Genomic DNA, 56445 nt, shown 5'->3' with positions numbered 1-56445 from the left:
GGCAGGTAGTACGTGATGTCAGCCTGTCTATCGACAGCGGCCAGATCGTCGGCCTGCTCGGCCCCAACGGCGCCGGCAAGACCACCTGCTTCTACATGATTGTCGGGCTGGTCCAGGCCGAACAGGGCCGCGTACTGATCGACAACCTCGATGTCAGCCACCAGCCCATGCACGGCCGCGCTCGCGCCGGTATCGGCTACCTGCCGCAGGAAGCCTCGATCTTCCGCAAGCTGTCGGTCGCCGACAACATCATGGCCATCCTCGAGACCCGCAAGGACCTCGACCGGGACGGCCGTCGCAAAGAGCTGGAAAGCCTGCTGCAGGAGTTCCACATCAGCCACATCCGGGACAACCTCGGCATGAGCCTGTCCGGTGGTGAACGCCGCCGCGTCGAAATTGCACGCGCCCTGGCGACCGCACCCAAGTTCATCCTGCTGGACGAACCGTTCGCCGGTGTCGACCCGATTTCGGTCGGCGACATCAAGCAGATCATCCACCACCTCAAGGCCAAAGGTATCGGCGTACTGATTACCGACCACAACGTGCGTGAAACCCTGGATATCTGCGAAACCGCTTATATCGTCAACGATGGCCGACTGATCGCCGAAGGCGACGCTGAAACCATCCTGGCAAACGACTTGGTCAAAGAAGTTTACCTGGGTCACGAGTTCCGCCTCTGACCCGGTACGCGCCTGAAGTACTGGCAAACAGCCCTGAGACTGGGGGTAAAGTTGTTACGGTACTCTAGGCAAACGCTACAATTTAAGGCATAAAACTTGCTTGATCTGGCGCTTCGGCGCCCTCGTGTAGTGGATGGCGCATGCGCGCCGGCGAACAAGGTATTAAGCCCCTGCCATGAAACCATCGCTCGTCCTAAAAATGGGCCAGCAACTGACGATGACACCTCAGTTGCAACAGGCCATCCGCCTGCTCCAGCTCTCTACCCTGGACCTCCAACAGGAAATCCAGGAAGCGCTGGAGTCGAACCCGATGCTCGAACGTCAGGAAGACGGCGAAGACTTCGACAACAGCGACCCGATGGCCGACAACGCCGAGAACAAGCCGGCCGCCGAAGTTCAGGACAACAGTTTCCAGGAAAGCACCGTCAGCGCCGACAACCTGGAAGACGGTGAGTGGAGCGAGCGCATCCCCAACGAGCTCCCGGTTGATACGGCCTGGGAAGACATCTACCAGACCAGCGCCAGCAGCCTGCCGAGCAACGATGATGACGAATGGGACTTCACCACGCGCACATCGGCCGGCGAAAGCCTGCAAAGCCACCTGCTGTGGCAGTTGAACCTGGCGCCGATGTCCGACACCGACCGCTTGATTGCCGTGACCCTGATCGACAGCATCAACGGCCAGGGCTACCTGGAAGACACACTCGAAGAAATCTGCGCCGGTTTCGACCCGGAGCTGGATATCGAGCTGGACGAGGTCGAAGCAGTACTGCACCGCATCCAGCAGTTCGAGCCGGCTGGCGTCGGCGCCCGCAACCTGGGCGAATGCCTGTTGCTGCAACTGCGCCAGCTGCCCGCTACAACGCCGTGGATGACCGAAGCCAAGCGCCTGGTTACCGATTTCATCGACCTGCTCGGCAGCCGTGACTACAGCCAGCTGATGCGGCGGATGAAAATCAAGGAAGACGAGCTGCGCCAGGTCATCGAACTGGTGCAAAGCCTTAACCCGCGCCCTGGTTCGCAGATCGAGTCCAGCGAGCCCGAGTACGTGGTGCCCGACGTCATCGTGCGCAAGGACAGCGACCGTTGGCTGGTAGAACTGAACCAGGAAGCCATCCCACGCCTGCGCGTCAACCCACAATACGCCGGCTTCGTGCGCCGTGCCGACACCAGCGCCGACAACACCTTCATGCGCAACCAGCTGCAGGAAGCGCGCTGGTTCATCAAGAGCCTGCAGAGCCGTAACGAAACCCTGATGAAGGTTGCCACGCAGATCGTCGAGCACCAGCGCGGCTTCCTCGACCACGGCGACGAAGCGATGAAGCCGTTGGTACTGCATGACATTGCCGAAGCCGTAGGCATGCACGAATCGACCATCTCGCGGGTTACCACGCAGAAATACATGCACACCCCGCGTGGCATCTACGAACTGAAATACTTTTTCTCCAGCCATGTCAGCACCTCCGAAGGCGGAGAATGCTCGTCCACGGCGATCCGCGCGATCATCAAGAAACTGGTTGCGGCGGAAAATCAGAAAAAGCCATTGAGTGACAGCAAGATCGCTGGTTTACTGGAGGCACAAGGCATCCAGGTAGCCCGTCGCACCGTCGCCAAGTACCGCGAGTCCCTCGGCATCGCACCGTCGAGCGAACGCAAGCGACTGATGTAGCCCCTGAGATGTGCCACAGCGTTTTCGTGGCAGGTGCAAGACCTGCCTCTTTATGCACGGGCAACAAAGGAGAAGCTGTATGCAAGTCAATATCAGTGGACAGCATGTAGAAGTCACCCAGCCACTGCGCGATTACGTGCTTGAAAAGCTCGCCCGCGTGGAGAGTCACTTCGACAAGATCACCAACGTGCAGGTAATCATGAAAGTCGAGAAGCTTCAGCAGAAGGTCGAGGCGACCCTGCAGATTCCCGGCGGCGAAGTGGTAGCCAACGCCGAACACGAAGACATGTATGCAGCGATCGACGCCTTGGCCGACAAGCTCGACCGCCAACTGAAAAAACACAAGGAAAAACAGCAAAGCCTGCTGCAAGGTGCAGCTGCCCGCTGATCCCCCTCATCCATGATCCGACTTGAAACCATCCTGACCCCCGGCCGTTCCCTCGTGAACGTGCCGGGCGGCAGCAAGAAGCGCGCCCTGGAAAAGGTCGCCACTGTCATCGCCGACCAAGTGCCAGAACTGGAGATGCAAGACGTCTTCGAAAAACTGGTAGCCCGGGAAAAGCTCGGTTCTACCGGTTTTGGCAATGGCATCGCCATCCCGCACTGCCGGCTTGAAGGATGCTCCGCGCCAGTCAGCGCCCTGCTGCACCTGGAAGCGCCTATCGATTACGACGCCATCGATGGCGCGCCGGTGGACCTGCTGTTTGTGCTGCTGGTGCCCGAAGCGGCCACCGATGCCCACCTTGAACTTCTGCGTCAGATCGCCAGCATGCTCGATCGCAAGGAGGTCCGTGATCGACTGCGTGCGGCCACCAGCAACGAGGCCCTGTTCCAGGTTGTCCTGGACGTACAGAACGAGCACTGAACATGCGCCTGATCATCGTCAGCGGCCGGTCCGGCTCCGGCAAGAGCACCGCCCTCGATGTCCTGGAAGACAGCGGTTTCTATTGCATCGACAATCTGCCAGCCGGGCTATTGCCGCAGTTGGCGGAAAATGCACTGATCAACACCGAATTGCTGCAGCCCAAGGTGGCGGTTTCGATCGACGCACGCAACCTGCCCAGCCACCTGATGCGTTTTCCCGAGCTGCTTGAAGAAGCCCGCGCACGGCACATCCAGTGCGACGTGTTGTACCTGGATGCCGATGAAGAGGTCCTTCTCAAGCGCTTCTCGGAAACCCGCAGGCGGCACCCCCTGACCAACGCCAACCGCTCGCTCGCGGAAGCGATCCGCGTGGAAAGCGATTTGTTGGGCCCCATTGCCGACCTGGCCGACCTGAAGATCGACACCACCAACCTGAACCTGTACCAGTTGCGTGACTCGATCAAACTGCGTCTGCTCAACCAACCCGAGCCTGGCACAGCGTTTCTGGTCGAGTCGTTCGGGTTCAAACGGGGCATGCCGGTCGACGCCGACCTGGTTTTTGACGTGCGCTGCCTGCCCAACCCCTACTGGAAACCAGAACTGCGTGAGCACTCAGGTCTCGATCAACCCGTGATCGACTACCTGGCCGCACAACCGGATGTCGAAGACATGTACAACGACATCTCCAGCTACCTGCTCAAATGGTTGCCCCGCTTCGCTGCCAGCAACCGCGCCTACGTAACCATTGCCATCGGCTGCACTGGCGGCCATCACCGTTCGGTGTACATCACCGAGCGCCTTGGTCAACAGCTGCAGCAAACCCTGAAAAACGTCCAGGTCCGTCATCGCGACCTCTAGCCCAAGGATCCACCCCAGATGCCCGCCCGCGAAATCACCATCATCAACAAGCTGGGTCTGCATGCCCGGGCGGCAGCCAAGTTCGTCGGTGTGGCCGGCCGCTTCCCCTGCCAGGTACGGGTGGGTCGCGCCCCGGACAAGCTGGTGGATGGCAAGAGCATCATGGCGGTGATGATGCTGGCGGCAGGCAAAGGCACCCAGGTGCACCTGCATACCGAGGGTGAGCAGGACAACGACGCCATGGATGCACTGGTCGAACTGATCAACAATTTCTTTGACGAAGGCGAATAGGCCTCGCAAACCTGCGCTTGCACAAGATCAGGACATCGCGGTATCCATCACCATCATCAGACAGAAGCCTGTACACAGCCCAAGGCTGGCCAGACGATGATGGCCGTTGCTGCGCGATTCGGGGATGATTTCCTGGGTGACCACCAGCAACATCGCCCCTGCTGCACAGGCCAGCCCCAGCGGCAGCAGCAGTTCGGCAACATTCACCAGCCAGGCACAGATCAACGCCGCTACCGGCTCGACCAAGCCTGAGGCTGCGCCGATCAGGAAGGCCTTGAAGCGCGGCATGCCCGCCCCTGCCAGCACCAGCGCGATCACCAGCCCCTCAGGCACATCCTGCAAGGCAATGCCCATGGCCAGGCTGTCGGCGTCGGCCATACCTCCCCCGGCCGACACACCAATGGCCATACCTTCGGGGATGTTGTGGGCAATGATGGCAATCACGAACAGCCAGATGCGCGCTGCAATCACCGGCTGGTTTGCTGTGCCCACCAACGCTTCAGGCGAAGCCCAGGATACCTTGAGGTCGACCAGGAACAGGCACAACGCCCCGAACATCAGGCCAAAACTGACCAGGCCACCTGCCCCCCAAGGGCTGAAGCCAATCGACTGAGCCGCCGCCAGGCCCGGCATGATCAGGGAAAACGCGGTGGCCGCCAGCATCACGCCAGCACCGAAGCCCAGCAGCGTATCCGCCAGCGCCACGGGCATATTGCGAATGACCAGTACCGGTACTGCGCCCAGTGCCGTACCCAGCGCGCATAAAGCACCGCCCTCCAGGGCGCGCAGCATGCGCGGATCGAGGTCTAGCCAGGCGAGGCCCCGTGCCACCAGTAACGCGGCGCCAGCCAGCAAAAGCAAAGTCCCAAGCGCCAGGCGGAACAGGCGCACACTGCTGACAGACATCACCTCAGAGCGCATACCGGTCCGACTCACTTCAGGGCTTCAAGGTAACGACGTTCAACTTCCACCCAGTCAATGACGTTGTAGAAGGCACCGATGTATTCCGGACGACGGTTCTGGTACTTGAGGTAGTAAGCGTGCTCCCACACGTCCAGGCCCAGGATCGGGGCATTGCCGTGCATCAGCGGGCTGTCCTGGTTGCCGCTACTCTCCACCACCAACGTTTTTTGCGGCGTGACGCTGAGCCAGGCCCAACCGCTGCCGAAGCGGGTCAACGCGGCTTTGGTGAAAGCCTCCTTGAAAGCCTCGAAGCCGCCAAGTTGTGCTGTGACGGCTTGCGCCAGCTGGCCCACAGGCTCGCCACCGCCCTGAGGTGACATGACAGTCCAGAACAGGCTGTGGTTGGCGTGACCGCCGCCGTGGTTGGTCACAGCGCCACGCAGGTTCTCCGGCAGTTGCTTGACGGCAGCGACCAGTTTTTCCACCGGCCATTCGGCCCACTCGGTACCTTCGAGGGCGGCATTGAGGCCGTTCACGTAGGTCTGGTGATGCTTGGTGTGGTGGATTTCCATTGTCTGGGCATCAATGTGTGGTTCCAGCGCATCGTAGGCGTATGGCAATGCAGGCAAGGTATGGGGCATGTCAGTGAATTCCGTAGGCATGGGTTCTGGGTGCCACATCCGGCTGGGCAGCGAGCTCGCTGGCCCCGGCGCTGTGGCGGTTGAGCAAGCGCTCGGTACGCGGGTACTGGCCATACTCGGCAATGAAACTCAGCAGCTCGGTGTAAGTGCGCGCACTGTGGCGCAAGGCGGCATCACGCAGTGCCTGAGGCAGGCGCGCTTCCTGGCAGGCCTGCAGCAGTCGCTGATGAGCTGCGCACAGATAGTCGGCACTTTCATGCGGCTGGTTAAGGCGCAGGTGCAGGTCAGCCAGGTTGTGGTGGGCGATGACGAATGCAGCCACCGCTTCATCCACGTCATGCCAGCGCTCGAACAGCACCTGGGCCAACGCCAAGGCTTGCAGGTAGTGTTCCCGGGCGTCCACCAGTTCGCCTTGTTCGAATAGGCGGTTGGCGGTTTCCGTGGTGCGTTTCCAGTGCTGCATGGTTGTCTCCTGGGCGGTGACGCAGTGTCAGATACCGCCGGCGGTGAGTTTTTCCGGATCCAGCAGCGCTTCAAGCTGGTCGCGGGACAGGTCGGTGTGCTCCAGCGCCACATCGATGATTGGACGACCCTGCTTGTAGGCGGTCTTGGCGATTTCGGCGGCCTTGAGGTAGCCGATGATCGGATTCAACGCCGTGACCAGAATCGGGTTGCGCGCGAGCGCTTCCTTGAGTTTGTCTTCGTTGACCTTGAAGCTGGCGATGGCTTTGTCGGCCAGCAAGCGGCTGACATTGGTCATCAGCTCGATGCTTTCCAGCAGGTTGCGGGCGATCACCGGCAGCATCACGTTCAGCTCGAAGTTACCGGCTTGGCCTGCGACGGCGATGGTCGCGTCGTTGCCAATCACTTGGGCGGCGACCATGGCAGTGGCCTCCGGGATCACCGGGTTGACCTTGCCAGGCATGATCGAAGAGCCCGGCTGCAGAGCTTGCAGCTCGATTTCGCCCAGACCGGCCAGCGGGCCGGAGTTCATCCAGCGCAGATCGTTGGCGATTTTCATCAACGCCACCGCGGTGGTCTTGAGCTGGCCAGACAAAGCCACGGCAGTGTCCTGCGAGCCGATCAGTGCGAACAGGTTCTGGCCGGGCGTGAACTCGATCTTGGTCAGGCCACTGAGCTGGCGAGCGAAACCGACAGCGAACTGCGGATGGGCATTGATGCCGGTACCCACGGCGGTTCCGCCCTGGGCCAGCGCCTGCAAGCGCGGCAGCACACCTTCGATGTGCGCCTTGGCAGCATTGATTTGCGCTGCCCAGCCATCCAGCACCTGACTCATACGCACGGGCATCGCGTCCATCAGGTGAGTACGACCGGTCTTCACGAATTGATGTACTTGTGCCGACTTGACCTCGATCACCTGTACCAGGTGCGCCAGGGCTGGCAGCAACTGCTCGTGCAGGGCCAGCGCGGCGCTGACGTGGATGGTGGTCGGAATGATGTCATTGCTGCTCTGGCCACAGTTGACGTGGTCATTGGCGTTGACCGCCTCACCCAGTACATGGGTAGCCAAGGTGGCGATCACCTCATTGGCGTTCATGTTCGAACTGGTGCCAGAGCCTGTCTGGAACACATCCACCGGGAAGTGCTGGATGAAGTCCTCGGCCAGCAATTGCTCGACAGCCTTGACGATAGCCTGGCCCCGCCCGGCAGACAGTTGCTCCAGTTCGACGTTGGCCTTGGCCGCAGCGGCCTTGGCCAGCAACAAGGCACGAATGAACTGGGCCGGCATACGTTGGCCGCTGATCGGGAAGTTGTCGACCGCGCGCTGGGTCTGGGCGCCGTAGAGGGCCTGGGCCGGCACCTGCAGCTCACCCATGCTGTCACGCTCGATACGGGTATCACTCATCATCAAATCCTTGCATCAGTTCATCGGGAGAAATCGAAGGCAGCAGACGGCAATTGGCCAACTGCAGGGCGTAGGGTTGCCAGCGTTGGTTCTGTTCCTGGCGGTCGAGGTTGCGCAGGTCCAGCAGAGGACGCCAGGCCTGGTCCAGGCACAGACAACGCCAATGCCAGGGGAGCATGCGATCGCATGCGGTATCCAGCAGCAGGCGAAACGCTGTCAGCGCCACCGTCCATGGCGAGGTTTCGGTGCAGCACACCAGATAGCGGCCTTCGGCCAGGTAATGCTCGATCAGGCGCGGCTCGTCGGGGTCGAGCGCACAGCGAATGCGCCGGCTGAGCCAGCGCCAGTTTTCCAGGTAGGGCAGTTCGCGGAGGACGGATTTCATGAACATCATCGCCGGGTTACTGGATAATGATATTCATTATTAAGTGATAAATAGAATCACTTCAAGAAAAAGGTGATGAAATAAAAACCCGGCGCGAGGGCCGGGTCTTCGGATTTGCAGAGAAAGGTGTAGTGCTGTGTAGGCCTCTTCGCGGGTAAACCCGCTCCTACAACGGCCTGTGTCCCCGCCCCGATGTGCGTCTACCACCGTGTAGGAGCGGATGGATCCGCGCTATTGCCGGCGCAGGCTAAAGATCAGCTACCAGCAACGGTCATCCGCTCGATCAACACCGAGCCCGTATGAATATTGCTACGGGTCTCAAGATCGCTGCCAATCGCGACAATCTGTTGGAACATGTCCTTCATGTTTCCGGCGATGGTAACTTCCTGTACGGCATGCTGAATCTCGCCATTCTCGACCCAGAACCCCGCCGCACCACGGGAATAGTCCCCCGTCACCATGTTCAAGCCATGCCCCATCAGTTCGGTCACCAGCAGCCCGCGCCCCATGCGGCGAATCAGCGCGGCCTGATCTTCGACACCGTGGCTGACGAACAGGTTGTGCACACCACCCGAATTGGCCGTACTCGGCAAACCCAGCTTGCGCCCCGAATAGGTACCCAGCAAGTACGACACCAGCTCGCCTTTGTCGACAAACGGTTTGGCATAGGTGGCCAGGCCATCACCGTCGAAGGCGGCGCTGCCCAACGCGCGCGGAATATGCGGGCGTTCGTCGAGGGTCAGCCAGGAAGGGAACAGGCGCTGGCCAATGGTACCCTCCAGGAACGACGACTTGCGGTACAGGTTGCCGCCGGAAATGGCCGACAGGAAGCTGCCGAACAGGCCACCGGCCAATTCGGCCGAGAACAGCACCGGTACCTCGCAAGTCGGCACCGGTCGGGCGCCAAGGCGGCTAGCGGCACGCTGGGCAGCGCGCACGCCGATGCTGCTCGGGTCGGCCAGCAGGTTGCCCTGGCGGTTCACGTCGTACCAGTAGTCACGCTGCATCTGCCCGTTGCCTTCGGCAATCATCACGCAGCTCAGGCTGTGCCGGGTCGAGGCGTAACCACCGATGAATCCATGGCTGTTGCCATACACGCGGCAGCCTTGGTGGGTATTGAGGGTGGTGCCATCGGCGTTGAGGATGCGCGGGTCGGCGTCGAACGCCGCTGCCTCGCAGGCCAGGGCCATTTCGATGGCCTTCTCGGGCTCGATATCCCAGTCGTGGTACAGGTCCAGATCCGGGATTTCACGCGCCATCAGCGCAGCGTCGGCCAAGCCCGAGCATTCATCCTCGGAGGTATGCCTGGCAATTGCCAACGCTGCGGCGACGGTCTCGCGAATCGCCTCCGGTCCACTGGCCGAGGTGCTGGCCGAACCTTTGCGCTGGCCAACATAAAGGGTGATACCAAAGCCTTGGTCGCGGTTGAACTCGACCGTTTCGACCTCACGCTGGCGCACGGTGGTGGACAGCCCTTGCTCCAGCGACACCGCCACTTCGCAGGCACTGGCCCCCTGCCGACGCGCCTCGGCGATGATCGCCTCGACCTGTTCCTGCAATGCTGGCAGGTCTTTCGGACCTACGCTCTGGACTGCACTCATGGTTCTCTCCACTCAAATTCTGCGTTCGGCTTGGGGTCATTCTACGACCGGGCCGGACAAGCGGCCCCCGACTGGTTATCATGGCGGCGATTTCTAGCGGACTGCCACCATGGTTGATTCAAACGACGACGCCTTCGACGGCGAAAAAAGCAAAACCCAGATCAAGCGCGAACTGCATGCGCTGGTCGAACTCGGCGAGCGGCTTACCACCCTCAAGGCCGATACCTTGGCGCGCCTGCCTTTGACCGACGAGCTGCGCAAGGCACTGGCCGAGGCCAGCAAGCACACTGCTCATGGCGCCCGTAAACGCCACATGTCGTTCGTCGGCAAGCTCATGCGCGTGCAAGACCTCGATGCCATCCACGCCTTGCTCGAACAGATGGACAGCTCGACTCGCCAGTACAACGAACGTTTCCACAGCCTGGAGCGCTGGCGTGACCGGTTGATCGACGGTAACGACGAAGACCTCGAGCGCTTCGTCAACGAGTACCCCGACACCGACCGCCAGCAGCTGCGCTCGCTGGTGCGCCATGCCCAGCACGAGAAGGCGCGGAACAAGCCGCCTGCCGCCGCGCGCAAGGTGTTCAAGTACATCCGCGACCTCGACGAGTTGCAGCGCGGGTTGCGCTGACGGACTGGGGCCTTGTAGGAGCGGGCGTGCCCGCTCCTACAATGGCTCCCGAAGCCATCAAGCCCCGGTACCGCCCACGGTAATCGCATCCAGTTTCAAGGTAGGCTGCCCCACCCCAACCGGCACCGACTGCCCGTCCTTGCCGCACGTCCCTACTCCGCTGTCCAGTGCCAGGTCGTTACCGACCATCGAAACCCGGCTCATCGCCTCGGGACCATTGCCGATCAGGGTTGCGCCCTTCACTGGCGCGGTAATCTTGCCGTCTTCGATCAGGTAGGCCTCACTGGTGGAGAACACGAACTTGCCGCTGGTGATATCCACCTGCCCACCACCGAGGTTGGCGCAGTAGATACCCTTCTTCACCGACGCAATAATCTCCTGTGGGTCGCTTTCGCCGGCTCGCATGTAGGTGTTGGTCATGCGTGGCATCGGCAGGTGCGCGTAGGATTCACGGCGGCCGTTGCCGGTCACAGCCATGCCCATCAGGCGCGCGTTCAGCTTGTCCTGCATGTAACCCTTGAGCACGCCATTCTCGATCAGCGTGGTGCATTCGGTCGGGGTGCCTTCGTCATCCACGCTCAACGAGCCGCGGCGGCCTTCGAGGGTGCCATCGTCGACGATGGTGCACAGGCTCGACGCCACTTTCTCGCCAATGCGGCCACTGAACGCCGAACTGCCCTTGCGGTTGAAGTCGCCTTCCAGGCCATGGCCGACGGCCTCGTGCAACAGCACGCCCGACCAGCCCGAGCCCAGCACTACCGGCAAGGTTCCGGCCGGTGCCGGGATCGCTTCCAGATTCACCAGGGCCTGGCGCAGGGCCTCGCGGGCATAGCCCATCACCCGCTCTTCGGTGAAGTAGCGGTAATCGGTACGCCCGCCACCGCCCTGCCCACCGCGTTCACGACGGCCGTTCTGCTCGACGATGACGCTGACATTGAAGCGCACCAGCGGGCGTACGTCGGCAGCCAGGCTGCCATCGGCCGCGGCAATCAGAATGCGTTCCCAGACCCCGGCCATGCTCACGCTGACTTGCTGAATGCGCGGGTCCAGGGCACGGGTGGCGGCATCGACACGCTTAAGCAGCTCGACCTTTTCGGCACGGCTGAGCACGTCCAGCGGGTTGTCCGCGGTATACAGAGCGGCCACCTCCTGGCTGCGGAAGGCTTGCACCGTGCCGTTTTGCCCGGCACGGGAAATCGAACGGGCGGCACGGGCTGCCGAGGTCAGCGCTTCAAGGTTGATCGCGTTGCTGTAGGCGAAGCCGGTTTTTTCGCCGGACTGGGCACGCACGCCCACGCCCTGGTCGAGGTTGAAGCTGCCCTCTTTGACGATACCGTCTTCCAGCGCCCAGGTTTCCGAGATCTGGCCCTGGAAATACAGGTCGGCGGCGTCGATGCCGGGGCCAGCCAACTCACCCAGCACGCTCTGCAGGCTGTCCAGGGTCAAGCCGCCTGGGGCCAGGAGCTGCTCACTGACGGTGGATAACATCTGGCTCATAGTCACTCCGAGGTATGCGCAGGTCGCAACGCGCCCTGCGAAAAAAAGCGCCGGTGCGATACCACCGGCATGCGCGCCCGAATGGACGCTTGTTCTTCAATGTCGCGCTCGGCAAGCAGTACCGCTTCACCTTGCGCCTGTTCTGCGAGAATGCGCCCCCAAGGGTCGACGATCGCCGCATGGCCATGGGTTTCCCGTGGACCAGGATGGGCGCCGCCCTGTGCCGCAGCCAGCAGGTAACACTGGGTTTCGATGGCCCGGGCACGCACCAGCACCTCCCAATGTGCTGCACCGGTCACAGCGGTAAAAGCTGCTGGCGCTGTGATCAGCTCCGCGCCGGCAGCGCGCAGCGCGCTGTACAGTTCGGGAAAGCGCAGGTCGTAACACACGCTCAGCCCCAGCCGCCCGACCGGCGTATCAGCCACCACCACCTGAGCACCCTGCGCGTAGTCATCCGACTCGCGGTAACGGCCCCGGTTGTCGGCCACGTCCACATCAAACAAGTGCAGCTTGTCATACCTTGCCGCCACCTCGCCGTGTTCATCGACCAGCAGCGAGCACGCATGGGCCTTGGCATCGGGCTGGCCGAACGGTGGCAAGGGCAAAGTACCGGCAACAATCCATAACTTGAGGTCGCGGGCGGTGCGTTTCAACCACGGCAGAATGGGCCCTTCCCCCAAGGCTTCGGCACGGCCGATGGCAGCAGCGTCCTTGCGCCCCATGGCGGCAAAGTTTTCCGGCAGCACCGCCAACCGTGCGCCGCCCAATGCGGCCTGCTCCAACAGGGCACCGGCACGCTGCAGGTTGGTCTGCACGTCGTCCTGGCTGACCATCTGGATTACCGCAGCCTTCATGGGTACTCCTAGCGGGATTTCTCGAAAGGTTTCACAAAGGTGATTCTAGGCTCTTTCCACGGCCCTTCGACACGGTAGTGCACGCTGGCAAAGCGTGACACGCGGTCACCGATCAGCCGATCGACCAGGAACAGCGCACCGCCCACCGCCGGCGCGCCGACGATCAACGCCGCCAGCGGCAGGTTGTTGGTCACCGGCAGGCTCACCTGCAAGTCAGCATCGACCCGGTCGCTGACCATGTCCAGCGTGCCGTCGAGCTCGAAGTTGCTCGACGGGCCGGTCACGGTAATCGGTTCGCGGGTCACGTACACGCCACTGCTGGCCACCAGCAAGCCCTTGACCCGGTCATAGGCCAGGCCCTTGTCAAACAGGTCGGAAAAGTCCAGACGCAGGCGCCGGCCAATCGAGTTGAAGTTGAGCAGGCCGAACACCCGCAGCGCCTGTGCGCTGCCTTCGACCTCGACGAACTGGCCGGTGCGCAGTGCTGCATCCATGCTGCCCGAGAAGCGCTTCAGGCCCACCGCGGCCGGCGAACCCGGCCAGCGGCCATCCACATCCAGGCGGAAGTCGCGGCTGGTCACCGTCGGGGCAAAGCCCCAGGCGCTGAGCACATCCGCCAGGTTCTTGCCGTCAAGGCGCCCTTTGTACCAACTGCTGGTTTTGCCCGTTTCACCCTCCCAACCACCACCGCCATCGATGCGTAACCCCTTGAGGTCGAGGTCGATATCACTGGCTGTGACGCCACGTGGGGTCGGCCGCAGCTTGATCGCGGCGCTGCCGTAGAGATCGTCACCGCGATAGAGCTTGTCGATGCTCAGGTCCAGTGCCGGGACTTTGCGCGGATCGAACGAGGCCAGCGGGTCGGGGCCGTCTTCAGCCTGCTGTTCAGCGGCGCTGGCGGCAGGCAGCCGCAAGGTCTGCATGCGCACGACCATGGGCGCGCCCTTGGCATCCGGTACGCGCGCATTACCGATGACTTCCTTGCTGTCGAGGCGCAAATCCCAGGCCGGGCCGCCCCGGGCCAGGCGTACCACGGCCTGGTTCAGGTCCATGCCGAAGGCTTTCAACTGGCCGATGCTCAGGTCGACGCTTTGCAGGTTCTGCCGCGCGCTGCCACCGGGGTCGTCCCCAGCCAGCCGGCCCGCCTGCTCTTGCCAAGGGGCCAGGTCCAGGGTCTCCAGCCGCCCGCGCACCCTCAGCCCCTGGCTGGCAGGTACCCGGGCGTCGCCTGTGCCCAGCACTAGCTCGCCACGGCCCTGAGTCAACGTTTCAGCCGGTGCAGCATAGGCAAAGCGGGCAAGGTCGGCGTAGGCAGCATCGAATTGCCGCTCCGGGCCCTGGAGGCTCATGTTGAAACGGCTGTCACGGGTATCTGCTGCCGCTTTGCCGAACGGAGCCGGCAGGTCGATGGCCAGACCCTTGAGGCTGGAAGTGACACTCAGGCGGTTGTCCCGGCTCCCCAGACTGAGCTGCAACTGATAGGGGAGGTCACCGGAGGCCGGCAAGGCCTGCTTGAACTGCAGCCAGTCAGTCAGCGTCTTGAGCGATACCTGGCCATTGGCATTGATGCGGGTCTGCATCTGCCCAGCCTGACCTTCAGCGGTTATTTGCGCCGTTACCGGCTTGCCGAAGGCCTGCAGACTGATGCCTTTGCCACTCAGGCCCTTGTCGAAGTCGAAGCTGAAGTCGCCCTTCAGGCGGTTCAACTCCAGGCTTGGCGGGGCCACTTTCAGGCGCGCATCGTGGGTGGCGAAGTCCACCTGCACTTTTGGGCGCTGCCCACGGACCAGCGGGATATCGAGCTTGACCTTACCCTTCAGCGGCCCCTCACCTTCCCAGCCGGCGAAAATCTCACCGGTGCCGATTGGCGCTTCCTTGAGAATCTTCAGGCCATCACCCAAGCTACCGTCGAAGTCGCCATCCAGGTAGAGGTGGCTGTGCTGATTACCGTCGACATGCGGGATATCGACATTCACATCGCTGACCTTGGTGTCAAGCAGCACGCCTCGCTGGGCCTTGATGCGCACGCCACTGTCCTCGATGAACACATCGCCATCGACGTGCTGCACCTGTGGCCAACCGGGCTGGAAGTCCAGGGCGGCATCATGCACCTTGAAGAACAGGCTGATGCTGCGCGCTTGCGGCGCTGCACCATGGTTCAGCGAGCCCTGATACTGGAAGTAGCCTTCATCCACAGCGCCTTTGACGATAGCGCTGCGCAGCCACTCGTCGAGGGCCGGGCTGAGCACCTCGGGCAGATACTTGGCAGTATAGCGGCCATCGCCTTCGGTCAGGCCGACGCGCAGGTCCATGTAGTCCTCGCGGCCTTCCTCGAACAACAGGCGAATCAGGAAGTCACCGGCGATCTTGCCCTCCTCGCCCAGCACCTTGAGGTAGGGCGCAATCAGGGTGAAACCGTCTTTGTCCAAGGTCCAGGTCAAGCGCGCATTCGCCTTCTGGTAATGCCAGGGCTTGGCGAAGATCGGGTACAGATGCAGCATGAACGCATCGGTATCCAGGCGCAGCTCGCCGTGGCCCAGGTCACCACTGATGCTGCCACTGACGTTACCGGCCGCCGGGGCGTTGTGATAAGCATCGAAGCCTACCTTCTCCAGGTTGGCTGCGAACTGCAGGCGCTGGTCACCCTCGGCCTTGGGCCTGGCCTCGAGGCGCACATTGCGCAACGCACCGGTCACCTTCAAGCCATCGACCACATCCTTGACCTTGTCCGGCAGGGGGGCCAGGGCATCGATCAGCGGAGTCAGCGGGGTGAGGTCGAGGCGGTCGGCCTGTAACTGCCAGCTTTCATCGGCCGCGTTCTGGCCAGGGCGCTGCTGCAACTGCAGGTGAGACTCCCAGCGGGCCTTGCCGAGGTCCATGGCCAACGAGTCGACGACCACATCGAAGCCTTGCTCCCGGCGCTGGAACCAGGCGCCCAAAGCCAGATTATTCAGGTTGGCAGCCTTGCGCCCGGCATAGGCCCCCTCCAGCCTGGGTGCATTGAGCCTTACGACGGCCCGTTGCAACTGCCCCTTGCTCCAGCCGATCCAGAACTCACCGCCAGCCCGCAGGGTGTCAGCATGCCACTGCCCCAACACCCTGGGCGGCAACCAATGTGCCCAGTCACTTTGCGGCAGGCTGACATAGGCTTCTACCTCGCCATCACGCCAAGCGTCGGGCGACATACGGCTGTTCAGGCTCAACGCCAGGGGTTGGCCGTCAGGCAGGGTCGCACGCAAATCCAAGGCCTGACGGGTGGCACCGGCCTGCAGGCCGGCACTCACATAAGTCAGGGTCAGCGGGTCGCGCTGCCAGGGGTGCAGAGTGACCAGACTGTCGAACACATCGATGCGCCCCAGCTGGCGCAGGCGCTGCAGCAAGTCGGCAGGGTCCAGCGGCGCGTCGTCCTTCTTCGGCAGGCCTTCCAGGCTCCAGGCGCCCTGCTCGTTCTCGCGAAGGATCAGTTGCAGCCCGCCCAGCTGGATGCGCGCCAGGCGGACTTCGCGGGCGGTGAGGCTGGCCCAGATGTCGGGCACCACCATGACGTCGTCCAGCCGGAGCGCCTTGGTGCCTTCGCCCAATTGCAGGTCGCGCACCCGCAGCACAGGGGCCAGTCCGCTCCAGTGCCCTTCCAGGGCACCGACATGCACGGGCATGCCCAGCGCCTGCTCGGCCTTGCTTTCTACGTCGGCACGGTACTCGGCTACCAGCGGCACCAGTTCACGACCAAGGCTGACATACAGCGCCACCAAAACTGCCAGCAGGGCACATATGCCCAACCCCCAGCGGGTCAGAGCAACAAGAACGCGGTTCAGACGTCCCATGGCCATGGCCCTCCAAGTCGTTTATCCATGATGGCCCGTCGTGCCGGTTTTGCCAGCACGACGATGCAGTGGCGTATTTCAGAAGACCTCAGAGCAGCACCACGTCGTATTGTTCCTGCGAATACATCGACTCGACCTGGAAGCGAATGGTTCGACCGATAAAGGCTTCCAGTTCCGCCACGTTGCCTGACTCTTCATCCAGCAGGCGGTCGACAACCTTCTGGTTGGCCAGCACACGGTAGCCTTCAGCCTGATAGGCACGGGCCTCACGCAGGATCTCGCGGAATATTTCGTAACAGATGGTCTCGGGTGTTTTCAGCTTGCCGCGGCCCTGACAGGCCAGACACGGCTCGCAAAGCACCTGTTCCAGGCTTTCCCGCGTACGCTTGCGGGTCATCTGCACCAGGCCCAACTCGGTGATGCCGATGATGTTGGTCTTGGCGTGATCGCGCTCCAGCTGTTTTTCCAGGGTACGCAGTACCTGACGCTGGTGATCTTCGTCTTCCATGTCGATGAAGTCGATGATGATGATGCCGCCAATGTTGCGCAGGCGCAGTTGCCGGGCGATGGCGGTAGCGGCCTCGAGGTTGGTCTTGAAGATGGTTTCTTCGAGGTTGCGATGGCCGACGAAAGCCCCGGTGTTGACGTCGATGGTGGTCATCGCTTCGGCCGGGTCGACCACCAGGTAACCGCCGGACTTCAACGGCACCTTGCGCTCCAGAGCCCGCTGAATCTCGTCTTCGACACCGTACAGGTCAAAGATGGGGCGCTCGCCGGGGTAATGTTCGAGGCGGTCGGCAATTTCCGGCATCAACTCGCCAACGAACTGCGTGGTCTTCTGGAAGGTTTCCCGCGAGTCGATGCGGATCTTCTCGATCTTCGGATTGACCAGGTCGCGCAGGGTACGCAGGGCCAGACCAAGGTCTTCGTAAATGACCGTGGGCGCGCCGCAGGTCTTGATCTGGGTGCCGATCTGCTCCCACAGGCGGCGCAGGTAACGGATGTCCTGCAAGATCTCCTCGGCACGCGCGCCTTCGGCGGCGGTGCGCAAGATGAAGCCGCCGGCATCCTTGATGTTCTCGCTGTCCATGCAGTCGCTGACCACTTGCTTGAGGCGCTCACGCTCGGCCTCGTCCTCGATTTTCAGCGAAATACCAACATGACTGCTGCGTGGCATGTACACCAGGTAGCGCGACGGGATCGATAGCTGGGTGGTCAGGCGCGCCCCCTTGGTGCCGATCGGGTCCTTGGTCACCTGCACCACCAGGGCCTGGCCTTCATGTACCAGTGCGGTGATGTTCTCTACCGCCGAGCCTTCGCGCTGGGAGATTTCCGAGGCATGGATAAACGCTGCGCGCTCGAGGCCGATGTCGACGAAGGCCGCCTGCATGCCTGGCAGCACACGCACCACCTTGCCCTTGTAGATATTGCCGACGATGCCACGGCGCTGGGTGCGCTCGACATGCACTTCCTGCAGCACCCCGTTTTCCACCACCGCCACACGTGACTCCATCGGGGTGATGTTGATCAGGATCTCTTCACTCATGGCAGGCTCTCGTCAAAGGTTCTTTCTAATGATGGATGGCGTATGCACTGCTGGCTACTGCGGGTTTGTTACCTCTGGCGTATGCGCGAGCGATTGCCAGCAGGCGATGCCGAACTGGCCAAGCAAATCGGCCGTTTCACAGAGCGGCAAGCCGACCACCGCCGAATAGCTGCCGGAAAGACCGGTGACGAAGACCGCACCCAGCCCCTGGACGGCATAGCCGCCAGCCTTGTCAGCTGGCTCACCGCTGGCCCAATAGCGTTGCGCTTCATCGGTGCGGATGGCGCGAAAGCGCACTGTGCTGGTCACGCAAAAACTGTGCACACGCTGGCCATCGTCCAGGGCGACAGCGGTCAGCACCTGATGCTCGCGGCCTGACAGGTCAGCCAGCATGGCCAAGGCATCTTCACGGTTTTCCGGTTTGCCGAGAATACGACCATCGAGCACCACGGCAGTGTCTGCGCCGAGCACTACAGCCGGGCCGTCGACACGGGCCAGGCCGGCGGCGGCCTTTGCCCGGGCCAGGCGTTCGACGTAGGCAGGGGCGCTTTCGCTGGGTAGCGGAGATTCATCGATGGGGGCACTGATGACAATGAACGGCACGCCGATCTGCGTCAGCAGTTCACGACGCCGGGGCGAGCCTGAAGCCAGGTATAGCGGGGTCATGCAGACATCTCCCTGTCAGTGGCGCGTTGCCGTCAGTTGATGTGCAAGCGTCGACGCAGGTCGCGCAAGGCAAAGCTGATCCACGGCCAGAGCAAGGCGCTGATCACCGCCGACCAGACCAGCGCCAGGGTGGGCAGGCGGTTGCCGGTCAGTGCACTGAGCCACAGCTGGATCAACTGGGCGATACCAAAGATCACCAAAATGACCAGGCTTTGCTGCCACATGGGGAACATGCGCAGACGCTGCTGCAGGGACAGCACCAAGAAGGTGATGAGGGTAAGGACCAGCGCATTCTGCCCCAGCAGCGTGCCATACAGCACGTCCTCGGCAAGGCCCAGCACGAATGCCGTGGTCATGCCGACCTTGTTCGGCACGGCAAGGGTCCAGAACGACACCAGCAAGGCCAGCCACATGGGCCGGAACACTTCCATGAACTGCGGCATGGGGGAAACGCTGAGCAGCAGGCCGATGGCGAACGTAAGCCAGATGACCCAGCCGTTATTGCGGCGTGATGCAGCCATCATTGCCTCCGGGGTTGAGCGGGTGCGGCCGGCGTGGCAGGTGCAGCAGACGGGGCTGCTGGCTGCGCGACCGGAGTGGCCGGTGCTGCCGGTGTGACCGACGCGGCAGGCGTGCCAGCGGCGGGTGCGACCTGATCACGGGTAGCGGCCGGTTGGCCACCAGGTGCAGCCCCCTTTCGGTCAGCCTCTTCCTGGGCAATGGCGGCATCGGTGGCACGCTGCTCCGGGCTACGCCGGTCACTGAACACCAGCAACATGTAGCGGCTGCGGTTGAGCGCGGCGGTGGGGATGGCACGGACGATGGCAAAGGGCTGGCCGGAATCGTGGATCACTTCGTTGACTGTGGCCACCGGGTAGCCGGCAGGAAAACGCTGCCCCATGCCGGAACTGACCAGCAGGTCGCCTTCCTTGATGTCGGCAGTGTCGGCCACATGGCGCAACTCCAGGCGCTCCGGGTTGCCAGTGCCGCTGGCGATGGCTCGCAGACCGTTGCGGTTGACCTGCACCGGAATGCTGTGGGTGGTATCGGTCAGCAACAGCACCCGCGCGGTATAGGGCATCAACTCTACGACCTGGCCCATCAGGCCGCGGGCATCGAGCACCGGCTGGCCCAGGAACACACCATCACGCTCACCCTTGTTGATCAGAATGCGGTGGGTAAACGGGTTGGGGTCGACACCGATCAGCTCGGCCACTTCAACCTTTTCGTTGACCAGCGCCGAAGAATTGAGCAGCTCGCGCAGCCGCACGTTCTGCTCGGTCAGGGCCGCCAGCTTCTGCAGGCGCCCCTGCAGCAGCAGGGCTTCGGTCTTGAGCTTCTCGTTTTCGGCAATCAGCTCGGTGCGGCTACCGAACTGGCCGGCCACACCTTGCCAGGCACGCTGTGGCAAATCGGTGATCCAGTACGACTCCATCAGCACCAGGCCCATCTGGCTGCGCACAGGTTTGAGCACGTCGAAGCGCGCGTCGACAACCATCAACGCGACCGACATCACCACCAGAACGAGCAGGCGAACGCCCAGCGAAGGGCCCTTGGAGAAAAGCGGTTTAATGGGCCGTTCCTCGTGGACGACTCAGGAGGTCATTGGACATGGAACAACGCACCAGCCTGGTTGCGGGTTGACGGATACGGCGCCCAAACGGGCGCCAGCCCAGCGCATACAGGTAGCACTGTACGTACTACCTGTAAACCGGGCGCTCGTGAACAGCGAGCGGGATCACTCGCTGGAGAGCAGGTCCATCGCGTGCTTGTCCATCATCTCCAGGGCGCGACCGCCGCCACGGGCGACGCAGGTCAGCGGGTCCTCGGCGACGATCACCGGCAGGCCGGTTTCCTGGGCCAGCAGTTTGTCGAGGTCACGCAGCAGCGCACCACCACCGGTCAGCACCAGGCCGCGCTCGGCGATGTCCGAGGCAAGCTCCGGCGGCGATTGCTCGAGGGCGCTCTTGACCGCCTGGACGATGGTCGCCAGCGATTCCTGCAGCGCTTCGAGCACTTCGTTGGAGTTCAGGGTGAAGGCACGCGGTACACCTTCGGCCAGGTTACGACCACGCACGTCGACTTCACGTACTTCGCCACCTGGGTAGGCAGTACCGATTTCCTGCTTGATACGTTCGGCGGTGGATTCGCCGATCAAGCTGCCGTAGTTGCGGCGCACGTAGGTAACGATGGCTTCGTCGAAGCGGTCACCGCCAACGCGGACGGACTCGGCATAGACCACGCCGTTCAGCGAGATCAGGGCGATTTCAGTGGTACCGCCACCGATATCGACGACCATCGAACCGCGGGCCTCTTCAACCGGCAGGCCGGCACCGATGGCAGCGGCCATTGGCTCTTCGATCAGGAACACTTCACGGGCACCCGCACCGAGGGCCGACTCGCGGATGGCGCGGCGCTCGACCTGGGTAGACTTGCACGGCACGCAGATCAGCACGCGCGGGCTCGGCTGCAGGAAGCTGTTCTCGTGAACCTTGTTGATAAAATATTGCAACATTTTTTCGCAGACGCTGAAGTCGGCAATGACGCCGTCCTTCATCGGACGAATGGCTGCAATGTTGCCAGGCGTACGGCCCAGCATGCGTTTGGCTTCGGTACCGACGGCGACAACGCTTTTCTGGTTGCCATGGGTACGGATGGCAACAACCGAGGGCTCATTCAGGACGATACCGCGCTCACGCACGTAAATAAGGGTGTTGGCAGTACCCAGGTCGATAGAAAGATCGCTGGAAAACATGCCACGCAGTTTCTTGAACATGGGAAAGTGACCCTGGGGAAAGCGTGGGTAAAAAAGTGCGGCAAACTCTAACAATGGCAGGGATTTTGGGCAAGGAGCCAATATGTTAAATTGGCTGTTTTTCCGAGCACGCCAGCAGAATTTCGCGGCCGTTAGACCGCCAGAAAGCTGACATGTTCCTCACCGCGGACCCAAATTCCGTTCTTTGTTTCCCTTGGAGATCCTCATGGCGCTTGAACGCTGCGACGTGGAAAAGATCGCCCATCTGGCCCGCCTGGGCCTGAATGATGGCGAACTGCCACGCATTACCGACGCCCTGAACAGCATTCTCGGCCTGGTCGACCAGATGCAAGCGGTCGATACCACTGGCATCGAGCCCCTGGCCCACCCGCTGGAGGCCAGCCAGCGCCTGCGTCCTGACCAAGTCACCGAAAGCAACCAGCGCGATGCCTACCAGGCCATCGCGCCGTCGACCGAAAGCGGTCTGTACCTGGTTCCCAAAGTCATCGAGTAAGGGATAGAGCCTGCCATGCATCAATTGACCCTGGCCGAGATCGCCCGCGGACTCGCCGACAAATCGTTTTCTTCCGAAGAGCTGACCGGCGCCCTGCTGGCGCGCATCAAACAGCTCGACCCGCAGATCAACAGCTTCATCAGCATCACCGACGACCTGGCCCTGGCTCAGGCGCGTGCCGCCGATGCCCGTCGCGCCGCTGGCGAAACCGGCGTGCTGCTGGGTGCACCGATCGCCCACAAAGACCTGTTCTGCACCAACGGCGTACGCACCAGCTGCGGCTCGAAGATGCTCGACAACTTCAAGGCGCCCTATGACGCCACCGTGGTCGCCAAGCTGGCCGAAGCCGGCATGGTCACCCTGGGCAAGACCAACATGGACGAGTTCGCCATGGGTTCGGCCAACGAATCCAGCCATTACGGCGCGGTGAAGAACCCGTGGAACCTCGAGCACGTTCCGGGCGGGTCGTCCGGTGGTTCGGCCGCTGCTGTGGCCGCGCGCCTGCTGCCCGCCACCACGGGCACCGACACCGGCGGCTCGATCCGCCAGCCAGCGGCACTGACCAACCTCACCGGCCTCAAGCCGACGTACGGTCGTGTGTCGCGCTGGGGCATGATCGCCTACGCCTCCAGCCTCGACCAGGGCGGCCCACTGGCCCGCACCGCCGAGGACTGCGCGCTGCTGCTGCAAGGTATGGCCGGTTTCGACGCCAAGGACTCCACCAGCATCGAAGAACCGGTGCCGGACTACAGCGCCAGCCTGAACGCTTCGCTGCAGGGCCTGCGCATCGGCCTGCCGAAAGAGTACTTCGGTGCCGGTCTAGACCCACGCATCGCCGACCTGGTCCAGGCCAGCGTCAAAGAGCTGGAAAAGCTCGGCGCAGTGGTCAAGGAAATCAGCCTGCCGAACATGCAGCATGCCATTCCGGCCTACTACGTGATCGCCCCGGCTGAAGCCTCTTCCAACCTGTCGCGTTTCGACGGCGTACGCTTCGGCTACCGCTGTGAAGAGCCCAAAGACCTCACCGACCTGTACAAGCGCTCACGCGGCGAAGGGTTCGGCGTTGAAGTACAGCGCCGCATCATGGTCGGTACCTACGCCCTGTCGGCCGGCTACTACGACGCCTATTACGTGAAGGCGCAGCAAATCCGCCGCCTGATCAAGAACGACTTCATGGCCGCCTTCAACGATGTCGACCTGATTCTCGGCCCGACCACGCCAAACCCGGCCTGGAAGCTTGGCGCCAAGAGCAGCGACCCGGTTGCCGCCTATCTCGAAGACGTCTACACCATCACCGCCAACCTGGCGGGCCTGCCTGGCCTGTCGATGCCAGCAGGCTTCGTCGACGGCCTGCCGGTCGGCGTGCAACTGCTGGCGCCGTACTTCCAGGAAGGCCGCCTGCTCAACGTCGCGCACCGCTACCAACAGGTGACCGACTGGCATACCCGCGCCCCCAACGGCTTCTGAGGAATTCACACATGCAATGGGAAGTTGTGATCGGGCTGGAAATCCACACTCAGCTCGCCACCCAGTCGAAGATCTTCTCCGGCAGCGCTACCACCTTTGGCTCCGAGCCGAATACTCAGGCCAGCCTGGTTGACCTGGGCATGCCCGGCGTACTGCCGGTGCTGAACGAGGAGGCCGTGCGCATGGCGTGCATGTTCGGCCTGGCCATCGATGCCGAAATCGGCAAGCGCAACGTGTTCGCACGCAAGAACTACTTCTACCCCGACCTGCCCAAGGGCTACCAGATCAGCCAGATGGACCTGCCGATCGTCGGCAAGGGCCACCTGGACATCGCGCTGGAAGACGGCACCATCAAGCGCATCGGCGTAACCCGCGCGCACCTGGAAGAAGACGCCGGCAAGAGCCTGCACGAAGACTTCAGCGGCTCCACCGGCATCGACCTGAACCGTGCCGGCACCCCGCTGCTGGAAATCGTCTCCGAGCCTGACATGCGCAGCGCCAAGGAAGCCGTGGCTTACGTCAAGGCAATCCACGCGCTGGTGCGCTACCTGGGCATCTGCGACGGCAACATGGCCGAAGGTTCGCTGCGCTGCGACTGCAACGTATCGATCCGCCCGAAAGGCCAGACCGAGTTCGGCACTCGCTGCGAAATCAAGAACGTCAACTCGTTCCGTTTTATCGAGCGCGCGATCAACAGCGAAATCCAGCGCCAGATCGACCTGATCGAAGACGGTGGCAAAGTCGTGCAGGAAACACGCCTGTACGACCCGAACAAGGACGAAACCCGCTCCATGCGCAGCAAAGAGGAAGCTAACGACTACCGTTACTTCCCCGACCCCGACCTGCTGCCGGTGGTCATCGAGGACAGCTTCCTCGAAACCATTCGCGCCGGCCTGCCGGAGCTGCCGCCACAGAAGGTCGAGCGCTTCCAGACTCAGTACGGTCTGTCGGCCTACGACGCCAACGTGTTGGCTTCCAGCCGCGAACAGGCTGACTACTTCGAAGAAGTGGTGAAGATCGGTGGTGATGCCAAGCTGGCGGCCAACTGGGTCATGGTCGAACTGGGTAGCCTGCTGAACAAGCTGGGTGTCGAAATCGATCAGGCGCCGGTCAGCGCTGCGCAACTGGGCGGCATGCTGCTGCGCATTCGTGACAACACCATCAGCGGCAAGATTGCCAAGACCGTGTTCGAGGCCATGGCCGCCGGTGAAGGCGATGCCGACAGCATCATCGAGAGCAAAGGCCTGAAACAGGTTACCGACACGGGTGCGATCGACAAGATGCTCGACGAAATGCTGGCAGCCAATGCCGAGCAGGTCGAACAATATCGCGCAGCCGATGAGGCCAAGCGCGGCAAGATGTTCGGCTTCTTCGTCGGTCAGGCCATGAAAGCCTCCAAAGGCAAGGCCAACCCGGGGCAGGTGAACCAATTGCTCAAGGCCAAGCTCGAAGGGTGATGGTTTTACCCCTGTAATGCTGCGAGGGCTTCGCCCTCGTTCGCGGCTGAAGCCGCTCCTACACAAGCCAGCGTTTTCCCTGTAGGAGCGGGTTTACCCGCGAATGGTCGCACCGGAGAGCACCTGACTTGCTAAAACGTTCCCTCGGCACCCTCGCCCTGTTTTCTTTCCTGGCCGGCTGCGCCAGCCATGACATCGACCCGCGCGGCTACGACCAGACGGGCACCGCTTCCTACTACGGCTCGCGCCACCATGGCAAACGCACCGCCAGTGGCGAACCGTTCAACCAGCACGGCCTTACCGCCGCGCACCGCAGCCTGCCCTTCGGCACACGTGTACGGGTGACCAACATGGCCAACCAGCGCAGTGTGGTGGTACGCATCAACGACCGTGGCCCGCACACCCGCGGCCGCCTGATCGACCTGTCTCGCGCAGCAGCAGAAAAAATCGGTATGCTCCGTAGCGGAACAGCGCGCGTGCGCGTACAAGGGCTTAGCGACTGACGCGACAGGAGTCCGACCATTTTCGACCTGGCCACCCTTCCCACTTTTAGCCTGCTGCAAATGGGCGTTGCCCTGTTGTTGCTGATCGGTGGCGCCGAGCTATTGGTGCGCTCCGCCTTGCGCCTGGCGCAGCGCCTGCACGTTCGCCCGCTGATCATAGGCCTGAGCCTGGTGGCCTTCGGCAGTACCGCGCCACAATTGACCGTAAGCCTGCAGGCCGCCTACCAGGGTGCGCCGGATGTGGCAGTAGGCAGCGTGATCGGTAGCAACATCTTCAATGTACTGGTCATTCTCGGCCTGGCCGCGCTGATCATCCCGCTGCGGGTGTCACGCCAGCTGGTGCGCCTGGACATTCCCTTGATGATCCTTGCCAGCGGGCTGGTGTATGCACTGTCCGCCAATGCCCACCTGGGCAGGGTTGAAGGGGCACTGCTATTGCTGGGGCTGGCCGGTTACCTGGCAATGCTCTGGCATCAGTCGCGCCATTACGCACGCACCTACCCGGCCCCGGACGCCGCCAGGTCCGGTGCCGGGCGCTTCTGGTCAGGTACGCTGCTGCAGATACTGGTCGGCCTTGGCCTGCTGAGCCTGGCGGGCCACTTGCTACTGGAAGCTGCCATCGAGATGGCCACCGACCTGGGCCTGTCCGAGCGTATTATCGGCCTGACGGTCGTCGCCATCTGCACCTCCATGCCGGAACTGGCCGCTGCGCTGATCGCCGCCTTGCGTGGCGAACGGGAGATCGCCGTGGGCACGGTGATCGGCAGTAACCTGTTCAACCTGCTGGCCGTACTGGGCCTGACCGCACTGATCACCCCGGAACCCCTGTCGATCTCGCCTAACGCGCTGTCTTTCGATCTGCCTGTAATGCTCGGCGTTGCTGTCCTGAGCCTGCCAGTGTTCTATTCCGGTTACCGCATTACTCGCGCAGAAGGCCTGGTGTTTCTTTGCCTGTACCTGGCCTACGGCCTTCATGTGGCGGCTTTTACCATGGGTATGCCGCTGGCTGGCCGCCTGGAGCGATTGATGCTGTTCTATGTACTGCCGGTGCTCGCTACGGTGTTGCTGTACACCACTGTGCGTGCCTGGCGGAGGCAGCATTGAGGGGCATGGAAGGGGAACGCGTCAGGGCCGCCAGACGCATGCCTTTAGGCTTTCATCGCCTGTGAGATCGAGCGCCGCCCGCGCGGCGCTCGATCTCACAGGCGCCGAAAATCTAACGGCATACCCCTTACGAACAAACCCGATCAGCCCTTGGCCTGGCGAGCCTTCTTCAGCTTGAAGGCCACCCACAGCACAGCGATCCATGCAGGGATCAGCATTACCGAGATGCGAATCGGCGGCGTCAGGTACATCACCACCAGGATCAGCACGATGAACGCCAGGCACAGGTAGTTGGTCAGTGGGTGCCCCAGGCTTTTGTAGAAGGGGGTGATCCCGGCGGCCAGCTTGGCCTTGCGGAATTTGAGGTGGGTAATGCTGATGCTCGCCCAGTTGATCACCAACGCGGACACTGCCAACGCCATCAGCAAGCCAAAGGCCCCGCCCGGCATCAGGTAATTGATCAGCACGCACAGGCCGGTCGCAAAGGCCGACACGGCCAGCGCAGTCAGCGGTACGCCGCTACGGCTCACCTTCAGCAACTGACGCGGCGCATCGCCCTGGCTGGCCAGGCCGAACAGCATACGGCTATTGGCGTACACACAGCTGTTGTACACCGAGAGCGCAGCCGTCAGCACCACGATATTGAGGATGGTCGCCACCAGGTCGCTGTCCAGTTCGTGGAAGATCATCACGAACGGGCTGCCGCCCTGCACCACCTTCTGCCAAGGGTACAGCGACAACAGCACTGCCAAGGCACCGATGTAGAAAATCAGGATACGGTACACCACCTGGTTGGTGGCCTTGGGGATGCTCTCGCGCGGGTTGTCAGCCTCGGCAGCCGTGATACCGACCAACTCCAGGCCACCGAACGAGAACATGATCACCGCCAGGGCCATTACCAGACCCGTGACGCCGTTAGGGAAGAAGCCGCCGTACTGCCACAGGTTGGCCACGCTGGCATCCGGGCCGCCATGACCGCTGCCCAGCAACCAGGCACCAAAGCCGATCATGCTGACGATGGCTACTACCTTGACCAGGGCGAACCAGAACTCCATCTCGCCATAGACCTTTACCTGGGTCAGGTTGATCAGGTTGATCACCACGAAGAAGATCGCCGCCGTGGCCCAGGTGGGGAAGTCCGGCCACCAGTACTGCACGTAGATACCGACCGCCGTCAGCTCGGCCATGCCGACCAGCACGTACACCACCCAGTAATTCCAGCCTGAGACAAAGCCGGCGAACTCGCTCCAGTATTGGTGGGCGAAGTGGCTGAAGCTGCCGGCAACCGGCTCTTCCACCACCATTTCGCCCAGCTGGCGCATGATCAGGAAGGCCATCAGGCCGGCGATGGCGTAACCCAGCAACACGGAGGGGCCGGCCAACTGGATGGTCTGGGCAATGCCCAGGAACAACCCGGTACCGATGGCCCCGCCCAGCGCGATCAGCTGGATATGGCGATTCTTCAGCCCGCGCTGTAACCGCTCGGGCTTGCTCTGGTCTTGCATGAAGTGTCCTTTAGCTCAGTGAGGCAGTGTTGTTGCTGTTATTTGCAGTCAAGGATCTAGATCCATCCGCCCCACTGCAAGATGAAAATACCAATGTTGGTGGTGATCGCCGCCATTAGCGTGGTAATCACGATGATCGACGCGGCCAGTTCATGATTGCCGTTGGCCGCCCGCGCCATCACGTAGCTGGCCGCAGCGGTCGGGCTGCCTATGTACAGGAACAGGATGCCCAGCTCCGCCCCGCGAAACCCGCACAACCAGGCCCCAAGGGTGCCGAGCAGCGGCAGCCAGAGCATTTTCACGAGGCTGGCATCGATGGCCAGCCGGCCACAGTTACGCAGCGCTGCCAGCGACAGCGTGCCACCGATACAGATCAGCGCCAGCGGCAGGGTCATCTGTGCCAGGTAGTCGCCTGAGGTCAGCAGCCAGTTGGGCAATGGCACCTGGCCGTAAGCCATCGGCGCGGCCACCAGCACGCTGATGATCAGCGGGTTGCTGAAAATGCTCTTGCAGATGCTCCACGGGTCGGACTTGAGGTCCGGGCTGTACACCGCCAGTACCACCGCTGACAGCGAGTTGTACATGAGGATGACCAGGCCTGCGAGCACCGCCCCCAGGGATATGCCATAGTCACCGTACAGGCTGGCGGCCAGGGCCAGGCCGATCACACCGTTGTTGCCGCGGAAGGCGCCCTGGGTATAGATGCCTCGGTCGGCCATCGGGCTGCGCCAGATGGCCATGCCCCAGGCAATGGCGAAACCGACCAAGGTGGCGACGATGAAATACAGGATGACACCGGGCTTGACCGCTGCGGCCAGGTCGGCGTGGTAGATGCCGAGGAAGAGCAGCGCCGGCATGCAGACGTTGAATACCAGCTGCGAGGCGACGCGGTTGAAGTTGTCGTCGATCAAGTGAATGCGTTTGAGCAGGACGCCCATGAACAGCATGGCGAAAACCGGTGCCGTGATGTTCAGGGTCTGGATAAGAAGGGCGAGCATGCGCAAGCGATCCTGGAGGGGTTGCCGTCAGGCGGCCAATGATACGTCAACGGCTGGGATTTGCGGGGATCAAGCGCGATAAAAGGACATGTCTTTCAGGTTTTCTGCTACCAGTACCGGCCGCTTTGCACCTAACCCCGCCCCCACAGGTACCACGCCGCGGCTCATCGGTTCACACAAACCTGTCAGCCATTCATGACAAACCCGCAGCAACCCACGCCTTGTTCAGCCGCTTCTCCCGTGCCGACGCCGCCAGCGCCATCACCCCTTGATCACGCTGCCAGATGTGCGCCCAATGCCCCGGCCCTGTCGCCAACGCCGCATCGATCTCCCCCCGCAACGCCTGGAACTGTGCAAACAACCCGCCCAGCAACAAGTGACAACCCATGCTATCGGCACACTGCCGGCTACCCTCGGCGCAGCCGGCCAACAGCCCAAGCAACTGCAGGCGAAGCCCCTGCGGCCAGGCGCACTCCTGACCAACGCCATACAACCAAGCGGTCAGCGCCGTGAGCACATACAAATCCTCCAGCGAACGGAACGGCTTCACGTAGGCATCCCAGCCGTCACCGGCCAGCAACTCGCACGATGCCTGCTCCAGCAGCAGTCGGCCGTGCCCGACTTCCGGCATCAGCGGCAGGGTCGGCAATGGCTCCAGTGTCACCCCCGGCTCCCCGGGGTAGACCACCGCCAGGCTCAGTTGCGGCGCCGCGCCAGCCGCTTCGCTACGCGCCGCCACCAGCAACCACTCCGCCTCCAGGCCTGCGGTAACGAAGTCTTTGCAGCCCGACAGCCGCAGAGCGTCCAGCCGTGTGTGCATGTCTGCTGGCCGCACGCTGCGCCGCTCGGTGGCACACAAGGCGCCAAGGCTGTGCGGCGCACTGGGCCACAGCACGCGAAGGGCAGCCTGGTAACCCACCAGGAAGGCCAGGCCCGGGGTGGCCATTGCACGCCCACCCAGTACCGCCAATTCGAACGGGGCAACCGGGCCGAGGCGCTCAAGCAGGGCGGCGTAGGTTTCGCCCAGGGTGCCTGTCGGCGCGAGACGAAGCGGATCGTTGAGTCGTTGCAACCAGGCCATGGAACAGCTCCTTGCTGGAGGGCTTTCAGTTAAGGCTCAGGGTGTGTCACGCAAGCATCACCAAATATTCACAGGGGTGACACTGGGTCTACCTAGGCTGACTTTGCACAACAAAGCCGACCGGCCGCAACCCTTCTTGGCTGGCTTATGGAGACCTCGTAATGACTCGGATCGCTACCGCTGGCGACTACAGCACCGAACGCCGTCTGCAAGCCGAACGCCTGGTTGGCGCCGCGGCGCTGCAAGAAGCCCAGGCTCTGCGCTACACCGTATTCAGCGCAGAATTCAAGGCCAAGCTCAAAGGTGCCGAGCAGGGCCTGGACATGGACGACTACGACGTGCACTGCCGCCACATTGGTGTACGCGATATGAGCACCGGCGAACTGGTTGCCACCACCCGCCTGCTCGATCACCAGGCCGCCAGCAGCCTGGGCCGTTTCTACAGCGAAGAAGAATTCAGCCTGCACGGCCTGCTGCAGCTGCAAGGCCCGATCCTCGAACTGGGCCGTACCTGCGTCGCCCCCGACTACCGCAACGGCGGTACCATCGCCGTGCTTTGGGGCGAACTGGCCGAGGTGCTCAACGAGGGCCGCTACAGTTATCTGATGGGCTGCGCCAGTATCCCCATGCAGGACGGCGGCGTGCAGGCCCATGCAGTGATGCAGCGCCTGCGTGAACGTTACCTGTGCACCGAACACCTGCGTGCCGAGCCGAAGAACCCACTGCCGAAACTGGCCCTGCCCAATAACGTCATTGCCGAAATGCCCCCGCTGCTCAAGGCCTATATGCGCCTGGGCGCAAAGATTTGCGGCGAGCCATGCTGGGACGAGGATTTCCAGGTGGCAGACGTGTTCATCCTGCTCAAACGCGACGAGCTGTGCCCACGCTACGCCCGCCACTTCAAGGCGGCGGTCTGATGCCAAAGTTGCGGGTACTGGCCCGCCTCATCCGACTGCTGCTGGTGCTGGCGCAAGGCATGCTGATGGCCAGCATTATCGCCTTGGGCGAACGCTTGGGCTTCAAGGCGCCGATCGAACGGCGCCAGCGCTGGACCTGCCTGTTCATGAAGCGCCTGGTCGCCGCCCTGCCCTTCGACGTCAAGGTAGTTGGCGAACTTCCACAGCGACCGATGCTATGGGTCAGCAACCATGTTTCCTGGACCGACATCCCCCTGCTTGGCATGCTCACGCCGCTGTCTTTCCTGTCCAAGGCCGAAGTGCGCCACTGGCCAGTGGCCGGCTGGCTGGCGGAAAAGGCCGGCACGCTGTTCATTCGCCGTGGTGGTGGCGACAGTCAGCGCCTGCGCGAACAGATCGCCGGGCAACTGGGGCTGGCCCGCCCGCTGCTGATATTCCCCGAAGGCACCACTACCAGCGGCCGCATGTTGCGCACCTTTCATGGCCGCCTGCTGGCAGGTGCCATCGACCGTGGCGTGGCAGTGCAGCCAGTCGCTATCCAGTACCTGCGTGATGGCCAGATCGACCCGGTAGCGCCGTTCATTGGTGAGGACGACCTGGTGTCGCACCTGATGCGCCTGTTCGCCCTGCCGCGGGGCGAGGTGTGCATCCACCTCCTGCAGCCAATAGGTAGCGTGGGCAAGGAACGTGCGGTGCTGGCATTGCAGGCACAGCAGGCGATTCACCTGGCGCTGTTCGGGGTTGAAGACATGGAGATGGCGCCACGTCGACAGGCGCGGGCTGCCTGAATGCGTGTACTGCCTGTTCTGGCCCTTTCGCGGGTGAACCCGCTCCTACACCGAGCGCATTGCCCGTAGGAGCGGGTTTACCCGCAAAGGGGCCAGAATCACCCACACACCTCTAACTGTCAGACATCCGCCCTACCGCCGCAAACGCCTGCAGTTGCGGGTAGAACTCGCGAAAATCCGCCAGCAGCGGCTCATACAGCCGCTCCAGTTCCACCATCACCCCAGCCATCCCCTCAGGCCGCGACAAGCGCCGGGCAATGCCGTTGAACACCTGCTCCAGCGTGTCGAAATCGCCATACGCCCCTAGCCAGTCATCCGCTGCCATGAACGGCGCAATCCGCGCCAGCCGCCCAGGCAGCTCGGGCTCTGCCAGCAATACCCGATAAAACGCACCAGTGAACTGCTCCAGCGGCTGATCGGCGTAGTTGCCCCAGTGCCGTGCCAGGCAATGGTCGAAAAACACATCCAGGACGATGCCGGCAAAGCGCCGCCGCTCGCGCGGAAAACGTGCCAGAGCCGCCAGCACCACCGGATGCTGGTCAGTGTAACTGTCGATATGCCGGTGCAGTCGGATGGCCGCCTCCAGCGCAGGCGGAAAGCGCCCTTCCAAGGAGCCTTTGACAAAGTCGCCATACAGGCTGCCAAGCAGTTGTTGCGGCGCCGGGCCGCCCAGGTGCAAGTGTGCGAGGTAGTTCATGAGCGCAGTCTAGCATCGCCACCCAGCATATCGTTATAACGCGATATATCGATTCGTGCTCAGCTCAGAACGCCTTCGTATTTGTATATCGGAATTCAGCGAATTATATTTCGGCCTATCGCGATATACCGCTACAACGAGCCTCAAACCATGCCACTCGATCTCGACGAAATCATAAAAGCACTGGCCCACCCGGTCAGGCGAGAAATTCTCAGCTGGCTGAAAGACCCGGCAACCCAGTTTCCGGACCAGTACCACAGCACCGAAAACGGTGTGTGTGCGGGGCAAATCGACCAACGCTGCGGCCTGTCGCAGTCGACCGTCTCTGCCCACCTGGCCACGTTGCAGCGCGCCGGGCTGATCAGCAGCCAGAAGATCGGCCAATGGCACTTCTTCAAACGCGACGAAGCCACCATCCAGGCGTTCCTCGAACAACTGCGCCAAGCACTTTGACAAGGCAGGTAACCACAATGACCACGCTTTTCGATCCGATCAAACTGGGCGACCTGCAACTGCCCAACCGTATCATCATGGCCCCGCTCACCCGCTGCCGTGCCGATGAAGGCCGTGTGCCCAATGCGCTGATGGCCGAATACTACGTACAACGTGCCAGCGCCGGGCTGATCCTCAGCGAGGCCACTTCGGTCAGCCCAATGGGCGTCGGCTACCCAGATACCCCCGGCATCTGGAACGATGAACAGGTACGTGGCTGGAACAATGTGACAAAGGCCGTACATGCCGCGGGCGGTCGCATCTTCCTGCAGCTGTGGCACGTGGGTCGTATCTCCCACCCCAGCTATCTGAATGGCGAACTGCCTGTGGCCCCCAGCGCGATCCAGCCCAAGGGCCATGTGAGCCTGGTGCGCCCGCTGAGTGACTACCCTACCCCGCGGGCGCTGGAAACCGAAGAAATCAACGACATCGTCGAGGCCTACCGCAGTGGTGCCGAAAATGCCAAGGCTGCCGGTTTCGATGGTGTGGAGATCCATGGCGCCAACGGTTACCTGCTCGACCAATTCCTGCAAAGCAGCACCAACCAGCGCACCGACCGTTACGGTGGCTCGCTGGAAAACCGCGCGCGCCTGCTGCTGGAGGTGACCGATGCGGCCATTGAAGTGTGGGGCGCGCAGCGTGTAGGTGTGCACCTGGCACCGCGAGCCGACGCCCATGACATGGGCGACGCCGACCGCGCCGAGACCTTCACCTATGTGGCCCGAGCGCTGGGCAAGCGCGGCATCGCCTTCATCTGCTCGCGGGAGCGGGAAGCCGACGACAGCATCGGGCCGCTGATCAAAGAGGCATTCGGTGGCCCGTACATCGTCAACGAGCGGTTCGACAAGGCCAGTGCCAATGCGGCCCTGGCCAGTGGCAAAGCGGATGCCGTGGCGTTTGGTGTGCCGTTCATCGCCAACCCTGACCTGCCGGCACGGCTGGCAGCGGATGCGCCGTTGAATGAGGCGCGGCCTGAGACTTTCTATGGCAAGGGGCCGGTGGGGTACATCGATTACCCGCGGTTGTAATCAAGATTGCCGGGGCGCAGCTCAATCGGCGTACACCGTACATAGTGGGAGCGGCGTTGTGTCGCGATAGGAGGGCAACGCCCTCCCCTGCGGCGTCACGGCCGAGCGTTGATCTGTTGCTGCAGGTTCTGAATCTGGCTCTGCAGCGTATTCAGGTTACGCGTCATCTGCGCACGGAAGGCATCGAACTCCTGCACCGAAGCACCACTGGATGACGCGGCGGCCGGGCGGTTGTCGACCTGGCTCTTCAATACCAGCATGTCCTGCTGCAGGCTCTGAATCTCAGCGCTCGGGTTGCCCTGTTTCTTCAAGGCCGCCACCTCGCTACCCAAACGCTTGAGCTGGCCGTCCAGCTGGCCGCCATCCACCTGTGAGGCTTTCAACGCGGCAACCTGCTCGCTCAGGCTCTTCAACTGGGCATCCAGCTTGCCACCATCGACCTGGCCCGAACGCAGCGCCGCCAACTCGCCATTCACCAGCTTCAGTTGCGCCTGCAACTGGCTTTGCAGCTCGGTCACAGCCTTCTGCTGTTCTCGGGTATCGGCCAGCACCTGCTCCAGACGCTTGCCCAGGTCGCCGGTCTGCCCGGCAACACCCTGCTGCAACTGGCGAAGCTGTAGCTTCAATGCCTCACTGCTGGTAGTGGCGCCCGACTCACTGGCCGCCACCTTGCCACTGATCGCCTGAAGGCGGCCAGCCGCCTCTTCACTGATGCGGGCAAAGCTTTCCTGGGTCGCCACCAGTTGCTGCTCCATCAGCGAGATCTGCTGAAAGCTCCACCAACCCAGGCCCGCCAACGCGATGAACGCGGCACCGATCAACGCCCACAACGGCGCCGTGCTGGCCCCGCGGGCGGCTTTCTGGCGGCTGCGGATCACATGCGCCGGCATCAGTTCGTCATCATCAACGGTGCCCGCCCGCAAGGCAGGCACGTCATCAAAGTCATCGTGAGCATGGTTACGCATGGATACATTCAACCGCGGTAGTCACAAAGAGGCACGAGTATAAACCGCCAGCGCGGCGCATTGATGACCATTGTCAGCCGGGCGGCAAATGCTTCCACCAGCCGCAGAATTCATCCAGCGCCGTCCACAGGCTGACCTTGGGCTGGTAGTCCAGGTACTGCCGGGCACGGCTGATATCCAGGGTGAAATCACGGCTCATCACCTGCATCCCCAGGCGCGACAAAGTCGGTTGCGGGCGCCCTGGCCATAACATGCAGGCCGCCTCGTTCAGCGCGGCCAGGCTATAGGCAAGGCCATAGGAACGGTAGCGGGTCACCTGGGGAAGCTGCATCTGGCGCATCACGTAGTTGACCACGTCCCACAGCGGCAGTGGCTGGCCGTTGCTTATGTTGTAAGCCTGGCCCAGCGCCCGGTCATCAGCGAACAATGCACTTAGCAGCGCCTCGTTGAGGTTGTGCACACTGGTGAAATCGACCTTGTTCAGGCCGTTGCCGATGATCGCCACACGCCCTTTGCGCTGCATCTGCATCAGCCGCGGGAAGATACTGGCATCGCCCGCGCCGGTAACGAAGCGCGGACGCAGCGCCAGCACTTCCAGGCCGAACTCCTGGGCACCGAACACTTTCTGCTCGGCCAGGTACTTGGTTTGCCCATAGTGATCGTGGAAGCGACGCGGTACCTGGTCTTCACGGACGTCCAGACGCGAACGGCCATTGAAGTAGATCGACGGCGAAGACAGATGCACCAGGCGCCGTACGTGCTCTTTCAGGCAGCCCTCGACCACGTTCTCGGTCACCACCACGTTGCCTTGGTAGAAATCCTGATAGCGCCCCCAGTTACCCACCGCGCCAGCGCAATGCACCACGGCTTCGACACCCTGGCACAAACGCCGGGCCAGCTCGGCGTCACCCAGATCACCCGGGATGAACTGTGCGCCACGCTTGACCAGATGCTCGACCCCTTCGGCACGGCGGCCGCTGACGCGCACGTCCAGGCCTTGCTCCAGGGCGAAACGCGCAAAACGCCCGCCAATGAAGCCACTCGCGCCGGTGACCAGAATTCGCATGTAACACTCCGTCTTGCCAGATTTCAGATGCAACTGACGCCAGCCACGGCTACAAGGGCACCAGCCAATGCTGTGCGGTGTGCCGCAGGTGGTCGGTCAGTTGCGCGAGCAATTGCCCGCCATTGCGCCAATGATGCCAGTACAGCGGCACATCGATAGGGGTATCGCGGCAGATTTCCACCAATTGCCCACTGGCCAGTTGCTCCCGGGCCTGCAGTTCGGGCACCAGGCCCCATCCCAACCCGGCCTCGGTCATGCGCAGGAAGCCTTCGGATGAAGGGCACAGGTGGTGCAGGAAACCACCCTCTATGCCCAGCGATGCCAGGTAGCGATGCTGCAGGAAATCGTCCGGGCCGTACACGATCGCTGGCGTACGGGCCAGGCGGCTGGCGACAAAACCTTGGGGGAAGTGCCGCGCCATGAACACGGGACTGGCCAATGCCCGGTAGCGCATGGCCCCCAGTGGCAAACTGCGTGCGCCGGCTACCGGCCGCTCGCTCCCACACAGGCAGGCCGCCACTTCGCCGGCACGCATGCGCTTCAGGCCCACTTCCTGGTCCTCAACCACCAGGTCGGTCAGCACGTTCTGTTGTGCGCAGAAGTTGCCCACCGCGCCGGCCCACCAGGTGGCCAGGCTATCGGCGTTGAGGGCGATACGCAGGCGCTCCGGCATGCCCTCTTCATCCAGCGCCGGTACCTGGCGCTGCAGGTCGCGTTCAAGCAGGCGCACCTGCTGCACATGGTTGAGTAGCTGCCGACCGACTTCGGTCGTGCCGGGCGGCGAGGCACGTACCAACACCGGCTGGCCGACCCGCGCCTCAAGCAACTTGATGCGCTGGGAAATGGCCGATTGCGACAAGCCCAGCACCTGCGCCGCACGCTCGAAACCGCCTTGTTCGATCACTGCCGCGAGGGCAGCCAGCAGCTTGTAGTCGAACATCGATTTTCCTAATGGGTGATCAGCTTTATTTGTTTTTCTTATACAGCGCCGAACATCACAATGGCCAGCACCTTCCGTGACCCTTTTTGGAGAGCCCTGCCATGTGGCAAAGCTATCTCAATGGCATGCTGGTGGCCTTCGGCCTGATCATGGCCATCGGCGCCCAGAACGCCTTCGTCCTCGCCCAGAGCCTGCGCCGTGAGCATCACCTGCCGGTGGCAGCGCTGTGCATCGTCTGTGACGCCGTCCTCGTGGCCGCCGGGGTATTCGGACTGGCCACCGTGCTGGCACACAACCCGACCTTGCTGGCAATCGCCCGCTGGGGCGGCGCAGTGTTCCTGATCTGGTACGGCGCCAAGGCGCTGCGCAGTGCCTGCTCCAAGCAGAGCCTGCAGCACCAGCAAGGCCAGGGCGTTCGCTCACGTCGCGCCGTACTGCTCAGCGCCCTGGCGGTGACCCTGCTGAACCCGCACGTGTACCTCGATACGGTGTTGCTGATCGGCTCGCTGGGCGCCCAACAGTCCGCCCCTGGCGCCTACGTGGCCGGTGCGGCCAGCGCTTCGCTGCTGTGGTTCTCGACCCTGACCATTGGCGCGGCGTGGCTGGCACCGTGGCTGGCGCGGCCTGCGACCTGGCGCATGCTCGACCTGATGGTGGCGGTGATGATGTTCGCGGTGGCGGCACAATTGATCTTCAACTGACCTCGGGGCTTGGTGCGGCATATTCATCGCCTGCCAGATCGAGCGACGCTCGCCTTCACTGGCAACACCAACGCAACGGCGAGCCACTGGTCGGTACAGCCCAACCCCTCCGGAACCTCTATTCCCTATGTTTGTTGCGTGGTTATGCGCCGGGCCCGGTGCTATGATCCAGCCCTTGCGTCGCAAAGAGTACAGACTCGCCGACGCTTATCGGGCCGCCCGTGATCGGCCTTGCGCAAACCGCAAACAGACCTGAATCAGGAGATCCACCATGGCTTTTGAATTGCCGCCGCTGCCGTACGCCCATGATGCCCTGCAGCCGCACATCTCCAAGGAAACCCTGGAGTATCACCACGACAAGCACCACAACACCTATGTCGTGAACCTGAACAACCTGGTCCCAGGCACCGAATTCGAAGGCAAGACCCTGGAAGAGATCGTCAAGAGCTCTTCGGGCGGCATCTTCAACAACGCCGCTCAAGTCTGGAACCACACCTTCTACTGGAACTGCCTGTCGCCAAACGGCGGCGGCCAGCCTACCGGTGCACTGGCTGACGCCATCAACGCCGCTTTCGGTTCCTTCGACAAGTTCAAGGAAGAGTTCACCAAGACTTCGGTTGGCACCTTCGGTTCCGGCTGGGGCTGGCTGGTGAAGAAAGCTGACGGTTCCCTGGCCCTGGCCAGCACCATCGGCGCCGGCTGCCCACTGACCAGCGGCGACACCCCGCTGCTGACCTGCGACGTCTGGGAACACGCCTACTACATCGACTACCGCAACCTGCGTCCGAAGTACGTCGAGGCGTTCTGGAACCTGGTCAACTGGGCCTTCGTTGCCGAGCAGTTCGAAGGCAAGACCTTCAAGGCCTGAGTCATTCGGCCTTGAACGAGAAACCCGGCCATGTGCCGGGTTTTTTTGTGCCTGTGTTGCCGCAAACAGGCTGGCACGGTTTTGCTTGCTCAGGCCGCATACCACGCTAACATCAAACGTCTGGAAGATTGATACAGCGCATTCAAGTTGCGGGGTCAGGCAACCGATACACTGCTCATGATCGGCCGGTAGTGTATCGTCATCGTTGATGGCAAAATGATGCCATGCGCATGGATTAAGGAAACCCCATTGAAGCTGGAATTGCGGAACAGCTTGTCGGTCAAGTTGCTCAGGGTCGTGCTGCTGTCGGCGTTGGCGGTTGGCGTCGTGCTCAGCTGTGCGCAAATCGTCTATGACACCTACAAGACCCGCCAGGCCGTGGACAACGATGCCCAGCGCATCCTCGACATGTTCCGCGATCCCTCGACCCAGGCGGTTTACAGCCTCGACCGTGAAATGGGCATGCAGGTCATGGAAGGCCTGTTCCAGGACGAATCAGTGCGCATGGCCTCCATTGGCCACCCCAACGAAACCATGCTGGCAGAAAAGTCCCGCCCGCTGCAGGACATGTCCATGCGCTGGCTCACCGATCTCATCCTCGGCCAGGAGCGCACCTACACCACGCAACTGGTCGGCCGTGGCCCTTACAGCGAATACTACGGCGATCTCAGCATTACCCTCGATACCTCCTCCTACGGCAAAGATTTCCTGATCAACGCGGTGATCATCTTCATATCCGGCGTGCTGCGGGCCATGGCCATGGGCCTGGTGCTTTACCTGATCTACCACTGGCTGCTGACCAAACCGCTGTCGAAGATCATCGAGCACCTCACCCAGATCAACCCTGACCGCCCCAGCCAGCACCAGATACCGCTGCTCAAGGGCCACGAGAAAAACGAACTGGGCCTGTGGGTGAACACCGCCAACCAGTTGCTGGCCTCGATCGAGCGCAACACCCATCTGCGCCACGAGGCGGAAAACAGCCTGCAGCGCATGGCCCAGTACGACTTCCTCACCGGCCTGCCCAACCGCCAGCAACTGCAGCAGCAACTGGACAAGATCCTCGTCGACGGCGGCCGCCTGCAGCACCGTGTGGCAGTGCTGTGCGTTGGCCTGGACGACTTCAAGGGTATCAACGAACAGTTCAGCTACCAGGTCGGTGACCAGTTGCTGCTGGCCCTGGCCGATCGACTACGCGCCCACAGCGGCCGCCTGGGCGCTCTGGCGCGGCTGGGCGGCGACCAGTTCGCCCTGGTACAGGCCAATATCGAGCAGCCCTACGAGGCTGCCGAACTGGCGCAAAGCATCCTTGATGACCTGGAAGTACCGTTCGACCTCGACCACGAGCAAATCCGCCTGCGTGCGACCATCGGCATCACCCTGTTCCCCGAAGACGGTGATAGCACCGAAAAACTGCTGCAGAAAGCCGAACAGACCATGACCCTGGCCAAGGCCCGCTCGCGCAACCGCTACCAGTTCTATATCGCCAGCGTCGACAGCGAGATGCGTCGCCGTCGCGAACTGGAAAAGGACCTGCGTGAAGCCCTGCCCCGCAACCAGCTTTACCTGGTGTATCAGCCACAGATCAGCTACCGCGACCACCGGGTGGTTGGCGTAGAGGCCCTGCTGCGCTGGCAGCACCCGGAACTGGGCATGGTGCCACCCGACCAGTTCATCCCCTTGGCCGAGCAGAACGGCAGCATCATCAGCATCGGCGAATGGGTGCTTGACCAGGCCTGCCGGCAACTGCGCGAATGGCACGACCAGGGCTTCAGCGACCTGCGCATGGCGGTCAACCTGTCTACCGTGCAACTGCACCACAGCGAGCTGCCACGGGTGGTCAACAACCTGCTGCAAGCCTATCGCCTACCACCGCGCAGCCTGGAACTGGAAGTCACCGAAACCGGCCTGATGGAAGACATCAGCACCGCCGCCCAGCACCTGTTGAGCCTGCGCCGCTCCGGGGCGCTGATTGCCATCGACGACTTCGGCACCGGCTACTCGTCCCTCAGCTACCTGAAGTCGCTGCCCCTGGACAAGATCAAGATCGACAAGAGTTTCGTTCAGGACCTGCTCGACGATGATGACGACGCCACCATCGTTCGCGCCATCATCCAGCTGGGCAAGAGCCTGGGGATGCAGGTGATCGCCGAGGGCGTGGAAACGGCCGAGCAGGAAACCTACATCGTTGCCCAGGGTTGCCACGAGGGCCAGGGCTACCACTACAGCAAGCCTCTTTCGGCCCGTGAACTGACCCACTTCCTCAAACAAGCGCAACGCAACCGGGTTTCGGTGTCCTGAGGCCACCTGCCCGGTTACAGGCCGTGCCCCTGATTTACATGAATTGCGCGCCCGCCTCTTTACAGCAAATGCAAATCTTTCGCATGATGTTGTAGTTTTGCGTGCCACGGCGCACGGTCCACCCCTTTGGTCCAACCACACGATGCAGGAAAACCAATAATGATTCGAATGCCTCTGGCCTCCGCCAGTCTGCTGGCCATTGCCATCGCCCTCGCCGGTTGCGGTGAAGGCAAGGACGAAAAAGCCGCCGCGCCGCAAGCCCAGGCACCTGCTGCCGCCACCACCGCTGTTGCGCCAGGGGCTGTCGACGAAGCCGCCGGCAAAGCCGTGGTCAAGCATTACACCGACATGGTCTACGCCGTGTACAGCGACTCGCTGAGCACTGCCAAGACGCTGCAGACCGCAGTCGACGCGTTCCTGGCCAAGCCCAACGACGAAACCCTGAAAGCCGCCAAGGAAGCCTGGTTCGCCGCGCGCGTACCGTACCTGCAGAGCGAAACCTTCCGCTTTGGCAACACCATCATCGACGACTGGGAAGGTCAGGTGAACGCCTGGCCCCTGGACGAAGGCCTGATCGACTACGTCGACAAGAGCTACGAGCACGCCTTGGGCAACCCGGGGGCCAGCGCCAACATCATCGCCAACACCGAGATCCAGGTGGGCGAAGAGAAGGTCGACGTCAAGGACATTACCCCCGAAAAACTGGCTAGCCTGAACGAGCTGGCTGGCTCCGAGGCCAACGTTGCCACGGGCTATCACGCCATCGAATTCCTGCTCTGGGGCCAGGACCTGAACGGCACCGGCCCTGGCGCTGGCAACCGCCCGGCATCCGACTACCTGGAAGGCCAGGGCGCCACCGGCGGCCACAACGACCGCCGCCGCGCCTACCTCAAAGCGGTTACCGACCTGCTGGTCACCGACCTCGAAGAGATGGTCGGCAACTGGACACCGAACGTCGCCGACAACTACCGCGCCAAGCTGGAAGCCGAGCCTGTCAACGACGGCCTGCGCAAGATGCTGTTCGGCATGGGCAGCCTGTCGCTGGGCGAACTGGCTGGCGAGCGCATGAAAGTTTCGCTGGAAGCCAACTCGCCAGAAGACGAGCAAGACTGCTTCAGCGACAACACTCACTATTCGCACTTCTACGACGCCAAGGGCATCCGCAACGTCTACCTGGGCGAGTACACCCGCCCGGACGGCACCAAGCTGACCGGCCCTAGCCTGTCGTCGCTGGTCGCCAAGGTTGACCCGGCCGCCGATGCAGCCCTCAAGGCCGATCTGGAAGCCACCGAGGCCAAGCTTCAGGTGATCGTCGACCACGCCCTCAAAGGCGAGCACTACGACCAGCTGATCGCCGCCGACAATGCTGCCGGCAACCAGATCGTGCGTGACGCCATCGCCGCCCTGGTCAAGCAGACCGGCTCGATCGAGCAGGCCGCGGGCAAGCTGGGCATTGCCAACCTGAACCCGGACACTGCGGATCACGAGTTCTGATCATGCTGTAGCGCTTCATCGAAAACGCCCGGCCTTGTGCCGGGCGTTTTCGTTTGCTGCCGGGTAAAACGCTTCCCGCTGCCTGGCGTGCATGCAGATGCTCATCCTGTAGGCCTTCGATCAATCCTAACAGGAGGCACAGTGCTGCAGATTCTTGATGTCTGGGGCGAAGGCCGAATCGTCCAGCGCATGAATGGGGAAGACCTCATCACCGGATTCAACGATGCGTACAACCTGAACAAGGCTGGCCAGCTCATCTCCAACGGGCCGTTCGCTGGCGGGCACATTCCCAACCTCATTGTCGTATACGAATACGATGCTCCGGACTTTCCCCTCGACGACCATGCAGTCCCTCACGTGACGCTGATGGGCGCTCCGATCACCCGGCATGTGGCCGAGGAAATGTGCCGGGTAGTTGCCCGCCCCGGCAAGATCTACCTGTACGACCCCAACGAAACTGACCGCCGTATGTTCGAGGCAGTCGCCATTGACCAAGGGATGCAGCTGCTTGGTCGCTTTCATCCCGCCGAGCTCGACCCACCGTTCAACGAAATCACCTTGCTCGCGGCCTATGTCTATCGCACCCCGACCAGCCCGTTGCCACGCCCGAAAACTGAACATTGAAAGGAAAACACTACATGGCCAACGTCACCTACTTGCGCTCCATCGCCAATAACACGCCTTATACCCTGACCCTGATCGACGGTGAAAACCGCAGCAACAGCCTGGCAGTCGGCGCCCAGCACGTCTGGAATGGCTCGCTGGCCATCCCGTGGATCGGCAGATCGACTGAGAACCACAAGGCCTTGCGCCTGATCCTCGGCCCGTCTGCCGACACCAGCATCTGGTTATTCCAGGATTACTGGCAACCTGCGCACATGGACGCGGTCAAGTGCATTACCGCCTCCTCCATGGAATACACCAGCGAAGACGTCATCGAAGTCATCGGCGATAATCGCGGTGGCGGCAACAAGAACCTGATCGTCAACCTGGTCAACCGACACTTCATGCTCTATATGGCCTGAGCAACCGCGCTGGCAGCGATTTCATCAAGCAAACGCAAATTGCTCTTATTCAATGATCCTGGGCCTGCTAAGCTGCACGCCGGTTTTTCGCTCACGCCCAGGATTCTCGATGTCCTCGTCGCTGTCCCGACTCCCCCCTCTGCTGCTGGCCTTGGCCTTGGCCGCCTGTGACGACGCCCCGCGCTTCACCCACGCCGAGCCCGGCGAAGCGTTGTCGGGTGGCCAGGCGACCGTGCAGCGCAGCGACCGCAATGCCTATTCCCTGCCCTCGGCCAACCTCTCGCCAGCGCTGCGCCTGGACTTCGCCGTTGGCAACAGTTTCTTTCGCAACCCTTGGGTGATCGCGCCGTCAACCACCACCGCGCGTGATGGTCTGGGCCCGCTGTTCAATACCAACGCCTGTCAGAACTGCCACGTGCGCGATGGCCGTGGCCACCCACCAGAGCAGGGCGACAGCAACGCGGTGGGTATGCTGGTGCGCCTGTCGATCCCCGACCAACCCTACCTGGCCAAAGTGATCGAGCGCCTCGGCGTGGTGCCAGAGCCCGTCTACGGTACCCAGTTGCAGGACATGGCCATCCCCGGCGTGGCGCCCGAAGGCAAGGTGCGGGTGAGCTACACCCACGAAACCGTGTCATTCAAGGACGGCCACCAGGTCGAGCTGCGCAAGCCAGCCCTGCAGATCACCCAGCTCGGCTATGGAGTGATGCACCCCGACACGCGTTTTTCTGCGCGGGTGGCACCACCGATGATCGGCCTGGGCCTGCTTGAAGCGATCCCCGAAGCCGACCTGCTGGCCAACGAAGACCCGGACGACCGTAACCGCGATGGCATCCGCGGGCGGGCCAACCGTGTATGGGACGACGCCCAGGGCAAAACAGTGATCGGCCGCTTCGGCTGGAAAGCCGGGCAGCCCAACGTCAACCAGCAAAACGTGCACGCCTTTGCCGGCGACATGGGCCTGACCAGCACCCTGCTGCCCAACGACGATTGCACTCCGGCACAAACCGGCTGCCTGGCTGCGCCCAACGGCGACGGTGCCGATGGCGAGAAAGAAGTCAGCGACAACATCCTGCGCCTGGTCACGTTCTACACCCGCAACCTGGCTGTGCCGGCCCGCCGCGACGTCGGCTCGCCACAGGTGCTGGCGGGCAAGAACCTGTTCTACCAGGCGGGTTGCCAAGGTTGCCACACACCGCAGTTCACCACAGCCGCCGACGCCACCGAACCCGCATTGGCCAACCAGGTCATCCGCCCCTACAGCGACCTGCTGCTGCATGACATGGGCCCGGGGCTGGCCGACGAGCGCACCGAATTCGCCGCCAACGGCCAGGACTGGCGTACGCCGCCACTGTGGGGCATCGGCCTGAGCGAAACGGTCAGCGGCCATAGCCAGTTCCTGCATGACGGCCGCGCCCGCAACCTGCTTGAAGCCGTGCTGTGGCACGGTGGCGAAGCCGAGGCGGCACGCAATTTCGTACTCACTTTCGATGCCGAGCAGCGCGCTGCGTTGCTCGCGTTCCTGAACTCACTTTAAACGCGCAAAGGAGCCGGGCATGTTCCGACCCAAACTGTTGTTCACCAGCCTCGCCGCACTCGCCCTCGGTGCCTGCTCGCCACAAGACCCGCAAGCAGTGACCTCCGCCGCCATCGCCAACCAGGTGATCCTGCCTACCTACAGCCGCTGGGTCGAAGCCGACCGTACGCTGGCTGCCAGTGCCCTGGCCTATTGCGAAGGCAAGGAAAGCCTGGACAAAGCCCGCGCCGACTTCCTCAATGCACAAAAAGCCTGGGCCGAGCTGCAACCGCTACTGGTCGGCCCGCTGGCTGAAGGCAACCGCGCCTGGCAGGTCCAATTCTGGCCTGACAAGAAAAACCTGGTCGGCCGTCAGGTCGAGCAACTGGTCAACGGCGACAAGCCGGTTGATGCTGAGGCTTTGGGCAAGTCCAGCGTAGTGGTACGTGGCTTGTCGGCCTATGAGTACATCCTGTTCGACAGCAAGCCGGACATCGCCACTGCCGAACAGAAAGCCCGCTACTGCCCGCTGCTGGTGGCCATCGGCGCACACCAGAAAGCCCTGGCAGAGGAGATTCTCAAAGGTTGGAACAGCACCGACGGCATGCTCTCGCAGATGACCAAGTTCCCCAACCAGCGCTACGCCGATTCCCACGAGGCTATCGCCGATCTGCTGCGCGCCCAGGTGACCGCCCTGGATACCCTGAAGAAGAAGCTCGGCGCACCGATGGGCCGTCAGAGCAAGGGCATCCCGCAGCCGCTGCAGGCCGAGGCCTGGCGCAGCCACAACTCGATGAACAGCCTGCAGGCCAGCCTCAAGGCCGCCGAAGCTGTCTGGGTCGGGGTAGACAACCAGGGCCTGCGCGGCCTGCTGCCCAGCGATCAGAAAGCGCTGGCGGACAAGATCGACGCTGCCTACGCAACCTCGCTCAAGTTGCTGGCCGATAACCAGAAAACGCTGGGTGAGCTGCTGGCCGACGACGCCGGTCAGCAAACCCTCAACCAGATCTACGACAGCTTGAACGTCGTCCACCGCCTGCACGAAGGCGATCTGGCCAAGGCGCTGAACATCCAGCTGGGCTTCAATGCCAACGACGGTGACTGATCATGCTGCGACGCCAGGCACTCAAACTCGGTAGCGTATTGCTCAGTGCCCTCACCTTGGGCGGCTGGAGCCTGTTCCGCAACAAAGGCAGCGAACCCTTGCTGCTCTCGGCGCGTGACAACGGCAACGGCCAGCACTATGCCGTAGGTTTTCGCCTGGACGGCACACAGGTGTTCAGCACCCAGGTCGCTCAGCGTTGTCATGCCATCATCCACCACCCCGAGCTGCCCATCGCCCTGTTCGTCGCCCGCCGCCCAGGCACCGAAAGCTACCTGATCGACCTGCGTGACGGGCGCCTGCTGCAAACGGTTGCCTCGCAGCCGAACCGGCACTTCTATGGCCACGCCGTCGTACACAAAGGTGGCGAATGGCTGTATGCCACCGAGAACGACACCACCGACCCCGGGCGCGGCGTGCTTGGCGTGTACCGTTTCGAAGGCGAACGCCTGGTGCACACCGGTGAAATCCCGACCCACGGTATCGGCCCGCACGAGGTTGCCTGGCTGCCTGACGGTGAAACGCTGGTCGTGGCCAACGGCGGTATCCGTACCGAAGCCGAAAGCCGTGTCGAGATGAACCTCGACGCCATGCAACCGAGCCTGGTGCTGATGCAGCGCAACGGCACCCTGCTGAGCAAGGAAACCCTGACCCAGCAGATGAACAGCGTGCGACACCTGGCAGTGGCCAGCGATGGCACCATCGCCGCCTGCCAGCAGTTCATGGGCGATGCCGATGAAACTGCCGAGCTGCTGGCGATCAAGCGCCCGGGCGAGCCATTCAAGGCCTTCCCGGTGCCAGAGCGGCAACTGCAAGCCATGGCCCAATACACCGCAAGCGTTGCCATCCACAGCGAGCTGCGGCTGGTGGCGCTGACGGCACCGCGGGCCAACCGCCTGTTCGTCTGGGACCTGGACAGCGGCGCGGTGCGGCTGGATGCCCCGATGCCCGACTGCGCAGGCGTTGGCGCGGTGAAGGACGGCTTTGTCGTCACCTCCGGGCAGGGCCGCTGCCGGTTCTACGATTGCCGCAAGGCCGAACTGGTCGGGCAACCGATGAACCTGCCGTCCGGCTTCTGGGACAACCACCTGCATCTCGTCTGATTGTTCTGTTGCACTCACTGGCCTTCTCGCAGCTAAAGCCGATCCCACAGGGTTCTACACAGTCCCTGTAGGAGCGGCTTTAGCCGCGAAAAGGCCGGCACAGGCATTTACCCCCCCATCTCCGGAAAAACAGTCAATACTTCCCCCATCCACACGTGGGCAGGATCGCCCGTTGTCGTGTAGAAGCGAATAACAACTGCATCCAAGGAACCGGACCTATGCTGCGCCGCCGCATGCTCATCATGTTGGCCGTGGTTCTGCTGATCGTGCTGGCCCTGGGGGGTTACAAAGCCTTCTCGATCTACCAGCAGATCCAGATGTTCACTGCCCCCAAGCCCCCTATCACCGTGGCGGCTGCCATGGCTGAACAGCGCCCGTGGCAAGAGCGCCTGCCCGCTGTCGGCAGCCTCAAGGCGCTGCAGGGTGTGGATCTGAGCCTGGAGGTGGAAGGCATCGTCAAATCCCTGCACTTCGACTCAGGCCAGCAGGTCAAGGCCGGGCAACTGCTCTTGCAGCTCAATGACGATCAGGAAACAGCCCTGCTCGGTACCGCCCTGGCCGACCTGGGCCTGGCCAAGGTCGACTTCGGCCGTGGCAGCCAGCTGGTGGGCGATTCGGCCATCTCCCGCGGCGAGTTCGACCGCCTTTCCTCCCAGTACCGGCGCAACCAGGCAGTGGTCGAGCAGCTTAAGGCGCAGAAGATCAAGAAACGCATCAATGCGCCTTTCAGCGGCACCATCGGCATCCGCCAGGTGGACATCGGCCAGTACCTGGCCGCCGGGGCTGTGATCGCCACCCTGCAAGACACGTCCAGCCTGTACGTAGACTTCAACGTGCCGGAACAGGCCCTGCCACGCCTGAGCCTGGGCCAGCAGGTGCTGGTGCAAGTGGCCGCCTACCCCGGCCAGCGCTTCCCCGCCAGCCTCAGCGCCATCAACCCCAAGGTCGAGGAAACCACGCGCAACCTGCTGGTACGTGCCACCCTGGCCAACCCCGACGGCAAACTGCTGCCAGGCATGTTCGCCAGCCTGTTGATCCTGCTGCCCAACCCGCAGCCACAAGTGGTGGTGCCGGAAAGCGCCATTACCTACACCCTGTATGGCAACTCGGTGTATGTCGCCTCACCGAAAAAGGACAAGGACGGCAAGCCGGAGTACGACGACAAGGGCCAACCCCAGCTGGTCGCCGAACAGCGCACGGTAAAGACTGGCGAGCGCCGAGACGGCGTGGTTGTAGTCAGCGAAGGCCTGCAGGCCGGGGAACAGGTGGTCACCGCCGGGCAGCTGAAACTCACACCCGGTGCCGCGATACGCATTGGCCAGGACAACGCCCTCAAGCCCGAACCGGGCGCGGCGGCCAAGGACTGACAGGAGGCTGGCATGGCGTTCACCGACCCGTTCATCCGCCGCCCGGTGCTGGCCAGCGTGGTCAGCCTGCTGATTCTGCTGCTCGGCTTCCAAGCCTGGAACAAGCTGCAGATCCGCCAGTACCCGCAAATGGAAAACGCCCTGATCACGGTCACTACCGCCTACCCCGGGGCCAACGCCGAAACCATTCAGGGCTATATCACCCAGCCATTGCAGCAAAGCCTGGCCAGCGCCGAAGGCATTGACTACATGACCTCGGTGAGCCGGCAGAACTTCTCGATCATTTCCATTTACGCGCGCGTTGGCGCCGACAGCGACCGGCTGTTCACCGAACTGCTGGCCAAGGCCAATGAGGTGCGTAACAAGCTTCCCCAGGACTCAGAAGACCCGGTACTGAGCAAGGAAGCTGCCGACGCCTCGGCGCTGATGTACGTCAGCTTCTACAGCAAGGAAATGAGCAACCCGCAGATCACCGACTACCTGTCACGTGTTATCCAGCCCAAGCTGGCCACTTTGCCGGGCATGGCCGAGGCGGAGATCCTCGGCAACCAGGTGTTCGCCATGCGCCTTTGGCTGGACCCGGTGAAGCTGGCCGGTTTCGGCCTTTCGGCTACCGACGTGACCAATGCCGTACGCCGCTACAACTTCCTTTCCGCCGCTGGCGAGGTGAAAGGCGAATACGTGGTCACCAGCGTCAACGCCAGCACCGAACTGAAGTCGGCCGAGGCGTTCGCCGCCCTGCCGCTCAAGACCAGCGGTGACAGCCGCGTGCTGCTGGGCGATGTGGCGCGGGTCGAGATGGGCGCAGAAAACTACGACACGGTCAGCTCGTTCGACGGCACCCCGTCGGTCTATATCGGCATCAAGGCCACCCCGGCCGCCAACCCACTGGATGTCATCAAGGAAGTGCGGCGCATCATGCCTGAGCTGGAAAGCCAGCTGCCCTCGGCATTGAAAGTGTCGATTGCCTACGACGCCACGCGGTTCATCCAGGCCTCGATCGACGAAGTGATCAAGACCCTGGGCGAAGCGGTGCTGATCGTCATCGTGGTGGTGTTCCTGTTCCTCGGTGCCCTGCGCTCGGTACTGATTCCGGTGGTGACCATACCGCTGTCGATGATCGGTGTACTGTTCTTCATGCAGATGATGGGCTACTCGCTCAACCTGCTGACCCTGCTCGCCATGGTGCTGGCCATCGGCCTGGTGGTGGACGATGCCATTGTGGTGGTGGAAAACATTCACCGGCACATGGAAGAAGGCAAGTCGCCGTTCGACGCAGCCCTGGAAGGCGCGCGCGAAATTGCCATGCCAGTGGTGTCCATGACCATCACCCTTGCCGCCGTGTATGCACCGATCGGCTTCCTCACCGGGCTCACCGGCGCGCTGTTCAAGGAGTTTGCCCTGACGCTGGCCGGGGCGGTGGTCATTTCCGGTATCGTTGCCCTGACCCTGTCACCGATGATGTGCGCCCTGCTGCTGCGCCGGGAGCAGAACCCGAGCGGCCTGGCCCACCGCCTCGACCAGCTGTTCGAACGCCTGAAAGGGCGCTACCAGCGCGTGCTGCACGCCACCCTCGACAGCCGGCCGGTGGTGCTGGTGTTTGCCGTGATCATCCTGTGCCTGATCCCGGTGCTGCTCAAATTCACCCAGAACGAACTGGCGCCCAATGAGGACCAGGGGGTGATTTTCATGATGAGCAGCTCGCCTCAACCGGCCAACCTCGACTACCTCAACGCCTACACCGACCAGTTCACACCGCTGTTCAAGGCCTTCCCCGAGTATTACTCGTCGTTTCAGATCAACGGCTTCAACGGCGTGCAGACCGGTATCGGTGGTTTTTTGCTCAAGCCCTGGAACGAGCGCGAACGCACACAGATGGAGCTACTGCCGCTGGTGCAGGCCAAACTCGAGGAAATCAGCGGGCTGCAGATCTTCGGCTTCAACCTGCCGTCGTTGCCCGGCACTGGCGAGGGCTTGCCATTCCAGTTTGTGATCAATACCGCTGGCGACTACCCGGCACTGCTGGACGTGGCCCAGCGCATCAAGACGCGCGCTCAGGCATCGGGCAAGTTCGCCTTCCTCGATATCGATCTTGCCTTCGACAAGCCCGAAGTGGTGGTGGACATCGACCGGGCAAAGGCGGCGCAGATGGGGGTGTCGATGGACACCCTCGGCGGCACCCTGGCGACCCTGCTGGGCGAGGCGGAAATCAACCGCTTCACCCTTGAAGGCCGCAGTTACAAGGTGATCGCCCAGGTTGAACGGCCTTACCGCGACAACCCCGGCTGGCTGAACAACTACTACGTGAAGAACGAGCAGGGCCAGTTGTTGCCGTTGTCGACCCTGATCACCCTCACCGACCGCGCTCGCCCACGCCAGCTCAACCAGTTCCAGCAACTGAACGCTGCGATCATCCAGGGCGTCCCCATGGTCAGCCTGGGCGAGGCACTGAAGACCGTGCAGGACATCGCTCGCGAAGAGGCCCCGGAGGGCTTTGCCTTCGACTACGCCGGCGTGGCCCGCCAGTATGTGCAGGAAGGCAGCGCATTGTGGGTCACCTTCGGCCTGGCGCTGGCGATCATTTTCCTCGTGCTGGCTGCACAGTTCGAAAGCTTCCGCGACCCGTTGGTGATTCTGGTGACCGTGCCGTTGTCCATCTGTGGCGCGCTTTTGCCGCTGTTCCTGGGTGTGTCGAGCATGAACATCTACACCCAGGTCGGGCTGGTGACATTGATCGGGCTTATCAGCAAGCACGGAATCCTGATCGTCGAGTTCGCCAATCAGCTACGCGATGAGCGTGGCCTAAGTGTGCGCGAAGCGATCGAGGAAGCAGCGGCCATTCGCCTGCGGCCGGTGCTGATGACCACCGCGGCGATGGTGTTCGGCATGGTGCCGCTGATTCTGGCAACCGGGGCGGGAGCGGTCAGCCGATTTGACATCGGTATGGTGATTGCCACCGGGATGTCGATTGGCACGCTGTTTACCTTGTTTGTGTTGCCGTGCGTCTACACCCTGCTGGCGCACAAGGCGAGCGCCAAGGCACCTGCAATCGCTTGAACCGACCTGTGGGGGCGGGCTTGCCCGCGAAGAGGCCGGCAACGCAGATGCAAAAAGCCAAAGGCCCCGCAATCGCGAGGCCTCTGGCTTTTTCAGCTAACGCAGGGTTCATCCAAATGGCCGCAACCCTTGACGCAGGCCAAACAGGAACAGCAAAAGGTCCTGGTCCGGCTCGCTCTGGGCCTGCTGCTGCGGTTTTGCATCCCGCGGCAACGCGCACTGGTCTGCCATCTCAGCCTTGCTGAACACCGTTGGCCTCGGCTCTTCCCAGGCCGCCACCGCCACGGTGGTCACCGCCAGGCCAGCTACCAGGAACAAAGCTCGAGCAATTTCTAGTTTCATTACTCTAACCCTTTGACAGCGCTGCCAAACGCCATCTTGTAAAAGTAGAGCAGTGTCTGCCATTCCGCGTCATTGAGCGACGAATGGCGGCGTAGCTGACGCAAGTCATTGCCGGCCGCACGCTGGCAGCTGATACGCCGCCTGCACTTTTCCAGGTCCAGCAGCGCCACTTCGACGCGAGCCTGCTCGCCCTCGCCGATTACCTTGATGAATACGTGCTTGCCATACAGGCAGCCGTGCTGCCAGTGCCCCAGGTGCATCCGCGCCAGGTTGTCCGCCAGGTCCTTGAGCATGCGCTCATGCACCACCTGCGGGTAACGCTCGCGGGCACCTTCGGCATGCCAGGTGTCGAGTTCGACAAAACCGTCCAGCGCTTCGCTGACCAGCAGCGCGCGCCACTGGTGCTCGGCATCACGCTGTGCGCCACAGAAGACGATGCGCGGTACACGCACGCCCAACTGCTCGAAACTGTTCAGCGCATCGAGTTCACGCAACACAGTCGGCCGACCAAAAGGGTGCAACAGGCTGCGGTAGATATGCCCAACCTGGCGTTTGGCATACAACAGCTTGCCATCGGCATCGTTAAGGCGTTGCACGCCACTCTCGCCGCCGCGGCGCTGGTTAGGCTCCTCGACCCACTCGCCTTGCTGGCGCCAGTAAAAATCGAACTGCGCTTCCCCTTTATGGGCTACAGCCATCAAACACTACCCCTTACGCAATACATAGACCCGCCACATGGCATAGAACGGCAGGAAGTCCAGGCGTTCCTGGATTCTGAAGCCGGCGGCCCTGAATTCTTCTTCGACCGTTTCGGCAGGTAACACGAAACGGTTCTGGTAATTATCCTGCTCGGCCTTGGCGCTACGGCGCTGCTCCAGCTTTTTCCGGCGCCAGGCCTTGAAGTTGCCATCCACCCACAGTGACAGGATCACGCTATCACGGCTAACTCGTTGAAATTCCGAAAGAATGGTCTTTCTGTGCGCCGACTCGCCAATGTGATGGAACAGGCGCATGCAGAAAATGCTGTCCACGGCGTTGTCTGGCAGGTCGATGGCAAATGCCGAAGTCTGCAAAGGCCGTACCCGTGCCACCACTTCTGGCGGTTGCGCCGCACAGGCTGTCTCGATCATGGCCTCGGAGTTGTCGGCACCGATGATTACCCGATTGGGCTTTTCCGCCAACAGCGGCCAGAAACGGCCCGCTCCGCATGGCAGGTCGAGTACCAGGCCAGGCTCGCCCGCCAATGCCAAGGCGCGGCGCGCCAACTGCTCATCTCGCTTGTGGGAAAGGCGTCGCGCCAGGCCGTCCTGGTGCTTGAGAAAGTACTCGCGTGCATGGTCTTTGTCGTACTTCTCGGAAAATTCAAGCTTGATGGGGCTACGCATTGGGCATCTCCTGACTCCATTGCGCCCACACTAGTCATGTAAGCGTTGGAATCAGGTCATGCCAATGTGAAAAAAACGTTGAGCACTATTTGACCTGATACAAAACATTACTCGACCAAGGTGTCCGGGTCGCCTTTGGCCACGGTGTTGCTCAGGTCCACCTGGAAGCGGCAGCCATGCGGCAAGGTGGATGTCAGGGTGACACGCCAACCTTGGTCGTCGCAGATCCGCTGCACCAGCGAAAGCCCCAGCCCAAGCCCCTCGCCACGCCGTTCATCGCCGCGCACGAACGGCCTGAACATGGCCTCGCGCTGCTCTTCGGGGATACCCACGCCGCTGTCCTCTACGCTGAAACCGTTGGCTTCCAGGCTCAGGCGGATATACCCACTGTCGGTGTAGTGCGCCGCATTGCGCAGCAGGTTGCCCATCACCGACTGCAGGAAGGTGGCGTTGTACAGCACAGGGCTAGCGCTCACGCGACCATCGAAATACAGGGTGAGGCCTTTCTGTTCGATGGTGTCGCGCCACACCCCGATGAGCTCGTCGGCCACTTCGCGCAGGGTCGCCCGTGACGCCACTGCCCCCTCATCACGCTGCGCGCGGGCCAACATGAGGAAGGTCTTGACCAGCTCGCGCATTTCTTCGGTGGCCCGCGCCACGCGCTCCACCTGGCTACGCGCACGGGCATCGAGGCCGGGGTTTTCCATCAGAAGCTCACACGAGGTCGCCAACACCATCAACGGCGTGCGCAGCTCGTGGCTGACGTCGCTGGTGAACAGCCGCTCGCGGGTCAGCGCATCACGCAGGCGGCCCAGGGTGTCGTCGAAAGCCACTGCAAGCTGGCCGACTTCGTCTGCCGCATAATCCGGAGCCAGCGGCGGGGCCAGGCCCAGTAGTTGATCGCGGTGTCGCACCTGACGCGCCAGGCGGATGACCGGTGCCATTACCCGACGTGCAACCAGCCAGCCAAGGATGACCGCCAACACCAGGCTGAGCACGAAGCCCACCACAACCACGGCAAACAGTACGCGCTCGCGCTCCTCGAAGTCGCTCTGGTCCTGCAGCAGTACATAACGGCGACCATCGACGATCTCAACCATGGCGTGGTAGGACAGCTGGTCTCGGAACACTTCGTGGAAACCGCGGTCGAGGTGCCGCAGGTCCTTGGGCAGCTCGAAGTCGTCACGCCCGCCACTGAAATAGAACAGCTGGTCTGGGCGAGGCCGATGACTCCAGTCACTGACGCTGTCCATACGCAGCAGGCGCTGCAGGTCACCGCCCAGTACCGAGGAAATCAGTCGCTCTTCGACCAGGTGCACCGTGCCAACGATACCGAATGCGAAGGCCCCGGCCACCAGCGCACTCATCAGGGCAAAGGCGATGATGATACGCTGGGCAAGGCTTTGCTTAAACTCCATCGCGGCCCTCGGCGAGGCGATAGCCGACGCCATGGACGGTATGCAGCAACGGTTTTTCAAACGGTTTGTCGATCACCTGGCGCAACTGATGCACATGGCTGCGCAGGCTGTCGCTATCGGGGCAGTCATCGCCCCACAAGGCTTCTTCCAGCACCTCGCGGCGCAGTACGTGCGGGCTTTTCTGCATCAGTACCGCCAGCAGCTTGAGGCCGACCGGGTTAAGCTTCAGCAGGCGCCCCTGGCGGGTTACCTCAAGGGTATCGAGGTCGTAGCTCAGGTCAGCCACCTGGAGGGTGCGGCGCCCACCGCCCTGGGCACGGCGCAGCACCGCTTCGATGCGCGCCGCCAGCTCCGACAAGGCAAATGGCTTGAGCAGGTAGTCGTCAGCCCCAGAGCGGAAGCCCTGCAGGCGGTCGTCCAGCTGGTCACGGGCAGTGAGCATGATCACCGGCGTGTCACGGCGGGCATCTTCGCGCAGGCGCTTGCACAGGGTGTAGCCATCGATGCCTGGCAGCATGATGTCGAGTACGATCAGGTCGTAGTGTTCGGTGGCGGCCAAATGCAGCCCGGACAGGCCATCCTGGGCACAGTCGACGGTGTAGCCTTTCATGCCCAGGTAATCGGCCAGGTTGGCCAGGATATCGCGGTTGTCTTCAACCAAAAGAATGCGCATCGGTTTCTCCTGTGCGGCGCTCTTCGCTGTGGTGCGCGGCAGGCGCAGCTTAAGGCCTATGCCTGCACGGTGCCAGCCCTGGGGAAAATTCACCGCACTTGACGGTTTTTTCACTGATCCTTCACGGACACAGGATAGCGGGCGGCCGACAATACCCGATCTTTTTCGCGCCCTGGAGCCGTCATGCAGCAACGCACCCGCCCTCGCCCGATCAACTACTGGCTGTACCTGGGGATTCCCCTGGCGACTGCGCTGGCCTTGATCCTGCTGGAGCTGACTTCAGTCGACATGGATGTCGCCAACCTGTTCTTCGACCCCGCTGCCGGGCAGTTCATTGGCCGCCACAGTTACCTGCTGGAAAACATCCTGCATGACCGGGTCAAGCAAGTGGTGATCCTGTTGGGGGTGATATCGCTGCTGACCTTTGCCGCGAGCTTTTTCTGGAAGCGCCTGTTTGGCTGGCGCCGTGAACTGGGCTGCCTGGCGCTGGCACTGGGCTTGTCCACGGCGTTTGTCACACCGCTGAAAAAAGTCACCCAGGTGCAGTGCCCTTGGAGCCTGACCCAGTTTGGCGGCACCGAAACCTACAGCAAGCTGCTGGAACCACGGCCGCCTACCGACAAGCCTGGCCTGTGCTGGCCGGGCGGGCATGCAGCGACCGGTTTCTGCCTGTTCGCCTTGTTCTTCATGCTGCGTGATCGCAAGCCGCGCCTGGCGCGGGTGGCATTTGTAGTGGCCTTGATAGCAGGGTCGGTACTGTCGGTGGGCAGGATGATGCAGGGTGCGCACTTCCTGTCGCACAATATGTGGACGGCAGTGTTCTGCTGGTTGATCGGATTGGGGTCGTATTACCTGGTTCTCTATCGGCGGGGGCTGGCCGAGGTGCCCGTCGCCGAGCGCAGTGCCGCATGAAAGAGGGGCCGCTTTGGAGGGTGTCAGAAATTTTGTGTTCGGGCATAACATGAGTAAGAGGTGCATGTATGCCAACCAAAAAGAAACCCTTGCGTGACCTGCCCAAAATCCCCAAAGAGCTGCTGGA

Annotated in this window: 54 protein-coding genes (1 of these 54 only partly in view); 28 read left to right on the top strand and 26 right to left on the bottom strand. The window is 62.4% G+C overall.

The window, feature by feature from the left end; genetic code table 11:
- The 6 genes from lptB to I8746_RS25265 all read left to right on the top strand — a co-directional run.
- Positions 1–680, top strand: partial view of an LPS export ABC transporter ATP-binding protein gene (lptB, locus tag I8746_RS25290; protein WP_003255132.1) — the 3' portion only. Its footprint begins 46 nt before the window's first position; only the last 680 of its 726 coding nucleotides appear in the window; its start codon lies off the left edge, out of view; its stop codon occupies positions 678–680.
- A 175-nt stretch (positions 681–855) separates the two neighbouring features.
- Complete coding sequence (locus I8746_RS25285) at positions 856–2349, top strand: RNA polymerase factor sigma-54 (RefSeq protein WP_003255133.1); 1494 nt, start codon at positions 856–858, stop codon at positions 2347–2349.
- A 79-nt stretch (positions 2350–2428) separates the two neighbouring features.
- Positions 2429–2737: a ribosome hibernation-promoting factor, HPF/YfiA family gene (hpf, locus tag I8746_RS25280; RefSeq protein WP_003255135.1), complete on the top strand. Its 309-nt coding sequence runs from the start codon at positions 2429–2431 to the stop codon at positions 2735–2737.
- 12 nt (positions 2738–2749) lie between these two features.
- Entirely contained in the window at positions 2750–3214 is a 465-nt protein-coding gene (gene ptsN / locus I8746_RS25275) for a PTS IIA-like nitrogen regulatory protein PtsN (RefSeq protein ID WP_003255137.1), read from the top strand.
- A gap of 2 nt (positions 3215–3216) precedes the next feature.
- The gene (gene rapZ / locus I8746_RS25270; RefSeq protein WP_003255139.1) at positions 3217–4071 is read left to right on the top strand and encodes an RNase adapter RapZ; all 855 of its coding nucleotides are present in this window, start codon (positions 3217–3219) and stop codon (positions 4069–4071) included.
- Positions 4072–4089: 18 nt separating this feature from the next.
- Entirely contained in the window at positions 4090–4362 is a 273-nt protein-coding gene (locus I8746_RS25265; protein WP_003255140.1) for an HPr family phosphocarrier protein, read from the top strand.
- A gap of 27 nt (positions 4363–4389) precedes the next feature.
- Here I8746_RS25265 and I8746_RS25260 read toward each other — a convergent pair whose 3' ends face one another.
- The 6 genes from I8746_RS25260 to pmbA form a co-directional block, all read right to left on the bottom strand.
- Complete coding sequence (locus tag I8746_RS25260) at positions 4390–5283, bottom strand: ZIP family metal transporter (RefSeq protein ID WP_003255142.1); 894 nt, start codon at positions 5281–5283, stop codon at positions 4390–4392.
- 11 nt (positions 5284–5294) lie between these two features.
- Positions 5295–5906 (bottom strand): superoxide dismutase, encoded by a 612-nt coding sequence (locus tag I8746_RS25255; protein WP_003255144.1) that lies wholly within the window; start codon positions 5904–5906, stop codon positions 5295–5297.
- Between the two features lies 1 nt (position 5907).
- A complete protein-coding gene (locus I8746_RS25250; RefSeq protein WP_019750558.1) occupies positions 5908–6369 on the bottom strand; it encodes a hypothetical protein in 462 nt (153 codons plus the stop codon).
- A 27-nt stretch (positions 6370–6396) separates the two neighbouring features.
- Entirely contained in the window at positions 6397–7773 is a 1377-nt protein-coding gene (locus I8746_RS25245) for a lyase family protein (RefSeq protein ID WP_221101160.1), read from the bottom strand.
- Entirely contained in the window at positions 7766–8167 is a 402-nt protein-coding gene (locus tag I8746_RS25240) for a hypothetical protein (RefSeq protein WP_012051310.1), read from the bottom strand. Before I8746_RS25240 ends, I8746_RS25245 begins: the two co-directional genes overlap by 8 nt.
- 245 nt (positions 8168–8412) lie before the next feature.
- The gene (pmbA, locus tag I8746_RS25235) at positions 8413–9759 is read right to left on the bottom strand and encodes a metalloprotease PmbA (RefSeq protein ID WP_221101159.1); all 1347 of its coding nucleotides are present in this window, start codon (positions 9757–9759) and stop codon (positions 8413–8415) included.
- A 109-nt stretch (positions 9760–9868) separates the two neighbouring features.
- Here pmbA and yjgA point away from each other — a divergent pair, with 109 nt between their 5' ends.
- Entirely contained in the window at positions 9869–10390 is a 522-nt protein-coding gene (gene yjgA, locus I8746_RS25230) for a ribosome biogenesis factor YjgA (RefSeq protein ID WP_003255152.1), read from the top strand.
- 57 nt (positions 10391–10447) lie between these two features.
- On the opposite strand, the gene tldD is transcribed toward yjgA, so the two are convergent.
- The 8 genes from tldD to mreB all read right to left on the bottom strand — a co-directional run bounded on the left by tldD (position 10448) and on the right by mreB (position 21553).
- Positions 10448–11887: a metalloprotease TldD gene (tldD, locus tag I8746_RS25225; RefSeq protein ID WP_003255154.1), complete on the bottom strand. Its 1440-nt coding sequence runs from the start codon at positions 11885–11887 to the stop codon at positions 10448–10450.
- Between the two features lie 2 nt (positions 11888–11889).
- Positions 11890–12741, bottom strand: a complete 852-nt coding sequence (locus I8746_RS25220) for a carbon-nitrogen hydrolase family protein (RefSeq protein ID WP_012051308.1) — start codon at positions 12739–12741, stop codon at positions 11890–11892.
- Positions 12742–12749: 8 nt separating this feature from the next.
- Positions 12750–16571, bottom strand: a complete 3822-nt coding sequence (locus tag I8746_RS25215) for a YhdP family protein (protein ID WP_221101158.1) — start codon at positions 16569–16571, stop codon at positions 12750–12752.
- Positions 16572–16653: 82 nt separating this feature from the next.
- Positions 16654–18111 (bottom strand): ribonuclease G, encoded by a 1458-nt coding sequence (rng, locus tag I8746_RS25210; protein WP_003255158.1) that lies wholly within the window; start codon positions 18109–18111, stop codon positions 16654–16656.
- A gap of 54 nt (positions 18112–18165) precedes the next feature.
- Positions 18166–18777, bottom strand: a complete 612-nt coding sequence (locus I8746_RS25205; protein WP_221101157.1) for a nucleoside triphosphate pyrophosphatase — start codon at positions 18775–18777, stop codon at positions 18166–18168.
- A gap of 32 nt (positions 18778–18809) precedes the next feature.
- Positions 18810–19298: a rod shape-determining protein MreD gene (gene mreD, locus I8746_RS25200; RefSeq protein ID WP_003255161.1), complete on the bottom strand. Its 489-nt coding sequence runs from the start codon at positions 19296–19298 to the stop codon at positions 18810–18812.
- Positions 19298–20350, bottom strand: coding sequence for a rod shape-determining protein MreC (gene mreC, locus I8746_RS25195; RefSeq protein ID WP_221101161.1), 1053 nt, complete (start codon positions 20348–20350; stop codon positions 19298–19300). The genes mreD and mreC overlap by 1 nt, the downstream gene beginning before the upstream one ends.
- 165 nt (positions 20351–20515) lie before the next feature.
- Entirely contained in the window at positions 20516–21553 is a 1038-nt protein-coding gene (gene mreB, locus I8746_RS25190) for a rod shape-determining protein MreB (RefSeq protein WP_003255163.1), read from the bottom strand.
- Between the two features lie 205 nt (positions 21554–21758).
- Between mreB and gatC the strand changes: the two genes are divergently transcribed.
- The 5 genes from gatC to I8746_RS25165 all read left to right on the top strand — a co-directional run bounded on the left by gatC (position 21759) and on the right by I8746_RS25165 (position 26577).
- Positions 21759–22046: an Asp-tRNA(Asn)/Glu-tRNA(Gln) amidotransferase subunit GatC gene (gene gatC, locus I8746_RS25185; RefSeq protein WP_003255165.1), complete on the top strand. Its 288-nt coding sequence runs from the start codon at positions 21759–21761 to the stop codon at positions 22044–22046.
- A 15-nt stretch (positions 22047–22061) separates the two neighbouring features.
- Positions 22062–23513 (top strand): Asp-tRNA(Asn)/Glu-tRNA(Gln) amidotransferase subunit GatA, encoded by a 1452-nt coding sequence (gatA, locus tag I8746_RS25180; RefSeq protein ID WP_003255167.1) that lies wholly within the window; start codon positions 22062–22064, stop codon positions 23511–23513.
- Between the two features lie 11 nt (positions 23514–23524).
- Entirely contained in the window at positions 23525–24970 is a 1446-nt protein-coding gene (gene gatB, locus I8746_RS25175) for an Asp-tRNA(Asn)/Glu-tRNA(Gln) amidotransferase subunit GatB (RefSeq protein WP_003255169.1), read from the top strand.
- A 128-nt stretch (positions 24971–25098) separates the two neighbouring features.
- On the top strand, positions 25099–25473 hold the full coding sequence (locus I8746_RS25170) for a septal ring lytic transglycosylase RlpA family protein (RefSeq protein WP_003255170.1): 375 nt from the start codon (positions 25099–25101) through the stop codon (positions 25471–25473).
- 60 nt (positions 25474–25533) lie between these two features.
- Complete coding sequence (locus tag I8746_RS25165) at positions 25534–26577, top strand: calcium/sodium antiporter (RefSeq protein ID WP_221101156.1); 1044 nt, start codon at positions 25534–25536, stop codon at positions 26575–26577.
- Positions 26578–26720: 143 nt separating this feature from the next.
- Here I8746_RS25165 and I8746_RS25160 read toward each other — a convergent pair whose 3' ends face one another.
- The 3 genes from I8746_RS25160 to I8746_RS25150 all read right to left on the bottom strand — a co-directional run bounded on the left by I8746_RS25160 (position 26721) and on the right by I8746_RS25150 (position 30161).
- Positions 26721–28082 (bottom strand): amino acid permease, encoded by a 1362-nt coding sequence (locus I8746_RS25160; protein ID WP_047604989.1) that lies wholly within the window; start codon positions 28080–28082, stop codon positions 26721–26723.
- A gap of 56 nt (positions 28083–28138) precedes the next feature.
- The gene (locus tag I8746_RS25155) at positions 28139–29080 is read right to left on the bottom strand and encodes an AEC family transporter (RefSeq protein ID WP_012051304.1); all 942 of its coding nucleotides are present in this window, start codon (positions 29078–29080) and stop codon (positions 28139–28141) included.
- A 193-nt stretch (positions 29081–29273) separates the two neighbouring features.
- The gene (locus tag I8746_RS25150; protein WP_003255174.1) at positions 29274–30161 is read right to left on the bottom strand and encodes a hypothetical protein; all 888 of its coding nucleotides are present in this window, start codon (positions 30159–30161) and stop codon (positions 29274–29276) included.
- A gap of 161 nt (positions 30162–30322) precedes the next feature.
- Here I8746_RS25150 and olsB point away from each other — a divergent pair, with 161 nt between their 5' ends.
- Entirely contained in the window at positions 30323–31078 is a 756-nt protein-coding gene (olsB, locus tag I8746_RS25145) for an L-ornithine N(alpha)-acyltransferase (protein ID WP_012051301.1), read from the top strand.
- On the top strand, positions 31078–31866 hold the full coding sequence (locus tag I8746_RS25140; protein WP_014755428.1) for a lysophospholipid acyltransferase family protein: 789 nt from the start codon (positions 31078–31080) through the stop codon (positions 31864–31866). The genes olsB and I8746_RS25140 overlap by 1 nt, the downstream gene beginning before the upstream one ends.
- A 112-nt stretch (positions 31867–31978) precedes the next feature.
- Here the strand turns inward: I8746_RS25140 and I8746_RS25135 are convergent, their stop codons facing one another.
- On the bottom strand, positions 31979–32563 hold the full coding sequence (locus I8746_RS25135; RefSeq protein WP_012051299.1) for an ACP phosphodiesterase: 585 nt from the start codon (positions 32561–32563) through the stop codon (positions 31979–31981).
- 150 nt (positions 32564–32713) lie between these two features.
- Between I8746_RS25135 and I8746_RS25130 the strand changes: the two genes are divergently transcribed.
- Together I8746_RS25130 and I8746_RS25125 are read left to right on the top strand one after the other, a co-directional pair.
- Positions 32714–33016, top strand: a complete 303-nt coding sequence (locus I8746_RS25130) for a helix-turn-helix transcriptional regulator (RefSeq protein WP_003255178.1) — start codon at positions 32714–32716, stop codon at positions 33014–33016.
- 17 nt (positions 33017–33033) lie between these two features.
- A complete protein-coding gene (locus I8746_RS25125; protein ID WP_003255179.1) occupies positions 33034–34083 on the top strand; it encodes an alkene reductase in 1050 nt (349 codons plus the stop codon).
- 95 nt (positions 34084–34178) lie between these two features.
- Here the strand turns inward: I8746_RS25125 and I8746_RS25120 are convergent, their stop codons facing one another.
- From I8746_RS25120 to I8746_RS25110, 3 genes are all read right to left on the bottom strand, one after another.
- Complete coding sequence (locus I8746_RS25120) at positions 34179–35048, bottom strand: ATPase (protein WP_221101155.1); 870 nt, start codon at positions 35046–35048, stop codon at positions 34179–34181.
- Positions 35049–35121: 73 nt separating this feature from the next.
- Positions 35122–36114: an NAD(P)-dependent oxidoreductase gene (locus tag I8746_RS25115; protein WP_003255182.1), complete on the bottom strand. Its 993-nt coding sequence runs from the start codon at positions 36112–36114 to the stop codon at positions 35122–35124.
- A gap of 49 nt (positions 36115–36163) precedes the next feature.
- Complete coding sequence (locus I8746_RS25110; RefSeq protein ID WP_003255184.1) at positions 36164–37054, bottom strand: LysR family transcriptional regulator ArgP; 891 nt, start codon at positions 37052–37054, stop codon at positions 36164–36166.
- A gap of 101 nt (positions 37055–37155) precedes the next feature.
- Between I8746_RS25110 and I8746_RS25105 the strand changes: the two genes are divergently transcribed.
- From I8746_RS25105 to I8746_RS25055, 11 genes are all read left to right on the top strand, one after another.
- Entirely contained in the window at positions 37156–37755 is a 600-nt protein-coding gene (locus I8746_RS25105) for a LysE/ArgO family amino acid transporter (RefSeq protein WP_221101154.1), read from the top strand.
- 271 nt (positions 37756–38026) lie between these two features.
- Positions 38027–38623: a superoxide dismutase gene (locus I8746_RS25100; RefSeq protein ID WP_003255187.1), complete on the top strand. Its 597-nt coding sequence runs from the start codon at positions 38027–38029 to the stop codon at positions 38621–38623.
- Between the two features lie 249 nt (positions 38624–38872).
- Positions 38873–40924: a bifunctional diguanylate cyclase/phosphodiesterase gene (locus I8746_RS25095; protein ID WP_221101153.1), complete on the top strand. Its 2052-nt coding sequence runs from the start codon at positions 38873–38875 to the stop codon at positions 40922–40924.
- Between the two features lie 159 nt (positions 40925–41083).
- A complete protein-coding gene (locus I8746_RS25090; protein WP_221101152.1) occupies positions 41084–42418 on the top strand; it encodes an imelysin family protein in 1335 nt (444 codons plus the stop codon).
- A 141-nt stretch (positions 42419–42559) separates the two neighbouring features.
- Positions 42560–43042 (top strand): hypothetical protein, encoded by a 483-nt coding sequence (locus I8746_RS25085; RefSeq protein WP_012051294.1) that lies wholly within the window; start codon positions 42560–42562, stop codon positions 43040–43042.
- Between the two features lie 14 nt (positions 43043–43056).
- A complete protein-coding gene (locus I8746_RS25080) occupies positions 43057–43443 on the top strand; it encodes a hypothetical protein (RefSeq protein ID WP_003255197.1) in 387 nt (128 codons plus the stop codon).
- 109 nt (positions 43444–43552) lie between these two features.
- Positions 43553–44980 (top strand): di-heme oxidoredictase family protein, encoded by a 1428-nt coding sequence (locus I8746_RS25075; protein ID WP_221101151.1) that lies wholly within the window; start codon positions 43553–43555, stop codon positions 44978–44980.
- Between the two features lie 19 nt (positions 44981–44999).
- Complete coding sequence (locus I8746_RS25070; protein ID WP_010952113.1) at positions 45000–46064, top strand: imelysin family protein; 1065 nt, start codon at positions 45000–45002, stop codon at positions 46062–46064.
- A gap of 2 nt (positions 46065–46066) precedes the next feature.
- On the top strand, positions 46067–47164 hold the full coding sequence (locus I8746_RS25065) for a DUF1513 domain-containing protein (RefSeq protein WP_012051291.1): 1098 nt from the start codon (positions 46067–46069) through the stop codon (positions 47162–47164).
- A gap of 218 nt (positions 47165–47382) precedes the next feature.
- Positions 47383–48531, top strand: coding sequence for an efflux RND transporter periplasmic adaptor subunit (locus tag I8746_RS25060; RefSeq protein WP_014755415.1), 1149 nt, complete (start codon positions 47383–47385; stop codon positions 48529–48531).
- 12 nt (positions 48532–48543) lie between these two features.
- The gene (locus tag I8746_RS25055; protein ID WP_012051289.1) at positions 48544–51588 is read left to right on the top strand and encodes a multidrug efflux RND transporter permease subunit; all 3045 of its coding nucleotides are present in this window, start codon (positions 48544–48546) and stop codon (positions 51586–51588) included.
- Between the two features lie 108 nt (positions 51589–51696).
- On the opposite strand, the gene I8746_RS25050 is transcribed toward I8746_RS25055, so the two are convergent.
- The 5 genes from I8746_RS25050 to colR form a co-directional block, all read right to left on the bottom strand.
- Positions 51697–51930: a hypothetical protein gene (locus tag I8746_RS25050; protein WP_003255207.1), complete on the bottom strand. Its 234-nt coding sequence runs from the start codon at positions 51928–51930 to the stop codon at positions 51697–51699.
- Positions 51930–52628 carry a lipopolysaccharide kinase InaA family protein gene (locus I8746_RS25045; protein WP_004574440.1) on the bottom strand — a complete coding sequence of 233 codons (699 nt, stop codon included), beginning with the start codon at positions 52626–52628 and terminating at the stop codon, positions 51930–51932. Before I8746_RS25045 ends, I8746_RS25050 begins: the two co-directional genes overlap by 1 nt.
- A gap of 6 nt (positions 52629–52634) precedes the next feature.
- Entirely contained in the window at positions 52635–53315 is a 681-nt protein-coding gene (locus I8746_RS25040) for a class I SAM-dependent methyltransferase (RefSeq protein WP_010952107.1), read from the bottom strand.
- 107 nt (positions 53316–53422) lie between these two features.
- Positions 53423–54733, bottom strand: coding sequence for a HAMP domain-containing sensor histidine kinase (locus I8746_RS25035; RefSeq protein WP_014589790.1), 1311 nt, complete (start codon positions 54731–54733; stop codon positions 53423–53425).
- Complete coding sequence (gene colR / locus I8746_RS25030) at positions 54723–55406, bottom strand: two-component system response regulator ColR (RefSeq protein ID WP_003255215.1); 684 nt, start codon at positions 55404–55406, stop codon at positions 54723–54725. Before colR ends, I8746_RS25035 begins: the two co-directional genes overlap by 11 nt.
- Positions 55407–55589: 183 nt before the next feature.
- Here colR and I8746_RS25025 point away from each other — a divergent pair, with 183 nt between their 5' ends.
- Entirely contained in the window at positions 55590–56318 is a 729-nt protein-coding gene (locus I8746_RS25025; protein WP_221101150.1) for a phosphatase PAP2 family protein, read from the top strand.
- Positions 56319–56445: the final 127 nt, after the last annotated feature.

This window comes from Pseudomonas sp. USTB-Z (assembly GCF_019691255.1).
GTDB lineage: Bacteria > Pseudomonadota > Gammaproteobacteria > Pseudomonadales > Pseudomonadaceae > Aquipseudomonas > Aquipseudomonas alloputida.
Note: the sequence above shows the minus strand (reverse complement) of the source record. Positions and strands in the feature narration are given on the sequence as shown.

Excerpts from the sequence above, each read along its gene's own strand:
- I8746_RS25140 (WP_014755428.1), top strand. The coding sequence starts at position 31,078 with ATGCCAAAGTTGCGGGTACTGGCCCGCCTCATCCGACTGCTGCTGGTG.
- I8746_RS25205 (WP_221101157.1), bottom strand. The coding sequence starts at position 18,777 with ATGACCCCGCTATACCTGGCTTCAGGCTCGCCCCGGCGTCGTGAACTG.
- colR (WP_003255215.1), bottom strand. The coding sequence starts at position 55,406 with ATGCGCATTCTTTTGGTTGAAGACAACCGCGATATCCTGGCCAACCTG.
- I8746_RS25160 (WP_047604989.1), bottom strand. The coding sequence starts at position 28,082 with ATGCAAGACCAGAGCAAGCCCGAGCGGTTACAGCGCGGGCTGAAGAAT.
- I8746_RS25255 (WP_003255144.1), bottom strand. The coding sequence starts at position 5,906 with ATGCCCCATACCTTGCCTGCATTGCCATACGCCTACGATGCGCTGGAA.
- mreB (WP_003255163.1), bottom strand. The coding sequence starts at position 21,553 with ATGTTCAAGAAACTGCGTGGCATGTTTTCCAGCGATCTTTCTATCGAC.
- I8746_RS25240 (WP_012051310.1), bottom strand. The coding sequence starts at position 8,167 with ATGATGTTCATGAAATCCGTCCTCCGCGAACTGCCCTACCTGGAAAAC.
- rng (WP_003255158.1), bottom strand. The coding sequence starts at position 18,111 with ATGAGTGAAGAGATCCTGATCAACATCACCCCGATGGAGTCACGTGTG.
- I8746_RS25130 (WP_003255178.1), top strand. The coding sequence starts at position 32,714 with ATGCCACTCGATCTCGACGAAATCATAAAAGCACTGGCCCACCCGGTC.
- I8746_RS25075 (WP_221101151.1), top strand. The coding sequence starts at position 43,553 with ATGTCCTCGTCGCTGTCCCGACTCCCCCCTCTGCTGCTGGCCTTGGCC.
- I8746_RS25265 (WP_003255140.1), top strand. The coding sequence starts at position 4,090 with ATGCCCGCCCGCGAAATCACCATCATCAACAAGCTGGGTCTGCATGCC.
- I8746_RS25260 (WP_003255142.1), bottom strand. The coding sequence starts at position 5,283 with ATGCGCTCTGAGGTGATGTCTGTCAGCAGTGTGCGCCTGTTCCGCCTG.
- I8746_RS25035 (WP_014589790.1), bottom strand. The coding sequence starts at position 54,733 with ATGGAGTTTAAGCAAAGCCTTGCCCAGCGTATCATCATCGCCTTTGCC.
- I8746_RS25120 (WP_221101155.1), bottom strand. The coding sequence starts at position 35,048 with ATGCGTAACCATGCTCACGATGACTTTGATGACGTGCCTGCCTTGCGG.
- I8746_RS25165 (WP_221101156.1), top strand. The coding sequence starts at position 25,534 with ATGGGCGTTGCCCTGTTGTTGCTGATCGGTGGCGCCGAGCTATTGGTG.
- I8746_RS25100 (WP_003255187.1), top strand. The coding sequence starts at position 38,027 with ATGGCTTTTGAATTGCCGCCGCTGCCGTACGCCCATGATGCCCTGCAG.
- I8746_RS25285 (WP_003255133.1), top strand. The coding sequence starts at position 856 with ATGAAACCATCGCTCGTCCTAAAAATGGGCCAGCAACTGACGATGACA.
- gatA (WP_003255167.1), top strand. The coding sequence starts at position 22,062 with ATGCATCAATTGACCCTGGCCGAGATCGCCCGCGGACTCGCCGACAAA.
- I8746_RS25080 (WP_003255197.1), top strand. The coding sequence starts at position 43,057 with ATGGCCAACGTCACCTACTTGCGCTCCATCGCCAATAACACGCCTTAT.
- I8746_RS25220 (WP_012051308.1), bottom strand. The coding sequence starts at position 12,741 with ATGAAGGCTGCGGTAATCCAGATGGTCAGCCAGGACGACGTGCAGACC.
- rapZ (WP_003255139.1), top strand. The coding sequence starts at position 3,217 with ATGCGCCTGATCATCGTCAGCGGCCGGTCCGGCTCCGGCAAGAGCACC.
- I8746_RS25155 (WP_012051304.1), bottom strand. The coding sequence starts at position 29,080 with ATGCTCGCCCTTCTTATCCAGACCCTGAACATCACGGCACCGGTTTTC.
- I8746_RS25070 (WP_010952113.1), top strand. The coding sequence starts at position 45,000 with ATGTTCCGACCCAAACTGTTGTTCACCAGCCTCGCCGCACTCGCCCTC.
- I8746_RS25105 (WP_221101154.1), top strand. The coding sequence starts at position 37,156 with ATGTGGCAAAGCTATCTCAATGGCATGCTGGTGGCCTTCGGCCTGATC.
- I8746_RS25125 (WP_003255179.1), top strand. The coding sequence starts at position 33,034 with ATGACCACGCTTTTCGATCCGATCAAACTGGGCGACCTGCAACTGCCC.
- I8746_RS25065 (WP_012051291.1), top strand. The coding sequence starts at position 46,067 with ATGCTGCGACGCCAGGCACTCAAACTCGGTAGCGTATTGCTCAGTGCC.
- I8746_RS25045 (WP_004574440.1), bottom strand. The coding sequence starts at position 52,628 with ATGGCTGTAGCCCATAAAGGGGAAGCGCAGTTCGATTTTTACTGGCGC.
- ptsN (WP_003255137.1), top strand. The coding sequence starts at position 2,750 with ATGATCCGACTTGAAACCATCCTGACCCCCGGCCGTTCCCTCGTGAAC.
- tldD (WP_003255154.1), bottom strand. The coding sequence starts at position 11,887 with ATGAGCCAGATGTTATCCACCGTCAGTGAGCAGCTCCTGGCCCCAGGC.
- I8746_RS25245 (WP_221101160.1), bottom strand. The coding sequence starts at position 7,773 with ATGAGTGATACCCGTATCGAGCGTGACAGCATGGGTGAGCTGCAGGTG.
- yjgA (WP_003255152.1), top strand. The coding sequence starts at position 9,869 with ATGGTTGATTCAAACGACGACGCCTTCGACGGCGAAAAAAGCAAAACC.
- I8746_RS25055 (WP_012051289.1), top strand. The coding sequence starts at position 48,544 with ATGGCGTTCACCGACCCGTTCATCCGCCGCCCGGTGCTGGCCAGCGTG.
- I8746_RS25090 (WP_221101152.1), top strand. The coding sequence starts at position 41,084 with ATGATTCGAATGCCTCTGGCCTCCGCCAGTCTGCTGGCCATTGCCATC.
- I8746_RS25115 (WP_003255182.1), bottom strand. The coding sequence starts at position 36,114 with ATGCGAATTCTGGTCACCGGCGCGAGTGGCTTCATTGGCGGGCGTTTT.
- I8746_RS25050 (WP_003255207.1), bottom strand. The coding sequence starts at position 51,930 with ATGAAACTAGAAATTGCTCGAGCTTTGTTCCTGGTAGCTGGCCTGGCG.
- hpf (WP_003255135.1), top strand. The coding sequence starts at position 2,429 with ATGCAAGTCAATATCAGTGGACAGCATGTAGAAGTCACCCAGCCACTG.
- I8746_RS25110 (WP_003255184.1), bottom strand. The coding sequence starts at position 37,054 with ATGTTCGACTACAAGCTGCTGGCTGCCCTCGCGGCAGTGATCGAACAA.
- I8746_RS25215 (WP_221101158.1), bottom strand. The coding sequence starts at position 16,571 with ATGGCCATGGGACGTCTGAACCGCGTTCTTGTTGCTCTGACCCGCTGG.
- gatB (WP_003255169.1), top strand. The coding sequence starts at position 23,525 with ATGCAATGGGAAGTTGTGATCGGGCTGGAAATCCACACTCAGCTCGCC.
- gatC (WP_003255165.1), top strand. The coding sequence starts at position 21,759 with ATGGCGCTTGAACGCTGCGACGTGGAAAAGATCGCCCATCTGGCCCGC.
- pmbA (WP_221101159.1), bottom strand. The coding sequence starts at position 9,759 with ATGAGTGCAGTCCAGAGCGTAGGTCCGAAAGACCTGCCAGCATTGCAG.
- I8746_RS25060 (WP_014755415.1), top strand. The coding sequence starts at position 47,383 with ATGCTGCGCCGCCGCATGCTCATCATGTTGGCCGTGGTTCTGCTGATC.
- I8746_RS25135 (WP_012051299.1), bottom strand. The coding sequence starts at position 32,563 with ATGAACTACCTCGCACACTTGCACCTGGGCGGCCCGGCGCCGCAACAA.
- I8746_RS25250 (WP_019750558.1), bottom strand. The coding sequence starts at position 6,369 with ATGCAGCACTGGAAACGCACCACGGAAACCGCCAACCGCCTATTCGAA.
- olsB (WP_012051301.1), top strand. The coding sequence starts at position 30,323 with ATGACTCGGATCGCTACCGCTGGCGACTACAGCACCGAACGCCGTCTG.
- I8746_RS25040 (WP_010952107.1), bottom strand. The coding sequence starts at position 53,315 with ATGCGTAGCCCCATCAAGCTTGAATTTTCCGAGAAGTACGACAAAGAC.
- mreD (WP_003255161.1), bottom strand. The coding sequence starts at position 19,298 with ATGGCTGCATCACGCCGCAATAACGGCTGGGTCATCTGGCTTACGTTC.
- I8746_RS25025 (WP_221101150.1), top strand. The coding sequence starts at position 55,590 with ATGCAGCAACGCACCCGCCCTCGCCCGATCAACTACTGGCTGTACCTG.
- I8746_RS25150 (WP_003255174.1), bottom strand. The coding sequence starts at position 30,161 with ATGGCCTGGTTGCAACGACTCAACGATCCGCTTCGTCTCGCGCCGACA.